Raw genomic sequence first — 57,671 nt, 5'->3', positions numbered from 1 at the left:
CCAAAGCTTTACTGCTGTATGCCATTCGTAATGACGATGGCTTTGACATGTACATTGAAGAAATGAGTGACGCGATTTATCAAGGTAGTGCCAATGATGGTACTTTAGTGATTCATCAAGCCATTGAGAACTTAGTCCATCGCCACCCAGAACATTACCACTGGACCTATAAACGCTTCAAAGCCAATTCGAAACTTAGGCCATTGTATAATCTGCCATTTAATGAGGCAGTGCTGCGTTTAGAGCAGTTACGTTTGGAACAACAGAATCATCCGATTGCAACCACGGTCGAGTCTGACGCTGTGTCGTCAACTCAATAAGTCCTGTAGACCTCGCAGTAAAACGTATACTACCGTGCCCTGCTGTAGTCAAAAGTGGAATATTGAGTGCTTTCAAGCGTGCTTGCGTTATTCTACTCGGATGCCCATAACGATTATGAAAACCTGCTGAAGCAACCGCCAGTTTTGGTTGATAATACTTTAAAAATGCATAAGCTGAACTATGACGACTACCGTGATGCCCCAAGATCAGGACATCAACTTTTAAGTCAGGATAATCCTGCAATAATTGAAACTCGGTTTGCCAGCCAGCATCGCCCATAATCAAAAAATTCTGATAAGGCTGTACATTTTTCACCTGTATATAAACTACACAAGATAGCTCATTTTGCTGATACGGTACTTGTGCCAATTGACTGGCTTTTGGTGATAAAATTTTGATCTCAACGTGTTCAGACCAATGCCAAATCTGCCCTTGTTTACAATAATCAAAACGAGACTTGCTAGCTACATCCAATTGCTGATTGGAATAGACTTGATTGATCGACAACTCATTTTTTAATGTGGTATAGCTTCCACTATGATCTTGATCCAAATGCGTAAGTATCAATGGATCTAATTCACTCACACCTTGTTTCGATAGAAATGGCTGAATCACCTGCTTAGCAATACTAAACTTCGTTTCATCATAGGAGCCTCCGACGTCAATCATGGCATGCTGTTGATCATCCTGCATATACACCGCCTGCCCCTGACCGACATCAAGTACAATTAATTCAAAAGGATGCTGCTTTGCACTCAGCCCAAGTAGCGGAAAAACACTCAATACTACCCATGTTTTGGGTAAAGTCGACTTGGGCATAAAAATAATGCTGAGTACCACAATGAGCAAAATTATCTGCCAAACGTTAAGTGCAACCGACAACAATTTGATCGGAAGCATGGCATCTAACAAGTGGAGTATGCTCAATAAAAATAGCAATACCCAATCTGCCAACTGAAACAAAAGACTACTCAGCGGTTCAAAAACATAAAAGGTAAAAGCAGCCAAAACATCCAATGGCACAACCACTAAGCCAATCAAAGGAATGGCCACAAGGTTACTGATAGGACTAATCCAAGAGACTTGTTTAAAGAAAATGATAACCAAAGGCAAAAGTGCGACAAAGATTTTCCACTGCGACTCTATCAACAGTTTGAGCGCGAATATAAGTTGCTGTTGCCACGTTTGGGAGCGACTCAAATCAAACCGAAGGGTGGTTTGATAAATGCGTAAAAGTACAAAACATGCCCCATAGGACAGCCAAAAAGCAGCTGATAGAATCGAAAAAGGATCAAACAATAAAAGAAGTGATGCACTCAATAAGAGCAACGTCAAAGCTGAAATTTTCTGCCTAAGCCAAACCAACGCTGTTAAACAGAAACAACTGAGTAAAGTCCGCATTGCAGGAATCTCAAAACCAACAAAGGCACAATACAGCAACACACAGAGGAAAAATGGCAATAGCAATAAATATGGACGTGGTACTATAAGAAAAATACGTGAGTAAAATCGGTTGACTCCTTTTTGTAAGAGCCAGCAAAACATCACAGCAAAGATGAGTACATGCGGTCCTGAAATTGCCAACAAATGACTAATACCAAAACGTTGAAAGAATATTGTTGTTTCTTTATCTAAGAAACTTTCATCCCCTGTCAGGAGCGCTAAAATTAAGCCCTTATAACTTAAGGGCTGTATATAAATAAAGTTGCGTATCTTTAAACGCTGTCGCTCTATACCTAACTGGAGTTGCTTGAAGATAGTTTGCTGCTTTCTTAAATGACTGGCATAGCCTAACCCGTAAATTTCTGCCTCAGATAAGGGTTGTATTTGCTTGAGCTTGAAACCAGACATAAGATTACGTTGCAGATACCACTGCTCAAGATCGAATACACCTTGCACTGCATAACTATGTGCAGGACGTATTTCCCCAGTCAGTCGGTAGTATTTCCCAAGTTCCAACACCGCTTGCTGATCCGATATCCTTTTTTGAAAACTTAACCACTGCACCGGTTGCTCGTGTCGGTTCAAGACCTGTATTTCTTGCTGAATGGTCTCACTACCCAGTTGGTTAATCTTTGCAATATAAACAATGACTTTAGTATCTTCCACTCTGGTTTCTTTATAGGCTAGACGTTGCTGCAAAGCCGATTGCGCATAATGATATCCTGCAGTTAAAAACAACATGAAATAAATTAATCCGCATATAAACTGTAAAATAAGCGCGGGTTTATGCTTAAAAAGAAAAAACTGTAAAGGTAAAAGTCCGATGACCAAAATCAATGCTGGGTAAAAAAGATGATTTAGGATGGGGACGCTCTGCCCCATTAATGCAATTCCTAAAATCCAAGCAACAGCATATAAAAGCTTCATTTTTTATTCAGTTATTGTTTTTATTGGCGCCATAATAAAGCCCACCGAAGTGGGCTTCAATAGATAGTGGCTTTATCTCATATTTTTGTCGGCACTCAGCCTAATCATTGACCCAAAGACCATCTTGCATATGCAAAATAGAATCAGCCGACTGAGCCAGTTGCTCATCATGCGTCACGATCAACATCGCCATATTGAATTCCTGACGTAAATCCATCAGCAACTCAAAAATTTTACTTGCTGTTTTCCGATCTAAATTACCTGTCGGTTCATCTGCCATCATCAAGGCAGGCTTAGCCACCAATGCTCGCGCCAAAGCAACGCGTTGACGTTCCCCACCTGAAAGCTCACCTGGTTTATGGGTTAAACGATGCGTCAATCCTACACGTTCAAGCAAGTATTCAGCCTGTTTTTGCACATCTTTAAAGTTGGTGCCTTGGCGTAACATCAGCGGCATGGCCACATTTTCTAAAGCCGTAAACTCAGGCAACAGATGATGGAACTGGTAAACAAAACCTAAGTGTTGATTACGTAAATAGCCACGCTCAGCTTCATTCAAACTGTCAAAACGACTACCCTGTAAAAAAACCTGTCCAGAGCTCGGACGGTCTAAACCGCCCAATACATGTAACAACGTACTTTTACCCGAACCACTCGACCCCACAATTGAGACAAATTCGCCTGCTTTGACTTGTAGAGAGAGACCTTTAATCACTTCAACGGTCGACTTACCATCGGTAAAGTGCTTTTCAATATTTTGTGCTTCTAAAACAATTTTACTCATAGCGTAATGCCTCCGCAGGTTGGATTTTTGCAGCACGCATTGCAGGATAAATTGTTGCAAGGAAACTTAAAATTAAAGACAGGGACACAATGGTTAATACATCTTGCCATCTTAAATACGAAGGTAAGTAATTAATAAAATAAGCATCAAATAAATGAAGTCCCATTACATTGTTTAGCCAACCCACCAAGCTACTAATACTTGAAGCGAAAACAATACCGAGAATCGCACCAGATACTGTACCAATCACACCAATAATCGTACCCTGAACCATAAAAATACGAGTAATAGTTGCTGGAGAAGCCCCAAGAGTTCGTAATATAGCAATATCCGATTTTTTATCGGTGACAACCATCACCAAGGACGACACAATATTAAATGCAGCCACCAAGACAATCAGGAACAGTAATAAGCTCACCATCGCTTTTTCCATTTGGATCGCACTAAATAAGTTGCCGTGAGTATAGGTCCAATTTGAGGCATAAAAACCGCTTGGCAGATCCATGACAATTTCATCTGCCACTTTCGGAGCAACAAAAATATCATCTAGTTTCAAGCGAATACCTTGTGCACCGTCAGGTAAGCGCAGCAAAGTTGATGCATCATTAAGAGCAATGTAGCCCATCATCGAATCAACCTCAGCACCAATGCTGAAAATCCCCACAATTTTGAAACGCTTAAAACGTGGTACGACACCCGCTGGTGATGGTGTTGCCTCAGGTAAAACCAAAGTCACACTGTCATTTAAACCTAAACCTAAGGCATCGGTCATTTGTTTGCCTAAAACAATACCAAACTCACCTTTTTTGAGCTTATCAATACCCCCTTCAACCATGTGATCTTGGATAATCGAAACCTTTTTTTCATACTCAGGTTCAATTCCCGTGACCATGATTCCAGCCACTTGGCCTTGTGCAGTCAGCATCCCCTGCAATTGAGTAAAAGGTGCCACACCCGTGACATGCTCTTTTGTTTCAATTTTTTTTGCAAGTTCGGGCCAATTTGTTAAAATTTGTGTTGAAGAAACAGTGGCTTGAGGTATCATTCCAAGTACACGAGTTTTCAATTCTCGGTCAAAACCATTCATTACAGATAACACTGTAATGAGTACTGCCACACCCAGTGTCAGACCGATCATCGAAACCAGTGCAATAAAAGAAATAAAGTGGTTGCTACGCCGTGCGCGAGTATATCTCAACCCTATATACAGCGAGATTGGTTTAAACATACCATCTAGTCCGAGGTCATAATTATGGAAAGTTTACAGCATCAAAACGTTCAAACTGAACGTCGTGTGATGTCTCGAATCGACGCGGCCTTGAGAATTAACTATCAGATTATTTCTGATGATGTTGCCCTTAATGACCCTTACGATCCTAATTTTGTTTTGCCACGCTATTTTCTACTACTCGCAGAATTAGATCAATTTGATCATGCCCTAAACTACGAATTAGAACAATTATCTGAAAAAGATCAACAAATTGCTCGAATATTATCCCTATTTAATCAAAAATTAAACCTGATCACGGGATCTTTGTACGACACGATTGTACAAACCATGTTACCTACACCTGAGCATGTCAACTTTTCAGAAAGTGGTTTAAGCTTTTACAGTGACAAGCAAATTCAAGATGGTACCTATATACATCTGACTTTGAGCCATCCCGAAAACTTCTTCCATATTGCAGCCATTGCGCAAGTGGTATATAGCAACGCAGAAGAAAATGATAAGTATCGCACGGGTGCATACTTTATTACCTTGCACCCGCAAGATCGTTCGAAACTCGCAGACTGTATTTCATTAAGCTTAGAAGATCATTAAAAAGCCAAAAACTCGGACTAGTTTGGACTTTTTAATTTTTGGGCAAGTTTGCGACTTGCCTGAAGATCTTTATAAAAATAGACAAATAAGCCAGATAGCAATACCGCTGCGCCCAAGAGGACTAACATCGACAGTTTTTCGTGGTTGAGTACTGCACCAATAAATAAAGCAATCATCGGCGTCATGACTGTTGTCAATGACAACGTTGTCGGCTGAATTTTTTGTACCAAATTAAAATAACAGAACATTGCAATCAATGACGCCATAATGACGGTATAAAGTAGTGCCAAACAAGTTTTCAAATCGGGCATTTGCTGCGGTGCATACTGCCAAATAAATGGCACGATACATATTGCTGCTACGGTTGAAACCAAGATTGACCCCGTTGCTTGTGCAACAGGTTCGATATTTGCATTGACTTTTTTCACCCAGAAAATAGAGGCTGCATAAGAAAATACACTGAGTAGCATCAGCCCAATCCCAAAGGGATGCACATGCTGTGTATTTCCAGCAAGACAAATAATGGCCAATCCCACCAATGCAATACACATCCCGAGCCACTGCATTGCGCTCAAATAGGTCTTAAAGTAAAAACGTCCGATCAGCCCTGCCATAATGGGTGCTAAGCCAAACATTAAGGCAATCATGCCTGAACTAATATAATTGGTTGCGACATAGGTAAAAAACTGCGAGCCGATCAAGCTAAAAGAACCAGCTAAATAACTATGCCACGCATCTTTGTTGGTCGGGAACTGACGCTTTAGAACCAATAACAAACAAATCGCCAAAGGTAGTGCAATAAAAAATCGCAATACCAACGCCCACAGCATATGTAAATCGGTCACACTCCACACAATCGCTAAAGGCGTTGTAGACCAAATAAAAACCAGTAATCCATAGGTTGCCATCAAATTGGCTTTAGAAGACATAATCGGCTCGATGCTAGATAGCTGTTTTACGTTTTTGCTTTTGGATGGTTTGATCTAAAGAACTGGAGAACTCTCGTTTATCTCGTTCGGAAATGGGGGGAGGACCACCTGTTTGAACACCTGCCCCACGTAAGGTATCCATAAAGTCCCGTAAATGCAGTCGCGCTTTGACATTTGCAGTGGTGTAAATTTCACCACGAGGATGAATCGCAACCCCTCCTTTTTCAATCACTTGTGCGGCAAGCGGAATATCCTGAGTAATCACAATATCGTTGGCTTGCATGCGATCAACAATTTCTTGATCAGCCGCATCTGCCCCGCTCATCACCTGAATCGAATTAATACGGATGGATGGCGTAATCCCAACATTTTGGTTTGCCACGAAAGTGACTTCAAGCTGATAACGATCTGAAGCACGTAAAATCACTTCACGTAAGATTTTAGGTAATGCATCAGCATCCACCCACAGTTTAAATGGCAACACTTTGCATCCACGAACAAAAGAAACTGTCTTAGTCTAACAAACTCAGTGCGTTAGATTAATAGATAAAACCGCTCAAAATGACAGTGTTAACCATCGCCAAATACTTTTAAAGTATAATTCATCATGACTGTGGCAGGATTTAAAAGCCAAATTCAAGCCATATCTATGTGCTTTTTCATGATTCTTCAGTAAAAATATAATAAAGGACTTGAAATATAGAAATAACCCTCGATTTAATAGGGATATATCACCTCATTCAATCGTGCATATGAACAATCAAAATAGTCCAGAAATAATCACCATTGATGACCAAAACTTTGGTAGCCACGTCGAACATTGGAATTTACTCACAGATCACCCTGCACAAGATGTACCCAAATGGTTAGGTTTAGCTTTAAATGCGCCGATTATGCCAATGGGGTTGTGCCAAACTGAACAGGATATGGATGCAAACTGTTGGTTAATCCAAGGACCAAGTCAAGCTGTTGTTCAGCTTACACAAGTGATTGCAGTTGAAAATAATAAGCCTACAGCAGTAAAAACTGCATTCCCAAGTTTCAATAGCCCCTACAAAGTTCCTGTTGTGGTTGAACGTATCATCCGCTGTCAATCAAACACGCAAGCTGTTCTACGCCTAAATTTAGGTAATAACAGCATTGTATATGCTTACGATAGTCTGTATAGCGTGAATCATGGCCAATACCAAAAAGACCAAACCTATGTTGCACAACTCAATGCATGGGCATATGAGCTAGAGGCTGTTGCAGAACATGAACAACTTGTCGTTGATGATCCCGCATCCATTAAACACCATCGCGCACTAAACGATATTTTAGCAGCAAACAATGGTATTGCCCCTGCCAACCTCCAAGAGCAAATTGACGCATGGGAACCAAAGTCAGATGACGATAAAGAACCTGTGACTGTAGATTTTTCAAAGATGGTTGCCTATTTATATGGTGAAAAGATTGGTCAGGAAGATGAAGCATGGTTTCAAGGCAATATTGTGGGTAAAACTAGCATGCAATTTATGGAGCAAGACTACACGTTGCTTGACGTTGCCTTAATTCATGAAGAAGACCAAGCTGCAACCTTGATCCGTATTGCCACTAAAAACCCAACTTATGCACAGTTCAATATTGGGCAATACATCCGTGGTAACATTTGGATTCAAGCCAATATTTATTCATCAAATCAATAATTTAAACAAAAATCCAACTCAGATTGCAAAGCAATTTGCATCAACTGAGTTGGATTTTTTTATTTTTATAGCTCACTTTTATTTTAATTTAAATTCATTTGTATAAAACTTATCCACATTTTATATTAATTCCATCTATTTTAAATTCATTTTAAAACCCATTTATCCACAGTTTTAAATTCATTATTTTTATTTAATTTATATATTCAAAACTTATGAGTTCTATGACTTTCATATAGTTAGCTCTTGCCAGAAGCAGACTTTGATATAATTTTTAGATAAAACTAAAAAAATTAATAATGATGTATAATCGGCTTTGATTATTTTTATTTAGTACTTTATTTAATCATTTTTTTATGTTAAAAATATAAACATGCAATAGGATTTAAACGATAATTAAATCGGAATAAAACTTCCATGAAAATTATGCAAGAAGAAAATATACAGCATGTTGAACATCAATTAGAAAAGCGCTATCAGCTTGATGCTTATTCGTGCATGTTCTTTGTGTTAGGCATGATGATTTCTGCCTACTTCTTACATCAATTCATTTTGTAATTGATGTGACCTTCGCAGCCCCATTCAAAGAAGCCAACGATTGTTGGTTTTTTTACGTCTAAAATAGCCAAAACAAAGTCATCTAAACTTTTTTTCTTCTACCGCGCTTAGCTGTGTGGTCTTTTATGCGCTTTATATAATATTGTTCAGTAAATATTTGCCCAAAATACTCAACAGGCTGTTCACTCATATAAACAAAACCATATTGCTCATACAATTTTTTTGCAGCCTGATATGGTTGCTCAAGCCACGTTTCCACCGCCTGAAAGTCATGTAACTCACAAAATTGCATTGCATGTGACATAAGCCGTTGACCTATGCCCTGTCCGCGCCAAATATCATCCACCATCAACCACCGAAGTTGAGCATTGGCATTGCCTAAGTTTTCTGCATCAATCGCAACACAGCCCACAATACGATTTTGATGTAAAGCAAACCAAATTTCATTACGCGCCTGATCTAAGCGGCCAATAAAATCAGCTAACTCGCGTGCAAACTGAATTTCAATCACATCATGTGATGTGCTATTCATTCGATAAAACTGGCGCAACATATCAATCAGCCGGGCAACACAGCCTGTTTGATAGCCAGAGACAATTTGAATATTGGTAGTATGTATTCCAGTTGCTGAGATGCGAAAGTTTTTCAGTGTTTCAAGATACAGGGCTAAACCCTGCAAAATCAGTTGCTGTCCATGTTCATCTAAATTTTGTAATGCCGCACTGATCTGACTTTGATCAGCTCTATGAATATGGTGAACTGTACTGAGCCCCTGCTCAGTTAAGCAAACTAACTTGACACGTCCATCTTCGCTACTACTGAATTCCTCAATTTCACCCGTTTGTTTTAACTTGGCTAACATTCGGCTCACACTTGATTTGTCCAAACCCAAGTGTTCCACCAAAGAAACTGCACTCAGTTGCCCTTGTTGCTCTAAACAAAGTAAACATTGCACTGACGATGATGACAATACTTGATCTAAACCATTCTGTAGACGACCATACTCACGAACCAATTGCTGAGTAGACTGACGAATGTGATCAATTGGACTAATCGGCGTTCGACTCATAACGTTAGCCAACTTTAGTGTACATATCCAGCATATTTACATACTCATAAAAACTAAACAATAGATAACAAAATATTTTAGATATAAAAAAACCTGCGAGCCTAAACTCGCAGGTTTTTGAAAAATATTATAAAAATTAGAACAAGCGATTCATACCGTTTAAAGTTGCAACCCGGTAAGCTTCCGCCATAGTTGGATAGTTGAATGTGGTTTCCACAAAATATTTGATGGTATTATTTGGACTATTCATCACAGCTTGACCAATGTGAATAATTTCCGAAGCGTTGTTACCGAAGCAATGTACACCCAGCACTTCCAAAGTTTCTCGGTGGAACAGAATTTTCAATTCACCCACCGTGTCACCCGTAATTTGTGCACGTGCCAAGTGACGGAATGAAGCCTGACCCACTTCATACGGAATTTTTTCTTCAGTTAACTCTTGTTCAGTTTTACCAATCGAAGAAATTTCTGGAATGGTATAAATCCCTGTCGGAATATCAACAACAGGTTCAACGCCTTCCTCACCGCTCATATTTGCACCCGCACAACGACCTTGGTCGTATGCAGCAGAAGCCAGTGAAGGCCAGCCAATCACATCACCTGCAGCATAAATATTTTCTACTTCGGTTTGGTACTGATCATTCACCGTAATCTGACCACGACTGTTTGGTGTAATGCCAACATTTTCCAAACCTAAGCCATCCGTATTTCCAGAGCGGCCGTTACACCATAAAATGGCATCGGCTTTAATTTTCTTACCGCTTTGCAAATGCAGTACCACGTGATCATCATAGGTTTCAAGATGATCAATCTGCTCATTATGGCGAATCAAAACACCTTGTTGGCGTAAGTGATAAGATAACGCATCTGAAATTTCATCATCAAGATAACTCAGCAGTTTGTGCTGTGTGTTTATCAAGTCAACTTTGTGATCTAGCCCAATAAAAATAGACGCGTATTCACAACCAATGACACCTGCACCATAAATAATGATTTTTTGGATGGAATAATCAAGATCTAAAATTTTGTCTGAATCGAATACACGCGGATGGTTAAAATCAAGCGCCGCAGGACGATATGGACGACTACCCGTTGCAATTACGATTTGTTTACATAGGATCGTTTCTTTAATGCCTTCAGGGCTAAACACTAAAACTGTATTTTGGTCTTGGACATAGGCGCGACCATGGAAAATATCAATTTTGTTACGGTCATAAAAACGTGAATGCGTATCTACTTGTTGTTGAATCACTTTATGTGCATTTTGAAGCACTTGCTTCATGGTAAACTGACGCCAGTCGCCCATTTTTTTAAACATTGGATCACGACGATAGCGAATAATGCTCGATACCGTTTGACGTAAAGCCTTACTTGGAATGGTCCCCACGTGGGTACAGTTACCACCGAGCTGCTCACGTACATCCACAATCGCAACACGCTTTCCAGATTTGGCAAGTTTCATTGCCGCGCCTTCACCCGCAGGGCCTGAACCTAGAACGACCGCATCGTACTTAACGAAAGTTCCACCAACGACCTCTTTTTTACGTGGCATTCAACGCTCCTTCTTCAAAAAACTTATTACTTATCTTGGGCATATTATGACGTAATTGCAGGCAATTTGCTGTATTTAGCTTACATATATTAAGTGATAACCACATTTAGTAAATGAATAGTATTTCTGCCCTATCAATTCGCATTTCCGCTATACTAAGAACTGCTATTTTTAGCATCTCCCCCGTCAAAAACAGTGGAATAGTTGAATATGTCTGAAAACCGTAAACCTGAGCAGGGTATCAAACTTCGTGGCGCAGAAAAGGTCGCGCGTATACCTGTAAAAGTTATTCCTACGGTTGAAACGCCACGCAAGCCGGATTGGATTCGCGTTAAAATGGCAGCACCCGAAGAAGTGCAACGCATTAAATCAACCCTACGTGAACAAAAACTACATACCGTTTGTGAAGAAGCAGCATGTCCAAACCTACCTGAATGTTTTGGTGGGGGTACTGCAACCTTTATGATTATGGGTGACATTTGTACACGTCGTTGTCCTTTCTGCGACGTGGCACATGGTCGTCCTAACGCACTTGACGCAGACGAACCACGTCACATGGCTGAAACGATTTCAAACTTAGGTCTAAAATATGCCGTGATCACTTCTGTAGACCGTGATGACTTACTTGACGGTGGTGCACAACACTTTGTTGATTGTATTAAAGAAGCACGTGCATTAAGCCCGAATACTTTACTTGAGATTTTAGTCCCTGACTTCCGTGGTCGTATGGACATTGCGCTTCGCATTATGACCGAGTGTCCACCTGATGTTTTCAACCACAACATTGAAACGGTGCCACGTTTATACAAAGCAATGCGTCCAGGTTCAGACTACCAACACTCTTTAAATCTGTTGAAAATGTTTAAAGAATACTGCCCTGACGTTCCAACCAAATGTGGTTTGATGGTCGGTATTGGTGAAACTGAAGAAGAAGTCATTTCACTTTTAGATGACTTGCATGCACACGGCGTTGACTATGTAACGATTGGTCAGTATTTACAGCCTTCAAAAGAGCATGCGCCGATTGACCGCTTTGTTACACCAGAAGAATTTGAACGTTACACTGCACATGGTCAAAAGCTAGGCTTTAGAAATATTTGGGCAGCACCAATGGTTCGCTCAAGTTACTTCGCTGACCGTCAATACTATGGCGAACCTGTACCAGCAGTACGTCGCAAAGTAGACCCTGCGAAAAAGATTGCCGTTCAAACGATTGAAGCTTAATTTCCTGTGGTGTTAAACAGTTAAATGCAAAAATTAAAAGCCCTCATATGAGGGCTTTTTTTATTACAGACTTCGTTCTTTATATTTTTCAATTACGTATTCATACATTTCTAACACAGTCATTGCTCAAAAAACACCCTAAGCTAATTCAAAGTCTAAAATAATTGTATTACTACACATCAGATCAAATTCATTTTATTACACCTTTTTAGTCTACGTTTTGCCCTATTTTCCGCGAAATTTTATAAAACGTATGACTCACCTCACGGTGTAAACAACGGGAGGTTTCAATGGTTTTCATTTTCGCCATTCTGCTTTTAATCTGTACCCTCTGGGCTGTTTTTTATTTTGAAGTCAGTCGCCTTATTGGTGCTGCAATGGTTATTTTTGCATCCCTCTTCACTGCTATTTTTATTAATCCGTGGTCACTACTTCTAGGTCTACCCTTAATTATTCTCAGCCTGATTGTGGTTATTGATCCATTACGCAAGTCCTTAATCACGCAACCTGCCTATAAAGCTTTAGCCAAAGCCATGCCGAGTATGAGCAGTACCGAACGCGAAGCATTGGATGCAGGCACCAGTTGGTGGGAAAAAGAATTATTTATGGGTGCGCCTGACTGGAAAAAATTTGATGGTTATGTCTACCCAACTTTGTCTGCTGAGGAGCAATCCTTCTTAGATCATGAAGTTGAACACCTTTGCGGTTTACTCAATGAATGGGAAATTCATCACCACTTAAAAGATCTTCCTGTTGAAGCATGGCAATACATCAAAGAACAAGGCTTTTTGGGTTTAATTATTCCCAAAGAATACGGTGGTCGTGCGTTTAGCTCCTTTGCCCAAAGTCGCATCATGAGCAAAATTTCTTCACGCTCACTGACCACTGCCGTCAGTTGTATGGTGCCCAACTCTCTAGGTCCAGGTGAATTGCTTTTACATTATGGAACTGAGGAACAAAAACAACGCTATCTACCGGGACTCGCCAAAGGTGAAGAAATCCCCTGCTTTGGTTTAACCAGTCCCGAGGCTGGTTCAGACGCAGGTGCAATACCTGATACAGGCGTGGTCTGTTATGGCATGTTTGAAGGCCGAGAAATACTCGGTTTACGTATGAACTTTTCAAAACGCTGGATTACTCTGGCACCTATTGCAACTGTGATTGGTCTCGCTTTTAAACTTTATGACCCTGATGGACTCTTAGGCGATGCAAGCAAAACTGAATACGGTATCACCTGCGCCTTATTACCTGCCAGCCATGCAGGTGTCCAAGTCGGTGCACGCCATAATCCTGGTTCCCCTTTTATGAATGGAACGGTCGATGGACAAGATGTTTTTATCCCACTCGATTGGATTATTGGTGGGGTAGAAAATGCAGGTAAAGGTTGGCGCATGCTGATGGAGTGCTTAGCCGTAGGTCGCGGTATTTCCCTACCTGCGCTCTCCACTGCTTCTGCTGAAATGGCCTATTTAAGCATCGGTGCTTTTGCCAAAGTCCGCCAACAGTTTAAAATTTCTGTGGGACATTTTGAAGGTGTGCAAGAAGCCACCAGTGATATTGCCAGCGGTGCGTATATGTTAGAAGCTTTTCGCTATATGGTGACCTGTGGTTTAAATGAAGGTGGAAAACCTGCTGTAATGACAGCTATGGCCAAATACTATGCCACTGAAACCATGCGTAAAATTGTCAATCACGGCATGGATGTCGTTGGTGGACGGGCTGTGCAAATGGGGCCACGCAATTTTTTAGCACTGAATTATCAAGCCATCCCCATTTCGATTACTGTTGAAGGGGCCAATATTTTAAGCCGTTCTTTAATGATCTTTGGTCAAGGTTCTATGCGCTGTCATCCTTATTTATATGAAGAGCTGCAACTCCTTCAAGCAGAAGATACAAAAACCGCTTTAGCGCCTTTCGACACGCTACTTTTTAAACATTTGGCTTATACCTTTAACCGAACAGCACGTTCATTCAGTTATGGCATGTTCGGTGGTCCTTCAGATGCTTCCGCACAGACAGATGATTTCTCACGTCCTTTTTACAAAACCATTAACCGTTTCAGTGCCAACTTCGCTTTAACCGCAGACCTTTGTTTAGGCTTACTTGCAGGTGATATTAAGCGCAAAGAAATGCTTTCAGGGCGTTTAGCCGACATTCATGCTTATTTATTTATCGCGACTGCTATTTTGAAGTTTTATGAAAAAGGACAACGTAGTGAGGTGGAACAACAACATGCTCAACTAGCTTTAGAAAAAGCATTCGTGCAAATTCAGGATGCATTTGATGGGCTACTTGCAAACTTTCCTATACGAGCCGCAGCTCGCATAGTCAAATTCATCTGTTTCCCTTTTGGTCGTGTTGCCCAACAACCAAGTGACCAGCTAAAAACGCAATTAGGACTTGCTATCATGGAAAATAACCCGTTCCGTGAACAACTGAAGCAGCATGTTTTTTACAATACCAATCCCGATGATGTCTTTGGGCGTATGGAAAATGCGTTCCAAGCAGCACTAAAGATTGATCCGCTGTGGACGAAGTTTAAAAAAGCGGAGTCCAAAGGACAATTTGAAGGCTTAGATTTTGAATCACATATTCAACATGCGCTTGAAACAGGATTCATCAGCTCTGAGGAAGCGGATCAGTTGCTTCATTACAACACTCAACGCTTCGATAGTATGCTCACCGATATTTTCGACCATAAACTTGAACAAACACTCTCTTTAAATAACCCCTACCACACCAAAATTTCAGATATTAGACTCTAATCGTCTTATTGGTTTTATGGAATTGCTAAAAAATAAAAGTTCGTTTACGGGCTTTTATTTTATCCACACAATATAAACCATGACATCGAAGCAAAGTTTTAAATCCAATAGACGTTTAAACGGTAATAGAACTCTTCCACTTCCAAACGGACTTGATATCCCAATTGGGTGAGTTCTGCTGAAAAACGGCGAATATCCTGTAAAGGTAAATGTTTTGGCAGCACTGTAAATACCGCAGTATTTCCCTGTTTGGCACTTTCTTCAATCAATGAGGCCAAACGTAATTTGTAGATCTCAATATCTAAATACGCTTGGTTAGACATAATTTTTGCTTGTTCAGCATTAATAAAAGCAGCCATTCCTTTCCTCAAATTACATCATTGTATAGGCAATGAAAATAACGCAGAAACAAATACTCAATCAGATGATTTAGTAACGCCATGTAGCCTTTTCGGCTAAAAAAAATCTTCAAAATTTAATAAATTTAATATTCTTCTACCGTTGCTTTAAATCTTACTCATTTAGAGGCTCACCAAACATTACAGAAAAAATAAATAAAATTACCATCTATTTAATTTAAATAATAATTGTTATCATTTGCAACACTATTTACTAAAGCACCAACTGTCTTCCATGAATAGCACCACTCAAATTGATGCCTTGGTTCATTCGGAAAAAGTTCGTCCGAAACCAACCAAAAAGAAAAAAGTCGATACCCCCGTTAGCTACCGCCTTATGGTGTTGTACCGATTTGCTCTTGCCTTACTTGGAGGCTATCTCCTTGCAGCACTTTCTGCATTAGCCATTGCTAAAATCTTTATAGCCAATCCTGTGAATGCGGCTATGAGCGCTACACTCATTGCATTTTGTCTTAACTGTGCTGCCTTTATTTGGGTCTTTATGGTTCAAAAAACCTTAAAAGCAACGCTCGGTATTGCTGTGACATGTATTGCACTGTATGCCCTACTCAAATTTTTAGGATAGTTTTTCAATGCGTGTTGATCAAAAAGCGGAAGGACCGCGCCAATCCATGTCATGGTTGCATACATGGGCCAGTCTCATTTTAGGGTGGCTGCTGTATGCAATTTTTGTGACTGGAACACTCAGTTTTTTCCAAAATGAAATTTCTACTTGGATGAAACCCGAAACCCATCAATCTATCCCTGCGCAGTCTCAAGTGCAACAAATGCAGGTCGCGCTCAACTATTTACAAAAAAACCACCCTGATGCAGGCAGTTGGAACATTCAACTACCCAACTCACGGCAAACTACGACTGAAGTAACTATTCGTGCCGTTGGCGAAGACCCGAAAGCACGTCGTGGTGGGACACGGATCACCTTAGACAGTGCAACTGGTGAAGTGATTGAACCACGGGATACGCGTGGTGGTGGGTTCCTGTACCGTTTCCATTTTGAATTGTACGGTTTACCGCGTCTGTGGACGCGTTGGTTGGTCGGGATTGCCACCATGTTCATGTTGGTCGCAATTGTTAGCGGTATCATCACCCATAAAAAAATCTTTAAAGACTTCTTTACCTTTCGTTCAGGCAAAGGTCAGCGTTCATGGCTTGATGCACACAACGCAACCGCTGTTTTTGCATTGCCTTTTCACTTAATGATTACTTTTAGTGGCTTACTACTGCTCATGTTTATGTTCATGCCTTGGGGAATTAACCAAGCGTATGAAAATAGACAACAGTTCTTACGTGACCAACAGGCCAGCATGATTGAACAGCCCCAAAAGGCCGAAGATCAGCAGCGCGAAGGTCGAGGTCAACGCGAAGGCGAAAGAGCGGATCGTGGAGAGCGCGGACAGCAACGTGGTGAACATGCTCAAGGTCGTGGTGGGGAACGTCCACAACCCGAACTCCGCCCTGCGCCACTGACGGACCTAGCGCCAATTATGATGATGGTACAACAACAGTGGAAAGACAATCCAATTGCTTCGATTAACATTATTTCACCCAATACAGACCAAGCCAAAATTGAGTTCCGTGCCTTGCGTGCTGAAAGTGTCGCCCATCGCAATGTCTATGCAACACTCAACTACAATGGGGTCACGGGTCAAGATGAAACGGATAAAAATATACGGATAAAAAACCCATCTATTCCAAGTGGTATCTATAACGTGGTCACCGTCTTACACGAAGCTCGCGGCGTCGACTTAGCTCTTCGTTGGTTGCTATTCTGTTCGGGCATTTTAGGCACGCTCATGGTCGCTACAGGTCTGATTCTTTGGTGTGTAAAACGTGCACCCCAACAGCAGAAACAAGGCTATAAATCGTTTGGTTTCCGACTGGTTGAAGTCCTAAATATTGCAGCAATTATTGGTTTGCCTTTGGCCTGCGCGGCATATTTTTATGCCAACCGTTTCATTCCAGCAGATGTAGAAATGCGCCTAAACTGGGAAATTCGTAGCTTCTTTACAGTATGGTTACTCACGCTGATTTATGCCATTTTCCGTACCCACCGCCAAGCATGGTTAGACTTACTTTTATTGGCAACATTCGCTTTCGCCTTGCTGCCAGTGATCAACTTGATGACAGGCGGTCAAGCTTTGTGGAACAGCATTCCGCAAGGCCAATGGATGATTGCATCGGTTGATTTAGCCATGTGGGTAATGGCAGTGATCTTCTATTTCGCTTATGACAAAGTTAAAAAGCATCAAGGTTTGCCGAATAAAAAAGTGAAAGCACCTGTTCAGGAGGCCAAAGCATGATTTGGTTTCTAATGATTTGGGCTTTAGCAACCTTAGGTTTTTTTGCTCTTGCCAGCAGTATGTCTAAGCATCAAAAGCAAATTTTTAGCAAAGAACTGACACTTCAGCAAACCCGCTTAGCAACCACTGTGGGTTGGTTACTCCTCATTGTTTCTTTGTTCATTTGCTTAACGCAAGGACATTGGAGCACTGAAATCAGTTATTGGGTTGGCGTGATTAGCTTCGCGGCACTGTTTGTTGGACTTTGCTTGAGTTATTTTGAGCAAAAAATTAAGAATATTGCTGTTTCAGTTTTACTCTTATTTATATTCAGCCTAACTTTGCACCTGATCTAAGCCTAAAAGCCAATCTTCGGATTGGCTTTTTCACTTGAAAGCATTAGGCTATCCACAGTTTAAATCTTTGGTTATTTGTATGCCTAAACCTCCTAAAATTCCTGCTGAATTAGTCAACCTTGCAACAACGGGCAATAGTGACGCTCAATTTGAACTTGCTGAACTGTATATGCAAAGTGAAAATGAAGATGACATTACGCTTGCAGAAGAATGGGCGCTCAAAGCAGCAGCATTAGGTCATGTAGAAGCCATGTATTGGCTCGGTGAAGGTTATGCTTTTTATGCCAAAGAACTTCGTGAAGAAGATCCAAGCGAAGCAGAAACCTACTTTGGACATGCACATCACTGGTTAAAACAAGCTGCTGAACTGAAACACCCTACTGCAATATTAGAGTTGGCTGGTTTTTACCGTCGGGGCGATGTGGTTGAAAAAGATGTCACTAAGTCAATTGAACTGGTACAACAAGCAGCGGAACTGGGTGAGGCTCAAGCCATGCGTGATTTGGCTTTCATTTATGAAAATGCACTAGGTGTTGATGCAGACGAGGAAAAAGCCAAATACTGGCACGACAAGGCGGATGCCGCAGAGCAAGAATAAAAGCAAAAGCCCATCCTTTGATGGGCTTTTTACTACTTAAAACTTACGCACAAAAATAATATCTAAATCCTGCTTAGGCACAAAATTCTTTTCTGTCATTTGAAATTGTGTCGAACTGATCTTTTTCACCTGACCATCCCAACAAAATGAAACCAACTCATTGGGATCACGCTCAATCGTCAGTTTAAAATTTTGAATCGGTTTCGCCCAATTTGCGCCCGTTTTCAAGATATAACCCAACGCCTGATAAGGTGCATATTGTGATTTGGCTTTTTTCAAACCCGCTTTGAAGCTTTGATCCATACAATAAGTCTTTTCATCCTCTTCAGGATATAAAGAGACCGAACCACCGACCAATGGCGCATATTCATGCTGAATACGGGTCATGCTGTTCGCTTTAAAATTTTGTTTCCAACTATAAATAACCTGAGACTGCCAGCGAATGAGATCTTCATCTTGAATTTTTAGTAGTTTTTGCACTCTTGGATTTTTACAAGTTTGAATTTTTTGCTGAATAGAAGTACTTATATCGGCATTTTCACCTTTCCACGGCTGTATCAGCTCTTGCTGCGTGAGACTACAAGCCATAAGCTCATTCGTTACATCGGCTTGAAAGTCTCCATCATGAACATATTCTTGTTCATTACTCGGTAAAAAAGCCCGTACATGCACCTGAGGCTGAATACGCTGACCATTAACTTGAATTTTAAAACTATCAATTAAACCTGTGGCATCAGCATAATCATAGTCCATGTAATTTTGAACTTTCGGTAAGGGAAATAAAATAGTCTCGTTTACCAAATGCTTACTTAAATTTTTAAACTCATAATCGACAGTGATTCGCTTTTTACTGATAAATAAGTTTTCACTATACATTTGAATATCTTTATTTTTCAGATATTGCACACCGCCTGTTGCAACAAAACCCGTACTGTCATTCGCACTCACGTGCATAGACATAAATACGAATAACCCTATTATTTTTTTCATTTTAATCTTCTTTTTTAAGGTTTAATGTTCTGCATGAGTCTCAAAGTTTGCATTCTCGATCATGATCACCTGACGACAAATGCCTTCGGCTTTTCGTTGTTGTTCAAATACAGATGCTGGCATCGCCTCAAAACTGTCAAAGAAACAGATTTCTTGTTCATCTATAGAATAAACCAGTGAATGGTTTCCGACGCCTTCTAAAGTATCGTAATACACAATAATAAAGTTATTCTGTTCAAACGCCTGCTGAATGTGTTGATAATTGATTGCAGGCGAAATAGGTAACTTTAACTGTTCAGCTTCGGCATAACTCAGTTTTTCTTGTTCTTGAAGATCAGGGTCTTCATCGGTATAGAAATGCACATTGAAACCAAACTTTTTTAAGCCTACAGCCAAGCCTATCGTTGTGGTGCCAAACGTTGCATCATAAGCACAGACATCAATCAATTGTTCAATCTCTGCATCTATACCTAAATGTTGTAGCATCATCCATACTGCATAGATACCGCCATTGGCTTCAAGGTTCATTAAGGATTCAGGGATATTCACGGCCATAACACAATTCAAAAAAGAGATTATGTTGATAATAAACAAAATGACATGAACTCGAAATTAAATAATTACATCAAACCATCGAAACCGTATAAATTTCAGATATATTAACTGTAAATAATCAAATTTCAGAAAATTAGAAATGGCATATCAAGCTACAATTTTAAATGTAATGATCGCATCCCCAAGTGATGTATTAGAAGAAAGACAACTAGTACGTGATGCAATTTATGAGTGGAATGCGATTCACTCAAAACAATTTGGTGTAATGCTAAATCCTGTTGGCTGGGAAACACATATTGCACCTGAAATGAGTGGTAGACCGCAAGAAATTATCAATAAACGAATTTTAGAAGATTCAGATATTTTATTGGGAATATTTTGGACTCGCTTAGGCACTGAAACTGGCGAATATGTGAGTGGTACTGTCGAAGAAATTTCAAGACATATCGCATCTCAGAAACTAACCTCCATTTATATTTGTGACAGACCAATACCACCAAGTAAAATTACTGATCAATATCAAAAACTACAAGTACAAATTCGGGAATGGATGCTGAATGGTGTATTAGAATTTTATAATGATCTACTAACTTTTAAACAAAAAATTAAAGATCATATAACACTACAATTACAAAATAACGAATATATTCATAATCTTTTAGATAACTCAACATTTGAAAGCGAAGTACCACCCCCAAATAATCGTTCCATTGAACCTAGTGATGAAATGGTTCAACTCATAATAAGTGCTGGAGAAACAGAAAGTGAAATTCAATTTATTTCGGGTATTGATTGCACAAATTTATACGCGGGCGATTTAAAATTGAATTTGGATACACCTAGAAAAATTGCTACATGGAAAAGCACTCTACGTGAACTTGTAACATTGGGACTCATTCAAGATGAATATGATGGAAAACTCTTTAACCTTACCAAACAAGGTTGGAAGGCATTTGATCAATTAAAAGAACAAATAGGCAAAAGCCAATAATATTATCTTTTAAAACTTGGAACACTTTTAGAATCCAAGTACAATACTTCGCTAGTCGAGGGATGCTGCGACTTTTTCACAGGTACATAAATGTGAAATCGCTAGGCTCGACGATCCGGTTCAAATCCTTTTTGAATCAACAACGGCATCCGCGAACTGAATGATCAATTTTTTATATTAGGAGATCGTGATGAACGCGGTTACTGCTTCATTTACAGATTACAAAGTTGCTGATATTTCACTTGCTGACTACGGCCGTAAAGAAATCAAACTTGCTGAAGCAGAAATGCCAGCACTTATGGGTCTACGTAAGCGTTATGCTGCTGCAAAACCACTTGCTGGCGCAAAAATCCTTGGTTGTATCCACATGACCATTCAAACTGCGGTTCTTATTGAAACCCTAGTTGAATTAGGTGCAGAAGTTCGTTGGACATCTTGTAACATCTTCTCTACTCAAGACCATGCTGCTGCGGCAATTGCGGCTTCTGGTGTCCCAGTATTTGCTTGGAAAGGCGAAACTGAAGAAGAATATGTATGGTGTTTAGAACAACAAATCAATGTGAATGGTACGCCTTGGGATGCCAACATGATTTTGGATGATGGCGGTGACTTAACTGCGCTTGTTCATGAAAAATACCCAAATGTATTGGCTAAAATTCACGGTATTACTGAAGAAACCACCACAGGTGTTCAACGTCTACTTGAAATGTGGAAAGACGGTTCTCTTAAAGTTCCTGCGATCAACGTCAACGATTCAGTAACGAAATCTAAAAACGACAACAAATACGGTTGCCGCCACTCACTAAACGATGCGATCAAACGTGGTACAGATATGCTTTTATCTGGCCGTCGTGCACTTGTCATCGGTTACGGTGACGTAGGTAAAGGTTCTGCTCAATCTCTTCGTCAAGAAGGCATGATTGTACGTGTAACTGAAGTTGATCCAATCTGTGCAATGCAAGCATGCATGGATGGCTTTGAGGTTGTTGCTCCGTACAAAAACGGCGTTCAAACTGGTAAAAAAGAAGACATCAACCTTGATCTTCTTCAAAATACTGACTTGATCGTAACGACAACGGGTAACTACCACGTATGTGATGCTGCAATGTTAGATACATTAAAAGCAGGCGCAGTGGTGTGTAACATCGGTCACTTTGACACTGAAATCGACACCAACTACTTACGTGGTTACAAGTGGGTTGAAGTGAAGCCACAAGTACACCAAGTGTATCGTTCTGAAAATGACAGCGACTACTTAATCCTACTTTCTGAAGGTCGTCTTGTGAACTTGGGTAATGCAACAGGTCACCCATCACGTGTTATGGATGGTTCTTTTGCCAACCAAGTCTTAGGTCAAATGCACTTATTCGCGGAAAAATTTGCGGATCTTGCAGAAGATCAAAAACAAGCAGCAATCCGTGTAGAACTCCTTCCTAAGAAATTAGATGAAGAAGTTGCTGCGGCAATGGTTGCAGGTTTTGGCGGTGTGTTAACAACTTTGACTCAAGTACAAGCAGATTACTTAGGTGTTCAAGTTGAAGGCCCATTCAAATCAGACGCTTATAAATACTAAGTTTTATATTTCCCCTCATCCTAGCCTTCTCCCAATGAGAGAAGGGACTTTTCATTATTAATTCAATTTATAGTGAAAGTCCCCTTCTCCTGTAAAGCGAGTTTTAAGCACTGCTTTAAAGCTACGCGCAAGAGTGGGCTAGGAAGAGGTCTAAATAAAAAGCATTTATAAAAAGGATTTGAACATGTCGAAACACATTCCTATTTCTTTTGAGTTTTTCCCGACCAAAACGGATGCGGGCGCAGAGAAGCTCAAAGTCGTACATCAAGAACTACAACTCTTAAATCCAGAGTTTTTCTCAATTACTTATGGTGCAGGCGGTTCAACCCGTGAACGTACCTTAGCAGCGATTGCAGAATTTAATGGTAAAGGCACACCTGTTGCCCCTCACCTGTCTTGTATTGGTGATGACAAAGCACGTATTGCTGAGTTACTCGACATCTACAAAGACCAAGGCATTGACCGTATTGTGGCGCTACGTGGTGACTTACCTTCTGGACAAGTCGGCTTAGGTGAATTGCCTTATGCAACCGATTTGGTAGGTTTTATCCGTGAGCATTCAGGTGATCATTTCAAAATTGAGGTCGCTGCGTATCCTGAAATGCACCCTCAAGCAGATAGCTTTGACCAAGACATTCAACGCTTTTGCGACAAAGCCAATGCTGGTGCGAATGCCGCACTGACTCAGTTCTTCTTTAATCCAGATGCCTACTTCTACTTTGTAGATCGCATTCAAAAAGAAGGCGTGAATATTCCTGTAGCACCAGGCATTATGCCAATTATCAATGCCAGCAACTTAATTCGCTTTGCAGATGGTACAGGCGCTGAGATTCCACGTTGGATTCGCAAGCAACTGGCAACCTATGGTGACGATACCGCAAGCATTAAAGCATTTGGTCACGAAGTGGTTGTAAAACTGTGTGAACGCTTAATTGCAGGTGGTGCACCAAGTTTGCATTTCTACACCATGAACACCACTGATCCTACCCGTCAACTTGTACTAGACCTCGGTTTAGCATAAGGATTTAAACCAGATTCACCCTATTTGAGAGTAAAACCGAATGCCTCGTTTTTTTATGGAAGCAGAACTCAATGTTGATCACACTGTCGAACTGACTGAAACGGTGTTTCATCATTGGGTCAAAGTTTTACGCGCTCAAGTCGGTGAAACGGCTACCTTGTTTAATGGACAAGGTGGCGAGTATGAAGTGACCTTAAGTGACGTTGCCAAAAAGTCAGCCTCAGTTCAGGTCACTGCTTTCAACCCAACCAATCGCACACCTGCGTTCAAAACTTTACTCGGTCAAGTCATGAGTAAAGGTGACCGTATGGACTATGTCATTCAAAAAGCGGTTGAATTGGGCGTTTCGGAGATTCAACTCTTAACATCTGAACGTTGCGAAATGCGTTTGAAATATGATCGTGACCAAAAGAAGATTGATCATTGGCAAGGTATTGCCATAGCGGCTTGTGAACAATGTGGCATGAACCTTGTTCCCACTATTCATGCTCCGGTCGGCTTAGAAAAATGGCTCGCGACAGAGTTACCAACAACTCGACTTGTGCTTGCACCAAACAAAGAAGAACTCGACGTTTTGGCAGAAGCGACCCCGAACATTGCGTTACTGATTGGCCCTGAAGGTGGTTTAAGTGAGGCTGAAATTACGACAGCCAATGACCACGGATTTATAAACTGGTGTATAGGCGAACGGGTGTTACGTACAGAGACTGCGCCAGTTGTCGCTTTAGCGATTCTAAATTACAAATTTAGTGATTTAAATCACATAAACGGTTGAGTCATCCTTTAGTTCTGTTAATATATTGCTTATTATGTACAACAATATTACCCTTGACTTATATCAAAACATAACTTGAGTTTATTTTTGTACTGTGTTTTTTTAACTTGAAAAACTCACAACTGAACATTTTTAGGTCATAAAAAAAATAAGGTTTCGCGATTCATGCCAGATATTTCTACAGAAAATCTTGATCGGCACTTGCAGACTGCGCAGATATCGCACTCCATTAGCCATATTCGTTTTCTTATTAGTAGCTTACTGATTCTTAATTTTTATATTTTCTGTACATATCACTATAATTTTTCTCAAGATTCTTTTTATTTTAACCTTTGGTTTTTCATTTCTGAGTTTATTTTGAGTATTTTATGGGTGATTAGCACAGTCTATTTCAAGCCAAGTAACTATTCAACTCATCCTGCACATCGTTGGATTCAAGGTGTTTGCTTAACCGTCGGCTGTCTAGTTGCGACTGGTGTTGTATGTATTTATTATTATCTACCCCAACAATCAGGTGATTTTAGTTTTGTTGACGCATTGGTTTTATCTGCACTTTTGGTCATTGTTACACAAACAGTCTGCCTAACCTATTTAACCCAGCGAATTAATTATTTCTGTCTAGTCTTTATTCCATCAATTACGCCCTATATCTTCTCTCAATTCATTTACTTTGATAACAATCACAATATTTTTCACCTTACCGTCAATTTTATTTTGATTGTGATATTACTCTGTGCCAATGCAACAAATCGTATCAATCAGCATTCCTCGCGCCTCTCTATTAAAAACCGCGAACTGAAAAAAGAAGCTGAAATGCAAGTGGCATGGACCGATGATCTTTGTAAACAATTACAAACTGAAGTGAATAAATCCAAGGAAATAGAGCAACAACTGCAACTGAATAATCAGTTACTGGAACAAAAAGTACGTGAGCGTACTTTTGACATCAACGAAATCAATAAAGATTTAAAAAACAAACAAGAAAACCTTTCTCTTGCACATAAAATTGCAGGTATTCGCCCTTGGGATTGGAATATTAAAGATCGTTTGATTTCACTAACCAATCACAAACAAGAAAAAGTCGTTAAAAACTCCACAGAACATCAAAACCAACTACAGTTTTTGATTCATCCAGATGACATTACATTATTTAAGTCGTCTATGAAAAGTCATTTACGGGGTCATTCAGATCGCTATGAAGCCACTTACCGTGTGCAACATAACAATGGGAAATGGTATTGGGTACATGACACTGGTCGTGTTATTTCCCGAGATCCTATGACACAAAAGCCTTTACAAATGGTGGGTATTCGACGTGATATTCAACATGAAAAAAGTAATCAGGAACGTTTACGACTCGCAGCAAGCGTACTTGAACAAGCAGAACAAGGTATTTTCATTCTTGATGAAGACCTGCGTTATATCGACGTAAACCCATTCTTTGAGCGTCTCACTGGGTTTAATGCTACACACATAAATGGTAAACATCTATTTGATATTGTGGCCAACTATAAGTCGCATCAACGCACCACTCACAACCAAATCATTGCTCAGCTTTTGAAAAAAGGTGAATACGATGGTGAACTAGACGAAAAGTTTCTTTCAGGCAAAGAACTGTGTATTTGGATGCATCTGAATGCCATCACTGATGATCAAGATCGTGTGACCCATTATATTGGGATTGTGTCTGATTTAACTGAGCGTAAACTGCAAGAGCAACGCCTTTCTTACCTAGAAAACTACGACACATTAACGGACTTACCTAACCGTTTTTATTATAACTATCAACTGCATCAGTATCTCGTCTCTCAAAAAGACAGTATTAAACAACTGGCAATTATTCGTCTCAATATTGACCGTTTCCGACCATTGAATGAGTTTTTAAGCAACAATGGTGGAGATGAATTACTCCGTCAAGTTGCACAACGCCTTCGTTTAACCAATGCAGAAGCTCTAGTTGTTGCTCACTTAAACGGCGATGATTTTGCTATTGTCTATGAAATTTCACATATTCGGCCATCTATTCAACAGCATATTGAGCGAATTCATAAAGCGTTTAGCTTACCTTTTGACATCTTTGGTCAAGAACATATCATTACGCTTTCAATGGGAATTTCTCAATACCCTGAACACGGTCGCCAACTTGACTACTTAAATAACTGTGCAGAACAAGCATTGACCGAGGCAAAACGCCTTGGTGGCAATACAACCAAGTTTTATACTTTGAGTAATACAGTTGCTTTAGAAGAAGGGATTTATTTAGAACGTGATTTAAGGCTGGCAATACAAAACAATGAGTTGGTAGTCTATTATCAACCAAAAATCAATTTTCACGATCAAAAAATTTATGGTTTTGAAGCGCTAGTACGTTGGAATCATCCATCCAAAGGTATAGTTCCCCCTGGACTGTTCATTCCTATGGCGGAAAAAACCAGTCTGATTTCGGATATTGGGCGCATTGTCATCCTACAAACCGCAAAACAGATTCAAGAATGGAATAAACTTGGTTTCGAGGACATTTGTGTCTCTGTCAATGTGGTTGCACAACAGTTACAACGTGGTCAACTCCTCAAAGATTTGGATGAAGCGCTTCACCTTTATGGAATCAAAGGCAGTAGCCTAGAGTTAGAAATAACCGAGTCCACCTTAGTAGAAAACTCTGTTGAAGTTAAAAATTTACTTGAGACCATCAAATCACGTGGCATCCACATTTCTTTGGATGATTTCGGTACTGGCTATTCATCCCTGTCCTATCTGACCGACTTCCCAATCGACACTTTAAAAATTGATCGCACATTTATTTCAAAAATTGGTCACAGCAAACAAGAAGCGATTGTCAGTGCCATGATTGCAATGGGTAAAGCCATGGGCATGACTGTCGTCGCTGAAGGTATCGAAACTGAGCAGCAACTAAACTACTTACAAAACCTTGAATGCGATATCGCTCAAGGTTACTTATTTTCCAAACCACTTGCCCAGCGTGACGCAACTCAGTATCTCAAAGATAACCTCGAACTGCCCGCTTATACATACTTAATATAAATCAGGTGGTTTTAGCTCTAAGTTTGACTTAAAAAGCATCAGCTATCACTGGGATATGCCAGCAACTAATGGTATATTCGGTCTTGTCTACTAAAAAACCACCAGCTCCGCTGGCTAACCCACGCTACAAAGAGATTCAGATGGACGATCAATCATTAAAACAGCAAGCTTTGTATTATCACGAATTTCCAACTCCAGGGAAAATCAGCGTTACACCAAGCAAGCAGCTGGTCAACCAACGTGACTTAGCTTTAGCTTATTCACCAGGTGTTGCTGCACCATGTTTAGAGATTGAACGCGACCCGTCTACTGCTGCGCTTTACACAGCGCGTGGTAACTTAGTTGCTGTGGTCAGTAACGGTACAGCCGTACTTGGCCTAGGCAACATTGGTCCTTTAGCGTCTAAACCTGTTATGGAAGGTAAAGGCGTACTGTTTAAGAAATTTGCTGGTGTTGACGTTTTTGACATCGAAATTGCAGAAAATGATCCTGACAAAATCGTGGACATTGTTGCTGCATTAGAACCGACTTTTGGCGGTATTAACCTTGAAGATATCAAGGCGCCAGAGTGTTTCTATATCGAGCAAAAACTACGTGAACGCATGAACATTCCTGTGTTCCACGACGACCAACATGGTACTTCTATTATTGTTGGTTCTGCTTTGCTGAACGCTTTACAGTTAAATGGCAAAAAAATTGAGGAAATCAAGATCGTTGCTTCAGGCGCAGGCGCTGCTGCATTGTCTTGTTTAGATCTTCTTTGTGCAATTGGTGCGAAGAAAGAAAATATTATTGTAGCTGACTCTCGCGGTCTGCTTACCACTAAGCGTGAAGGCTTAGACGAGTCTAAAAAGCGTTATGTACAAGACATCGACGGCACTCAACTGGCTGACGTGATTGCAGACGCAGACATGTTCCTTGGGTTATCTGCTGCAGGTATCTTAACCAAAGAAATGGTTAAGCTCATGGCAAAAGATCCAATTATCTTTGCACTTGCAAACCCAGATCCAGAAATTCTACCTGAACATGCTCACGAAGTTCGTGATGATGTCATCATGGCAACAGGTCGTTCAGACTATCCAAACCAAGTAAATAACGCACTTTGCTTCCCTTACATTTTCCGTGGTGCCCTTGATGTAGGTGCAACGACGATTAATGAAGAGATGAAAATCGCGTGTGTATATGCGATTGCGCGTATGGCACACATTGAAGCAGATGCGGCATCTTATGGTGAAAAATCAGCATCATTTGGTCGTGACTACCTTATTCCACGTCCACTCGATCAACGTCTGATTTTGGAAATTGCGCCAGCTGTTGCACAAGCAGCAATGGACTCTGGTGTAGCTGATCGCCCAATTCAAGACTTCTCTGCTTACCGTCAACGTCTGTCTGAGTTTGTTTACAACTCTGCGTTCATGATGAAGCCTATTTTTGCTCAGGCAAAATCTGACCCAAAACGTATTGCTTATGCAGAAGGTGAAGACCTACGTGTACTTCGTGCAGTACAAATTGCGGTTGATGAAGATCTTGCAAAACCAATTTTAGTCGGTCGTACGGCAGTTATTGAAGCGAACATCAAAAAGTTAGGCTTACGTCTTGAACATGGTGTGAACATCACGATTGTGGATCAAGAAAAAAATCCTGACTACGAACTGTTTGCAGACGACTACTACACACTCATGCAGCGTAAAGGTGTAACACCTGAATATGCGCAACGTGAAGCACGTCGTCGTTCAACCTTGATCGCGTCGATGTTGGTGAAACATGGTAAAGCAGACGGTATGTTATGTGGTACATATTCAAGCTACGACATTCACTTAGATTTCGTTAAAAACATCATTGGTAAAAAAGAAGGTCACAACTCTTTCTTTACGCTGAATGCTTTAATGCTTGAAGATCGCAACCTGTTCATTGCTGACACTTACATCAATCGTAATCCAACGGCTGAACAGCTGGCTGAAATGACTATTTTAGCTGCTGAAGAAGTGCGCCGTTTTGGCATGACACCACGTGTTGCACTACTTTCTCACTCAAGCTTCGGTTCAGATCAAACTGATGCAAGCGCACAAAAAATGCGTAAAGTGTTTGAGATTTTAACGCAAATTGCGCCAGAACTTGAAGTTGAAGGTGAAATGCATGCAGACGCAGCATTGGATGAAAACATCCGTAGCTTTGCATACTCAAACTCACGCTTCAAAGGTTCTGCGAACCTACTGATCATGCCGAACTTGGATGCAGCCAACATTTCATTTAACCTGTTAAAAGCAACTTCAGGCAATAATGTTACTATTGGTCCTATCCTATTAGGTGCAGCTAAGCCAGTTCATATTTTGACGCCGACAGCAACAACACGTCGTTTGGTCAACATGACAGCGCTGACTGTAGCCGAAGTTCAAGAAGCTGAGAAAAACGCTATCTAATCACTTGTTGAGATAGTCTCGTCTTGTGACTTGAGAAAACCTCTATTCTGTAGCATGATGGCTACAAGAATAGAGGTTTTTTCATGCAAGTTTATTTAGTAGGCGGTGCGGTCCGAGATCAGCTTCTGGGTCATCCCTATCACGAAAAAGATTATGTAGTTGTCGGTGCAACGCCTGAACAACTGCTTGCCCAAGGTTTCCAACCTGTAGGTAAAGATTTTCCTGTTTTTTTACATCCTGAAACCAAAGATGAATATGCGCTTGCCCGTACTGAACGTAAGTCAGGACAGGGATATCATGGCTTTGAGTTTTATACCGATAGTTCCGTCACCCTAGAACAAGATTTAATTCGACGCGACCTTACCATTAATGCCATCGCTATGGATGATGACGGCACACTATATGACCCCTATGGTGGTCAGCGAGACCTAGAACGACGTGTTTTACGGCATGTTTCCGATGCTTTTGTAGAAGACCCGCTGCGCGTCCTACGTATTGCTCGATTTGCAGCACGTTATAAAACCCTAGGATTTACAGTGGCAGAGGAAACGTTGGCACTGATGCAACAACTCGCAAACTCGGGCGAACTTGAGACGCTGACACCTGAACGCGTTTGGAAAGAAACCTCCCGCGCCCTAATGGAAGATCATGCCGATGAATACTTTGAAGTGCTACGTCGCTGTGGTGCTTTAAAAGTACTTTTTCCAGAAATTGAGGCACTTTACGGTATTCCGCAGCGCCCTGAATATCACCCTGAAATTGACTGTGGTATTCATACCATGATGTCATTACAACAGGCGTGCCGCGCCAACTATGCACTAGATGTTCGTTTTGCTGTTCTCGTACATGACTTAGGTAAAGCCTTAACACCTGTGGATGAATTACCACGTCATATCATGCATGAAGAACGTGGGGTTAAACCTGTGACTGAAGTGTGCGAGCGTCTAAAAGTCCCAACACAGATGAAACAACTTGCAATTACGGTCTGCAAAGAACATTTAAAATGTCATCAAGCCCTCACCTTAAAACCAGGGACTTTATGGCGCTTACTGCAACGCTTAGATGTATTGCGTCGTCCTGAACGGGTTGAAGCCTTTGTGCAGGCCTGTGAATGCGACTCACGTGGTCGTTTAGGACTTGAAGATCGTGAATACCCGCAGTCTCAATATGTTTTAAAAGCGATGGAGGTTGTGCGAAATATTAAAGCTCAAGATCTGCCTGCAGATATCCAAGGCCCTGATATTGGTGAAATGCTGATTGAACGTCGCATACATGCCATTGGCGTGCTGAAAGCTCAATACAGTTGAATCTTCATAAACAAAAAAATAAAGCGCCCTATTTGGCGCTTTATTTTCATTTCACTTAAGAAATGGATGCGGGAAAAGTAATTACTTTTTCTAACCGCATCTGTTCAGTTGCAACCATTAACAAACGATCTACACCTAAAGCAATACCTGCACATGCGGTCATTTGAGGCAAAGCAGCCAATAAAAATTCATCAATCGGCATCACATGTAAACCTAACTTTTCCCGTTCTGCGTTATCAGCTGCAAAGCGTGAACGTAACACGTCAGCATCAATCAACTCATCATAAGCATTGGCGAGCTCTAAACCCTCGATGTACAACTCAAAACGTGCTGCAACTAACTCACCGTCTTCATCTGTTTTGGTTTTGGCAAGTGAAGCAAGTTCTGGCGGAAAGTCAGTTAAAAATACTGGGGTATCAAAACCTAAGCTTGGCTCTACAAAATGCGAAAAGAGTAAATCAATATAACCCAATCGGTCATCACCCAAGTCCAAATTTAAACCCACGCGATTGCAGCATTCTTTTAGCTCTTTCAAACTAGCTAGCAGTGGGTTCAAATCCAAACGATCCATAAATGCATGTTTATAGCTTAAAATGGTTGGACGAACTTCACCAAAACGCTGCTTTAATGTGACATTCAATAAATCGGTCACTTCAAACATCAAATCCTTCAAACTAAAATTCGGTCTGTACCATTCCAACATGGTAAATTCACTATTGTGTTTTCGTCCATGTTCATCATCACGGAAGACCTTACAGACTTGATAAATCGGCCCACTGCCACTGGCGAGTAAGCGCTTCATCGCAAACTCAGGGGAGGTTTGTAAATAATGCGTTTGCTGCGAGCCCTGTACATGTCGCTGCGCTTGAATGGAAGCCAAATGTACATCCGTCACACCAGCCTGAGATAAAATCGGTGTTTCAACTTCAAGTACTTCTCGTTCAGCAAAAAACTGACGAATTTGGCTGTACATTTGTGCGCGAGCACGCATGGCTTTTAAATCACAGGTTGGCTGATAGTGGATCACGTCCTGACTCATGCCTTTGGCCCCCCATGTGCAGCCCATTCACGGCGTAATGGATAAGTCTTTCTTAAATGGTCAAAGGCTTTCTGGTCAATCATTCCCTCTTTTAAACAAGCACGTAAAGCGTGGTCATCTCGTAAAATTGGATAGATTTCATTTAAATGCTGTTGAAGTGTAGATTTCAAATCTTGCCTTTCAAAATACTGAGCACACACAGGCAACTGCGACTCGAAACTTTTATGTGCTTCAAACTGAAAGGTTTTACAAAAGGCGTCATAGATCATTTGTGTACCACGCGCTTTACCTTCTAAGCTATAACCTGCAATGTGTGGCGTCACTAGACTCACAGCGTTCAATACTTGTTCAGAAATCACAGGCTCATGCTCAAAGACATCTAATACCACTTTACGCTGTGTTTTTTCGATGTCTGCCAATAAGGCTTGCTCTTCAACAACAGATCCACGCGAAGAGTTGATTAGGATCGCCGTAGGCTTCATTACAGCTAAAGCATCCGTATTAATTAAATGATGTGTCGGGTGCTGCCCTGCTTTCGTGAGTGGAACATGCAATGAAATGGCATCGGCAGTGTTTAATAGCGTATTTAAATCGACCTGCTGAATCACATCTTGCTGTACTAAAGGATCATAGCCGATCACATTCCAACCCAATAGTTTGGCCATATAGGCTAAGCGAGAACCGACATTTCCTAGGCCAATAATCCCCAAAGTAAAACGTTCATTAGCATCTATAAAAGCTGGGTTCAAATGCAGTAAAGCGGTAATCACATATTCAGCCACCGCCTGTGCATTACAGCCCGCAGCATTTGCCCAGTGGATATTCTGTTTTTCAAGGGCTTCAATATCTAAATGGTCTGTGCCAATCGTTGCACTACCGACATATTCAAGCGCTGTATTATCAATTAAAGCTGGATTAACTTGTGTCACAGAGCGAACCAATAATGCCTTCGCTTCTACAACATCGGCATGGGTCAAAGTACGCCCTGCTTTCTGTTCGACTTCACCAAATTCAGCAAAAAAATAATCGGTAAATGCGAGATTTTCATCTGCCACGATTTTCATAATCTATTCCAACGCTTTGTTAGCGCTATGATACCCCTTGAGTGAGTACAACACTATGTTGCCTTATCATTCATTAAGTTAAAAACCTAAATATTCCACACTTATTTTTAAAAAATAAAAGACATAATAGTTTTATGGAATTGCCTTTTTCATTTATTCTCTATTAGAATAAGTGAAATAACTATTCAGCATGAATGATTAAAAAATTCACTCAGTATATTGAACGATAAAGTGCCATGCTGCATAAGCCTATGCATTGCATCTTTAAGTATTGATTGAGAATAAACGATTAAGATAAAAACAATATTTAACTAAAAACGATAAGGGGACTTAAACGCCATGCAGCGAATTCCAACTCTAAATGAATCCCCACCACTTAAAACGGCCCAACTGATGGGAAAAGTTTACCGATATCATGTCATGATCAAACCTTCGGGTGCGCAGTGTAATTTAGACTGTAGTTATTGCTTCTATTTACATAAGCAAGACATGCTACATCAACCTAAAACACCCCGCATGACAGAGTCTCTTCTTGAACTGCACATTAAACAATACATCGAGTCTCAAACCGCAGATGAAGTTGTGTTTAGTTGGCAAGGGGGCGAGCCTACTCTTATGGGTTTGGAATTTTTTGAACGAGTGGTTGAGCTACAACGAAAATATCAAAAAGCCAATCAACGTATCGAAAATGACTTACAGACCAATGGCACTTTACTCGATGAAGACTGGTGTGCATTTCTCAAACGGAATAATTTTTTAGTCGGTTTATCCATTGATGGCCCTGCCGAGTTTCATGATAAACATCGTTATAACAAAGGTGGAAAGCCGACCCATAGCAAAGTCATGCAGGCAGTGAAACTTCTGCATCTCTACCAAATCCCTTTCAATGCACTTTGTGTCGTCAACCGTGATAATGCAAAGCGTCCAATCGACGTATATCGTTTTCTCCGCGATCAAGTCCAACCTCGTATGATCCAGTTTATACCTGGGATGGAAAGTGCACAGTTTCAGCAAACAGCCCCAGGTTATTGGAATCCAGATGACTTACCCACTTTAGGCAGTTCTGCAACACAACCTGGGACAGCCGATTCCGTCGTTACAGACTGGTCTATTGCAGCCGATGATTGGGGTTACTTTCTTTCTCGGGTATGGGGAGAATGGTTACAAAAAGACTTTGGTAAGGTCTTTGTCGATCAATTTGAAAATATCGTTTCGATGATGTTTGGCTATGGTGCTCAAAAATGTGTATCAGGACAAATTTGTGGTAAAGCGCTAGCTATAGAACATAATGGTGACTTATTTTCCTGCGACCACTTTGTCTATCCTGAATATAAACTGGGAAATATTCAGGACTTTCATCAAGGTGATCTGGTCTTTTCTGAAAAGCAAAAACAGTTTTCTTTTTCAAAGTACAAATCCCTGCCTAAATATTGTACAAAATGTCCATATTTGCAGTATTGTTGGGGTGACTGCCCCAAAGATCGTTTTTTGAAAACACCTGATGGTGAAGCAGGCTTACATTACCTCTGCTCAGGTCTAAAAAAATTTTTTCACACCGCAACTTCATCTAAGCATGATATTGCGAAACGCTTGCAATCACATTAAAAAAAATCCTTTTAACATAACTATAAATTTTTATTTTTAGAACAACCGTAAAAACATCGCTAAGTTCGTTAAGGCGGACTAAGTGAAAAAAATCTCTATTGCTTCATAACAATCCTAACAAGGAGAAATAACATGCGGAAGAGTTTAATTGCACGCTCTGTTGCCTTAATTGGTGGAGCGTTGTTGTCTGCAACCACATTTGCAAAGCAACCTAATATTTTAGTCATTTGGGGCGACGATGTTGGGATGTGGAATTTAAGCACCTACCACCGTGGCATGATGGGCGGTACCACGCCTAATATTGATCGTATTGCCAAAGAAGGCATGACCTTCATGGATCATTATGCACAGGCATCCTCTACAGCTGGTCGGGCTGCTTTCATTACAGGGCAATACCCAATGCGTACAGGTTTGAGTACGGTCGGACTTCCAGGAGCAGTACAGGGACTAAAATCTAAAGATCCAACCATTGCCGAAATGCTGAAAGCCAAAGGTTATGTCACAGGACAATTTGGTAAAAATCACTTGGGTGATCGAGATGAACACTTACCCACTGTACATGGTTTCGATGAATTTTATGGAATTCTCTATCACCTAAATGCGGGTGAGTATGGTGAGCAACAAGACTATCCGAAAGATGAAGCAACACAACAAAAATTAGGCTTAAAAATGCGTGGTGTGATCCACTCTAAAGCTTTGGGTAATGGTAAACAACAAATTGAAGATTTAGGTCCATTTGGTATAGAACGCCAACGTAATCTTGATGAGGAAGTCTTGGTACAATCTAAGCGTTTTATCTCAGATGCAGTTAAACAAGATAAGCCGTTTTTTGTCTGGCACAACATGACACGAACACACTATAAAACCCACTTAAATAAGAAATATGATGGTAAAACAGGTTATGGTGTCTATGCCGATGGTGTTGCTGAAATGGATGATGGTGTCGGTGAACTTTTAAAGCTTCTTGATGACTTAAAAGTAAGCGGAGATACCATTGTGATGTTCTCAACCGATAATGGCGCAGCATCAAATTCGTGGCCAGATGGTGGTAACCAACCATTCCATGGTGAAAAAGGTGTAGGAGGATGGGAAGGTGGCTTCCGTGTTCCTTTAGTCGTCAAATGGCCTGGTCACATTCCTGCCAATGTATCAACTGGCGAATTTATGACCATGGAAGACTGGATGCCAACACTAATGTCTTGGGTGGGTGATAAGACGCTGAAAGAGGATTTATTAAAAGGTAAGCGTATTGGTGGGAAAAATTATAAAGTTCATTTAGATGGTTATGATCAAAGTGATCTTTTATTAAACCAAGGCAAAACTAAACGTAAAGATTTCTATTACTTTACGGAAACTACTTTCCATGGCATGCGTTATGGAGATTGGAAATTACTATTCACCAAACAAGATGGTTGGTTCCGCTCTACCCAAGAAGCAATGACCAGTCCATATATCATTAACCTGAAAATGGATCCATTTGAACGCTTCACCGAGGCGCGTGGTTATGATGAATGGGCTGAAAACAGAAGCTGGATTTTAGGTCCAGCTGGAGAGCAGATTGGAGAGTTTGTGAAAACATTTAAAGACTTCCCACCAAGTCAAAAGAGTATGTCTGTCCAAGTCGACCAAGTTGCAAGTATGATTGAAAATCAGCCTGCTGGACGTTAATTCAACTTAAGGTAAGCTAAAGAGAAAACCTCTACTATACTTTGTTCCAAGGAACAGAAAATCTGTAGAGGTTTTCTCTTTAAACAACTAACGACTTACTATTACACTATCAATTTATTTAGCAGAATAAGACAGCTTCATGCCTACGATATAACCTGTATTGTCTTTAAAATCACCCACTATACGACGGTCAGATGTTTCACCTTTGGTATCACCAAACCACATATAACGACCACCGACACTAAATGCGAGTTTTTCATTAAAGTTATATTTTGCTGCCAAACCCGCGCCCCAATATCCATCCACAGGCCCTAAAGTCGGAGCTGGATCACCTGCGCCTGAATCCCATAAACCAGAAACCGCAATGGCAAGCTTCGGAGCCAAACGTTTCCCCAGCCCAATTTCAACTGCTGTTTGATCGTCAGAATAATCCACTAAAGGTAAACCTTTGCCCAAAGCAGCCACGGTCGATGCTTTTAAAATAGGTGGATAATAGGCAAAGTTACTCCACGGCACATAGCGTACTTTTGCAAACACAGCAGTGGTCATATTCAATCCTGCTTGCATGTTTAAATTGACAGACTCAGGGGTAGTAATACTGCCTTGATTATAATGTGAATAATCCATACCCAATTTATCAGCCAATGGCACATCTTCCTGAATTGTTGTCTTATGCTCAATTTCAGAACGATAAGTAAGTGAGGCTAAAATGCCCTTTTCAGGCTTGGCATAACTGAAACCAGCCACCCAACCGACAGCCATATCATCAAAGCTGTTGTTATAACCACTATTGGCAGCATAGGTTAAACCACGTAAATGTACATTAGCTTCAATCTCTTGCAGTGCAGGTCCAGCATAAATCATGACATTTTTATTCAGGTTATAGCCCAATAATGCAGTGATATTTTTCGATTGCACATCGACACGGGTTTTAGCATCTGTTGCTGGGCGGTCTGTTGCAATGAAGTTATTTGTCCCATCAAACTTCACTTTCGCGCCGAATGGTTCGTCATAAATGACCGCTAAACGTAAACTCGGGGTTAAATCTGTCTTTACTGCATAATTCAGAGATTGATAATCTTCCGCCATGTCAGAAAGAGAATGCCCACTTGAATCGTCACCTGTCACATCAGGTGAAATATGGGTGTAGCCTACTTCTGCATAAGTTCCCTGTTCAAAAAGCGCATCAATTTGTTGTGGGGAACGCTCTAAACCTGCGGTATAGGCTTGACTTGCCAATACAGACAATATTGCAGTTATGAGATACTTTTGATTCGATTTCATGTCTAATCCTTTAGTGAAAATTTAAGCCAGTGACTACGTTTCATTCCGCTGAAAAGCAGTCACTGTGAGTGATTGCATCGCTTTTTGTTCTAGTGAATAGAATCTTTGCTCAAACTGAATTAAGGCACACCCAAACCAATGTCTTTGGCTGGATATTTCTGAAAGGTGCTCATGTGATAACGCACCAGATTCAGGGCACGTGGATAACCCCATTCAAACCCATGATGGCTTGGAATTTGCTCTTTGGGATCAAGGTATAAGTTGTATGCCCACGGTGCTGGGTTGGCGACTGACAACAAAGTACTATCAATATTTTTACGTGGCGAAGTAGTATCCATCACTTTGAAATGCACTTTAAACTCATTCCAACGCAGTGATGTGAACTGATTGCCTGAATAGAAGTATGAAGTTTCACGGTTTGACTCACCGTCATCAGCCAGCAGGAAACTGGTTTGGTCGATACCATCAAAGTAACGATCTTTCGGGATTTGATTTATTTGCCCACCTAGTGCAACGGATGTGTTAAATAAGTCAAGAATGTCAAAAAAACCGTCGCTAACACGTCCCTCTTTGATCATGCCTGACCAGTACGCAATACCCGGTACACGAATTCCCCCTTCCCATGTGGTGCCTTTCCCCCCTTTCCATGGATGAAACCCAGAATCTGGCCAAACATCTTCATTGGCTCCGTTGTCTGAGGTAAAGAACACGACTGTGTTTTCAAGCTGACCTGTATCTTTCAGCGTCTTCATAAGACGACCAACGATATCATCGACCTCAATCACCCCATCCTTATAGGGATATTTTGCAGGGCTCTTGCCTGCATAACCTGGAGCGGGATAATTATCATTATGTAATCGTGAAAATGAATGTATCAGATAAAACGGCTCATTCTTTTTACCTGCACGACGGATAAAACTGTCGGAGTAATCTGCAAATTTTTGATCCATTTTGCTGATGTCATCAATGGTTTTAATCGACTGCTCAACCTTTAGCGCCCCGCCTTTGACGCCACTGGTAATTTCAGGAGGCTGAATCGTGCGCATTGCTTCTAAACGCTCAGGGTCGTGGATTAAATTTGGATATAAACGTTCATCGGTCATCTCGGTTAAGTTCGATACCACTTGCAAGAAACCGAAGTATTCGTCATAACCATTTTGCTGTGGGTAAGCTCCATCAATTTCACCCAAATGCCATTTTCCCACCATGCCCGTGCGGTAGCCCGCTTTGTCGAGAAGACCTGCTGCAGTAACTTCACCCTCCCACGGATTTGCTTTGAGTTTTTCACCTGTCAAAATAGGACGGACCAACCCTGTACGTATTGGCAGACGGCCTGTCATCATCGCTGCACGAGATGGTGTACTCAGCGGTTGTGCATAGAATGAGGTAAAACGCAAACCCCCATGTGCCAATTTATCAATATTTGGTGTCGGTGCACCCACCGTTTCACCCCCACCATTCGCACCGATATCCCCCCACCCCATATCATCAACAATGAAAATCAAAATATTAGGAGTACGCCCTGTTTTTTGTTTATATGCCTCAATTTTTTTCTGGGCTACCACGCTCTGCGCAGGATGAATAATCGCAGGTTCCATATGCTCAGAACTGACTACTGCTTTCAAAAAAGGATCGTTCGCAATCGTCTTCCCTTTTTGATACGTTTTCGCAGATGCAGCATGTGCTGTTGTTATTGCTACCGACAATAAGCTAGCGCCGATAGATAAACACAGCTTAGACTTCATGATACGCATGGTATCCTCCTTGACCGTTTTTAAGATAAAAGTATCCCTTCCGACTTTTGCCAGAACTTATTTCTTAGAAATTTAATCTGTATAAAATTTATTAAAATTCAATTATTTATTTATGTTTAGTTTTAAATTCTATATAAATAAATGTTGCAGTCTATGTATCAAAACCTGCATAGCTAAAAATTATTTTTACAGTAAATAATGTGCTAAAGACCACTCACTAAAAATAGGGCATAGCAATAAAAAAGGGGGGCAATCTTGGTAACTTTAAGTCGTGGTGAAGCCAAAATTTCGTCTAGTGTTATACAAACAAGTTGATTAACCATCTTGGTTCTAATCCTTTAAAGAAAATATGTTTGCGATTTTCGAAGTTATTGAGTTCTACACATTCGATTTCACATCGTTATTTTTAATCATCTCAATATTTTAAAGGAATCCACATTCCTCCATGACCATGGCTTTCTTTAAAATATGGCTTATGACTTCTACTCAGTCCTTGAGTAATAAATCTGCTTGAAAAGATTAACAGTCTTGAAATGAAGAACAACCATGCGAAAGAATGGTTATAGAATGGTTTGATAGAAAAATCATCCCATAGAAGAATTTTGGGCACGGCTAAAGTGAATCACAGCGCCCATATCATAATGTGGTGCGTATTTACTGCTTATATTTCTAACATATCAAAGTCAGCTTTAGCCCCCCCATAGTCAGGACAAGTCCAGTTTTCAGGCACATCCTGCCACGCTCTAGCTGCTACAATACCTTCTTGTGGCCAACCTGATTGTTCATCATAGATAAACCACAAACCAAACATTGGTAACGTTTCATCCTACATTCTCTTGAGTCCTAACTTGCTCTGATGTAATGGATGATTTAGACAGTAAAGTGGTAAATTTTTGATGAATTCTTTTTTGGCTTTTGGATCAATATTTATTTTGCTTAAGATCCTTGCATAGTGTTCAACTACCCGCTGATCCATCAGTTTAAACCACCACTTCGAAATCAACGCAGGTAAAATCATGGTGCCATAACCTGCGGGAAGCTGAGGTACATCTTCATAATTTCTCAGCGTTTGAAAACTACGTGCTGGATAAACATAATGATCTGAATGGCGTTGTGATATAAAAATAGGCGGGCGACTAAATTATTATCGTTCCAACTATCCTCAAGTTGAGTGCGCATATATGCTTCAGCAGCCAATTTTTGAGAACATTTAAGGCTGAGTTTGCTACACACCATAACGCTATAGTGCCCATCGTCAGCTCCAAACAAACAGCGCTAAGTGAACTATCCGTTCATATCTAAAATACAATGAAAAAACCAAACATTTTAAAAACATCAAATACAGTACTGATTAAGATTTTTTAGTTAAATATTCAAATCAGTTCTTGATAAAACTGTATAATAAATCAGATCTTAAAGTTATTTTTGGGGCAAGGATGCGCGAGACAGATCACGAAATTATTCAACTCTTTAAACAACATGTTTTCCCTCTGTCTACGAAGCTGGCTGAAATGTTAAATGAACATTTCTCACATCAGACTGAACGTCGAGGTTGCGGTTATACACAAGCCACACGTGTTTTAGCTGAATACATCAACAGCCCACGCTTAAGCCAAGACTTCATCGACTTAAAATTGTTCGATCAATATGATACCAAAGCGTTGAAGGCACTACTTGAACAGTCTCAATATCTGATTTCAGACTGGCATAACTTAGACCTCAATGAAAATTTACAACAACATTTGGCTGGCCCAAATTCCACATTTCTTTCAGCACAAATACATGACCATTTTGAAAGACAGAAAAATTTAAGACACATTGCAGCACAAGCTCAATTAGAAGAAAGTCAGATTTTATGCCAACTGATTGCAGATATTATTTTACCTCAAACCTCAACTAACACAGGTTTAGTCGAATTAAAGACTCGAACAGAAAAGCCCAAAGTCGGCTCATGCCCAATGGCTGAAAACTTCTTCCTTAAAATTGCCCATGGACGAGTACTAAGACAAGGTGAAATCAATATCTTTGTAGATGAGGAACAGCAACCCCTCTTACTAGAAAAACTGAACATGGGAGATGATCACTCTTGTATTAGTCTCAAACCTATACTAATGAATGGTGTTTGTTTGCCAGCAGGCTCATTATTTTCGGTCGATTATGATCGAGATGCCATTCAAAACAAAACTCAAAATCAACAGTTTAAAGGCTATGTTATCCCCTACACAGAAGTAAGTGGGTTTTGGTTCTTAAGACTCACGACTTTGGCAGTGTCTCCTGAAAATCGGTCAAGAGCCTTTACAACCCACTATCAACAGCAAATTGACAATGGTTTATATAGTCCTGGAACCACGCGATTACAACAACTGCTTGATGTCGCCACTGCGCAAGTGAAGAACTAAACTATGTTAAACGTCTGCTACTCACCTCAATACTACGCTCGCACTCATACCAATAGTATGGAAAAATTGACGGCGGTGGCGGAAACACTAAATGATTTGGGCATAGTGCAATTTCATACACCGAAGAAAATTTCTACAGACATACTAAAGCAACTCCATGACCCTAAGTATGTAGAAGCCTTTGACACAGGACTGCCTGAAAAGTTAGCAACACTACAAGGGTTTAAACCTTGGAATCATCAACTCCGTGATGCAGTTTATCACATCAATGCAGGTCAAATTCTGGCTGCAGAGTTGGCTTGGGAACACCAAATCTCAGCCAATATTGCTCAAGGATTTCATCATGCCGTTTATGAGTTTGGGGGCTCTTTTTGTAGCTTTAATGGACTGGCTTTAGTGGCTCAACAATTCCCAGATAAACGTATCTTTGTGATTGATTGTGATCAACATGGAGGCAATGGAACAGCAGAATTTACTCGTCGCTTGAGCAATCTTTTTAATTATAGTATCTATGGTTTGGCTTTTGGCTGCCCAACTTATGAACGAGCTGAAACCTATCATATTCATAAAACCAATGGAAATTTTAGTCAGTATATCCTTGCGATTCATCAAGCTTTTAGCCTCGCTTTGGAGTGGAAAGCTGATTTGATTGTTTTTCAGGCAGGCATGGACTGCCATCAAAATGACCCTTGCGGTTCTTCATGGTTTAGTACGGAACTTATTCAAAAACGAGATGAAATCGTATTTCGTTTAGCCCAAAAGCACCAATTTCCACTAATGTTTGTTTTAGCTGGCGGTTATCAAAGCCTACCTGAACTGGTCAAACTGCATGTCAGTACCTTTCAAACAGCCTACAAAACCTACTATGCCAAGTAGGGATAGCAGTATTTAGTACACTCACCAGTGCCAACCTATAACGCATAAAAAATGCCAGCATATCGAAATATACTAGCATGGCTAATTACTCTATAAAATCAAGAAAAATCAAGTGATTTTTCAAAACCTTTTAACTCATAACGAGCCATTGCCAAGTTTGATTTAGAACGATCTAAAACTAAATATAAGAACAACGCTTCATTCGTATCCAAAGGACGAATCAAGTGATACTGCTTACCTAAAGTAATTAAAATATCTTCAATGTTGTCATTTAATTGTAAAGCCTTCGCAACTTTACGCTTAGAACGAATAACCTCAGTATTACCTGCTGCTGCTAATTCTAAGTCTACCCCACCGCCTTGAGTCGCAAGTGCTAGACCACTCTCACTATCAACAAGTGCAGCAGCAACAAAACCATCAAGACCCGTTAACGCATCTAAACTAATACGCGCCATATTATTTTACCTCTAGTTATAGGGTTACCCCGGAAAAAATCAAAGACCAAGTTTTCTACGTAACTTTCCAATAAAGCCACGTAGTTTATTCATTTGACCAGTTTCTACTTGTTTTGTATCTATATGATACTTCACTTCATTTTGATCAATAAAACGACCTAATTGCAGTAAAACAGCACATGCTACAAAATTCAATACTTTTTCATTACTTAAATTCAGAGCCTGTTTTACATCTGCAATATGAGCACCCTGTGAAAAACAGGCAGCTATTTTTAAAAAGTCACGGCGTTGCAAATCTTTTTCAAGCTGTGGCCAAATATCAAGCTTAAAATTCTGATTAAGATCTACCTTCGGTAAATCCATTGATGGCGAGGAATTTACAACCTTCCATAACCACACTCTTAAGTCATAGACTTCTTTGTCTTTTATCGTATCTTGTACAATTTGTGCCGTTGCATAGGTTTGATTCAATGTTTCATTAAATTGAATCGTTTTATTCGGATTGACCCAAACACGCTCTGTACGCGTATCTACCAATGCAAGAAAACCTTGTGCATCAAATAACTGAATATACCCATTGCGTGGAATAAAGATTTCATTAAATACTTGTTCCGTCGTCATTTCAGGGTTTAAAACCGTCAGTGGTGTCAGCTGCGTATGTGTCATTTCCATGGATGGTATTTCAAATGACATCAACTCTGACTGTGGAATGACTTTTTTGAATAACCAATCACGTAAATATTCGGCATTAGGCAGAGGATAAAATAACTGATCCCCTACAATTCGTCCTGCATTCTCTACCTTTTTAACCAAACGTAGATAAGCAACACTCTGAAGAGATAAAAGTTTTTGAATGCCAGGTGCGTTAAAAAAGGCATCATTAACGAGTAACAAATCAATTTCTTGTTCAGCAAGATTTACCCAATTCACATTCATATTTTTAGGTAAAGAAAGCAATATCTGTGTTTTGATTTGATCTAATGAATTCAAACTTAAACCAAATATCGCAATATTTAATACATTTTTCATTCATGAACCCACTAAAAAATCATCTATCGAGATCATGACTGCACGCCATTTCACTCTAAACAAAAAAAAGTTCAACCGCATCCATTTTATGAGGCAACGCTCAATTGTTGGCTTGCCAATTTTTCACTTAATTCTTTGTAGTAATACAACATTTGTCCAATCAAAATATCTGTGCTAGTTACAGCAACCATCACCATTGGATATTTCGAGTGATTAACTGCCGTTAAAAATACTTTTCCATTTTCAGCATCAAGCGTAATTGTCTGACAACCCACAAGTTGGATTTCTGAAATAAAAGCAGAAACCATCGCCAAAATAGAGCTACTAACTGCTGCTATTTTTCCTTTATTTTCTATATTTTTCTTCGAAGCTAAGCAAAGTTCAAAGCCATCCGATGAACATAGCATGACAAAATCAATACCAGCAACAGTATTTAAAAAATGCTGTAATTCTGAATTTGCGTATTCAATCAACTCTTTCGGAATTTCACGAGGATTATTCATTTTTAGCTACCTATTAAATGACTGGCTCTGCTTGTAATTCTAGTGTTGCAATTAACGTTTCTATCATCAGCAAGACATCATCTTTTTTACGTGCATCTACCGCAAATAGTGGAAATTGTTTTTGATGTATTTGCATCCAATCACGGTAAATTTTCAGCTTATGCTCATGCTCTTCATCTAAATGAGTAATTCCCACCACAATATTTGAGCCATAATCTGCAAAAGCATTTAAATAAAATTCAAGATCTTTCAAACGGTCAGTTTGACTATGATCAATTAATACCACGGTCCCTATTGCCCCTTTACAAACAATGGACCACATGAAGTCAAAACGATCTTGACCAGGTGTCCCGTACAAACCAATTTTTGTACCGTCATCTAGACTAATTTCCCCATAATCAATGCCGACAGTCGTCAAAAATTTATGGTGTGCTTCTGTATCGGTATTGACAGCTTCGGTTGTTACTACAGAAATATCAGATAATGCTTGGATAGCAGCAGATTTTCCTGCCCCCATTGTCCCTCCAAAAACAATTTTATATTGCTGTAATATCATTCAGAAGTCCCAAATAGCGAAAAAGTGTGTACTGGTTCACATTATATTTTATTTGATTGACAAAAAACATCATTTTATAAACCATTTAGTAAAACTTAATTACATATTTCCCTACTTTTTGTATACCTTTTAATCTTATTTAGATGTATTTCTATATATTAAATAATGCTAAGTATATGTATTTTATATATAATCAATTTTATAAATAAGAATCATAATCAATTAGTATTAGATTGGCATTTTTTATCATGCAAAAATCAATCTTTTTATTAGATAAATAAATATAGGTTAAACTTTTTTTCCAATCAATAAAAAAATACTTTTCACGTAAATATCAATTCTTAAATACCCTCCTCTTTGCAAAATCATCGCTATCTGGAACAAATCTAATCTATAAAAGATGCAAATTCAGCGCGATGTAAACGGTTATTTACAAAATCATTTAAGTGAATTTAGCTTTTTATTAAGCTGAACTGATTACTAAAATAAAAATAGAATGACTATCAAACCCTAGTAAAATTAGAAGAGTAAAAATATTTTATAGTGGCTTACTTATTTTTTATTTGCTGAAAGCACAAACCACTAAATCCTGATAGCGACAGACCATCAAGGTACATTTCAACATTAATGGTAATCTGCTTTAATTACTGCATGATTTTTCTGATCAAAAATCCTTCAACAACCTGAAAGATTTTTATCCCCTTAAGATCAACCTAAATTTTCACACTTACCTGCCGTTGCTGTGGTGAAGATGGCAATAAATTTTCGAACATTTGCATCAATTCAAAATTTTCTGTTTGCCATTTCGGTTGCTTATCTTTATCAATCAGCAAGGCACGGACACCTTCAATCATGTCCCCTTGCTCAAACCAGATATCTTGTAAATCACGCTCTAACTGCATACATTGCTCTAAAGATAATCCACGACCTACATATTGAAGTTTTAAGCTGATTTGCTTGGCCAACAAAGAACGTTGTTGTAAATTGGCTAGGATTTTTTCAGCCCAATCCATATAGTCACTGTCTAATGTATTGGCTAAGCTGTCTTCAATATCCTGCAAATCTGCATGTGAAAAATGATGCCGAATCGCATCTTCATAATGTTTTAGTTCGCTAGGTGCAGGTTCTTTTAAATAACGCGCAATGGTCTGCTCAATCGACTGTTGGGTTAATTGCGTAGCATGCGCCAATTCTGTTTGTAGCTGTGCTAAGTGGTCACTCGGCACCAGATAATCAATTAAGTCTAAATGTAAGGCATCGCTACTACTGATCTGTTCACCCGTCACCGCCATATACACGCCCACATCGTCTAAACGAGACAGGAAATGGGTTGCGCCCACATCGGGGAAAAAGCCGATCGCGGTTTCTGGCATGGCAAAACGAGATTTCTCACTACTAACAATAATCTGGCAAGCTTGTGCCAAACCAAAACCACCGCCCAAAACATAGCCATCTAAAAACACCAGCACAGGTTTCGCATATTGGCGTAGGCTCTTCAGCATGTGATATTCATCTGCAAAATAGCGTTGATAGTTGGCAGTTCCATTTTGATAACTGTCATACAGGAAGCGAATATCACCACCTGCACAAAAGGCTTTCGGGCTATTGGAATTGATCAAGACAGCTTGAACTTGATCATCCTCTCGCCATTGTTCTAGCTGCTGGCTAATGCCATGAATCATGTTTAAGGACAGTGCATTCAGATGACTCGCTCGATCTAGCGTAATCACGCCTAAATGCCCTTGCATGCTAATCTGTAAATTATTTTCCATGCGAAGACTCCTTTTATTGATTTTTAAATTGTGCTGGACGCTTTTCCACAAAGGCTTTCATGCCTTCTTTTTGATCAGACGTTGCAAAAATGGAATGGAAAGTACGACGTTCAAAGCGTAATCCCTCACTCAAACTCACTTCAAAGGCGCGATTAATACTTTCTTTAATCATCATGGTTGCAGTCAGGGATCGCTGTGCAATTTTTTCCGCAGCCTCTAGGGTATAGGCCAATAATTCATCTTTCGGTAGCACACGCGCCACTAAACCACTTTGTTCTGCCTCAATCGCACCCATTTGCCGTGCGGTTAAACACATTTCCATGGCTTTGGCTTTACCCAATGCCACCGTTAAACGCTGCGTTCCACCAATGCCAGGAATCACCCCAAGAGTTACTTCAGGCAAACCAAATTTGGCATTCTCCGCACAATAGATAAAATCGCACATCAAGGCCAACTCACAGCCACCACATGAAATTTAAAAACGTAATTTTTTGAGTCCCTCTGCTGAATTATGAGTTCACCAACATTTGCTCTTTGCATCAATCTTCGTAATAAATTTTTTTTCACGTTTGGTAGGCTCTTCCGTAAATTCAGAGTTGTATTTATTACGCCAATCGTAGTCAAAAAATTTCTCTATATCCGGATAAATCAAAATAAACGCTGGACGCACCCCATCAAACTCACAAAAGCTATATGTATATGCTTGCATCACACAGTTTAATAACTTTTTTACACTCTCCTTACTTTGAGGATCTTTAATCTCAATACCTATAGCGTCTACATCAAATCCCATCGATTTTGCTTTTTCATTTGGGCGGAGTAGCAAATCCAATCTTAAAGGAGAGTCATCAATAACCTATCTCCCTGCAACTTCTTCTTGAATATAGAAGAGATCACCTAACATCTCAATTAATTTTTCTTTGGCTAAATTTTCTCTATCTTGAGACATATTTAAATCATGTTTCCTATAACTGATTACTAAATCAAAAGCCGATAGTCATACGACATAGGGCTAAAGTTATTAAAATAAACTCCTATTCTAGCAATGTCATTTGCCGATTCCAAAGTAACAGGTAATCTAGAATAATAATCAAAAGTATTCCAATTCATTTTAGATAAACCTAAAATTTCATTCGCTAACTGGCTAATATCTGATTGCCCAACATAACGTTTAATAACTAATGGAACTGGGATTCTTCTTTTTCCTTGGAAATACTTAAAACTTGGATTTTGAGCACTTGGCGTAGCTCCATGCACCCATAATAATGCTGTATTAGAACTTTGGACAATTACCGTGCCTCTAGCAATAGGGAAACCATCTATTTCTAGTTTATTATTAACCAATTTAGATGACAAATATCGAAAAGAATCCTCAAAGTTAATTTCGATCAATTCTATATCTTCCACGCCTTCTAATCCTTGTATAAACCCACGCTGTTCTTCTGCTGTGAATGCTGTCCTCTTATGTATCACAACACGTCGTGGTAATTGCATTTTTGCATCAAAAAACATTTGTCTAATTTTCTCACCTGTTCTCCTTGCATCTTCTTCAGACATATAAGGATTATGATGGTGAATTATAGGGTTCTCTATCCGACCAAGTTGAAATTGCATGCCTTCCCCCCTAGCACTATAAATATGACTACAACCTAGAACAATCCTTTTAGAGTTTTCAGGATACGTGTTCCTATTGATACTGTAGCCTATCCCCACAAAAGCTGTCTGATTATCTATAGATTCCAATCGCCAAGGTGTCCGCATAGCTTTGACATAAAATGCTAATGATAACCACCACTTCACTCTACAACTTTGGGAACTATTAACCGTTTTCTCTCTTACAAATTGGGTACTTATTCCCTGCTGAGCGGCATATGCTTTAATATAATCATGTAAATCAAAGTATTCATGTTCTGATTTTATTGAAGTTAATAATTCCCATCTTTTAGGAATATAAATAATTACAACTGTACCCGTACGCAATTCTAATTTTTTCAAAGCATCGAGCTCATAACAAATTCTATTTGCTAAACTTTTTGCATTATCAATAGCTTTTTGTGCTGAAAGAGCTTCATCTACAAATCGCCATGTATTTTCACCTATTTTAGGAAAGGTTATCGGTACGCCAAATGCATTTGTAAATCCATGAAATGGATGTAAATAATCTTGTTCTGATTTTTCTGGTAATGACTTTTCATGAATTCCCCGTAAAAGATTATTTACAATCCCTGCATCCTGACGTGTACTTATTACATTGATACAAATTTCAGGGCATAAACCAGAACTGGTATTTTTATAATCCCAAGGGCGATTTTCAACTAATCCTTTTAAAGGGTTAATATGAGATATTTCATTAGATATAGAATTTGAACCAAAAATTAATTTTGCATCCTGAATGATCAAGCCTTTTTGAGTTGCATGCTTATTGAAATCAGTAGGAAGCTTTCGTGTAGCATAATTAACTAAACCAGCATAAAGTGGCTTTTTACCTAAATTAAATATACCGCCACCACTGACTATAAGGTCTTTTTTTGTAATGATATCTGCCCACTTTTCTAATATCTGACTATATTCTTTATTATGTTGATAACCGAATTTTTTATTCTTTATAGTTTTTACAACATCATGATCAGGCAAAGATTCATCTAAATTTAATACAAGCAAATCAGGTTTAAATGTTAAATAAATATCATCTTTAATAAAATTTAAATTTAGAATCAAAGCATCTATTATCTTATATTTTTTCCCATTGTGAAATTCGATAGAACTTACATCTGGATTCCATATCCGTTTATTTTGATCTGAACTGAACTCTAAATTTTTGACAATACTTTGGATTAACCCACGTCTAATGAGAGACTGAATCCTTGTATCGTTCAATACATCAGTTTTTGAAAAATTTACTACCGTTGGCGTACTTAGATAGAACTCTCCTAAATATTTCCTGAGTTTATCAACATCCGCGAAAGCTATGATTTCCTTTCCTATTTTTGAAAGTACTACTTCTTTAAAGTCCACTTTACTATTAAGCCAATCAATATAATTTAAGCTCCCTTCAGGATATTTCAATGTAACTTTAAGAAACTGGCTAGGAAGTTTAACAAAAGGGTAAGCATTACTTTTAATAAGTGAAGAAATATCATTTTCTGGAGCTGTAAATTTAGCTGGCTTCTTAGCAATACAAGGAATTTCCTGTAGCATTGACAATGCTTTACTCAACATGTTGTCATTCAATAATTTTCTAGAAATTTGCTCTACGGTGTCATCAAATCCCTCTGTTGAGACATAAAAAGCATCCCTATTGTTTTTTCTTGCTAGTTCCAATAGCTCCATCACTGGCTGGCTTATTGTTTCACCATACCCACACCAAAATAATCTTGATTTAACCGTTTTAGAAAAAATATTTTCTAAAACTGTCATTAAAGATTTATCTCGACCGCTATAACCAATAACTACAAGATCATAGTCCTGTAACTCATGTTCAATATTATTTTTTAAATTTTCTTCCTGATGTCTTAATTGTTCATCTGTATTTTTAAGCTCATCGTAACGATAATCTCCATGCAATGAAACTACCCTTATCTCGCCCTCACTATGTTGTCTGGTAATACGTTGGGTATTATCCAGCCCAATTTCAATACATACAACATCATTCGAATGACAAGCCCGAGCAACCAAACCATCAAAGTTTGTAGTCCACACAGTTTTTATTATTTTTGCTTGAGCAAGCAGTGGTAATAATTTATACCCGATATGCGGCTTAGCCATCTCAACATATTGCTGAAAGAAACTTCTTCTATCCTGTTCTGTGATATAGCATTCTTTTGCATAAAAAGAGTATTCTTCTGGACTATTCAAAATGGGATATTCTCCTCTTTGATCCAACCATTTTTGAATTCGATCTTTTGTACCTTGTAGAGATAACTCTCCAACTGTTTCCCTTAGAAGTGGATTTTTAGTTATAAATATTTCACGCTTCCACTCCCAGATACAACGCTCTGCGGATGGCATACCAGAAGATATTGAGGCTCCAGCACCTAATAATAAGCAAATCGGCCTTTTTTTATTAATATCTATAGATCGTATAAAGGCGTCAATCGCAATTTTATATGGTGTCATCCTTTTAATTGTCCTTATGATTATTCTTTTCTAGCCTTAGATTATTAAATAATCTCTTATTATTCAAGTTATAAAATCTGATTCTATATTCTTAAATTCAGTTCTATCCAAAAAATCAAATTGAATAATATAATTCTCAGACGAATAGGCTATATGGACCCTAAACAAAATAGAGGGATTACTACATATGGTTTTCGCTCTACTTTCCGCGATTGGTCAACTGACAAAATAAATTACTCTCGCGAATTCTGCGAACATGTCCTTACACATAAACTGCCTGATGAAGTTGAAGCAGCTTATTTACGTGGAGTTTAACTTGAAAATAGAAAAGGATTGATGACTGATTGGAATCTGTTTTTTTGTAAATTACGATTAGTTTTTTTTGAAAATTCACACAATAAAAATATCCATTCAACTACAACTCACCCCTGTATATTTACAGGATATTATATTCGTGTATATTAATGATATATCTAATAATTGCCAAAAAGTCCGTACTAAAATAACGCATAAGTATGTACACTTTGGATCGGAGCATGTAGGCTAAAATTTACAAGAATAATCAACCAAAATATTAGGATAGAGAAATCATGGATACCGTAGTGGAACATTCTGAAAATACCACGGTAGGGGATCAAATCAAAATCGTATATGACCTGGAAAAGTATATATTTGAAAAAATCTATTCTACTCCACCCTTCAGTTTCAACGAGTCTATCAGGATGGCCGTTGATTTCGAAATGCTTAAAACAATAATATATGCATTACACGATGAAGGGCTATTTAAAGAATCGAATGAAGATCGAATAAAAAGATTATGTAAGGATCCTGTGCAAGTACCTATTCCTTGTAAAAAAGGTGACAATAAAGTTGAAAAACTGGACTTTGAATATTTCCCTAAACATTATCATGAAATCATTTCAGACATAAAAAGCTATCGATCCGCCATCGAAACTAAAAATTATACGCAAGCAAAAATTATATATAAGAGCTTACTCCAGCAATACTCAAAACATCGTGATTGTTACGTAGTCGAATTATTACCTGAAAGCCTTCAAAACACGATCGATAAAATTCAACTCAGCTATCTTTCACAAGAACCTGATGAAATCAAAGAAAAAGCTTATATCGACTTTGTTAAAGAATTTATCAAGAAATACGAATATGATCATGTGTCACTTTGGAATGCGTTAAAGTTTTCAAGACAGGATCAGAATACGCTCAAGGAATTGTCTTTTCTTTCATTTCGATTCATTGGTCCATTAAAAAATAAGTTTGCTATACGCCAACACAATTCGAAGATCCAGTCCCTGAAACCCAAAAAAAATATACTGTTCGAACAACTTATGGAGTATCTGGACAAAAAAGCGACAGCATATGTACGTGAGATTTTAATGCAAACGTATGATCACAAAGAAAAAATATATATAAAACAACAAGAAAATATTGACAAACTTTTACGGACTAACTTTAAAAAATATCAGACAAAGATATTAAACAGAAAACAACAGGCTAAAATTATTGCTAAGATTAAAACTAAATTTACACCTCAAATAATAGAAATATTAGAAGACAAACAGGAGAAAAAACAGCAACAGCTTGATTTTAAAGTGCAACTGCAAGAGCACATTGTGCGAAATCTGACAAATTCGTCAACAGGAACTATAAGCAGTGAGCCTGTTTATGACCCGTACTTATTTACTCCTACTGCATCTATCCATGGCACAAATACTCTAACTGAACTAAAAACAAAAGCCACCCGAAATAAATCTGCTAAAAAGCAAAAAAGTTTTCAGAATCAGGAGCATCCAACTACTCAGCTTAAAAGAAATTTTATTGGTGATACTAAAAGGATGCTAAAAAAGAATCATGAAATCTATCAGTCTTTGAAAAACCTTCTAAATGATTAAGTTCATCATTTCACACTGAGAAATATATTGGCTCCACGCACTTCCTGCATCAAGTGTATTTTCATTCAAGTACCGTCTATTCGTTGGTTCAACACCTTCCCGATTGAACCAACGCTATAGAAGGAAATCTAAATGTCTACTATCCAAAACACAGTACAAATGCTGCGTCTACATGAGCTGATTAAACTGATCGGTTTATCTCGGTCATCCATTTATGACCGGCTAAACCGACGGTCTAAACGCTACGATCCTAATTTTCCCCGCCCGTTGAAGCTTAACAATGCATCACGGTGGTTACTCTCTGAAGTTGAAGCGTGGATTGAAAGTAAAATTTCAACACGCAATCAAGGGAATGCTGAGAGCTAACGCTGTACTTGTAAATTCAAAACATAATGCAGCTGTGCAATGCATTCTGAAATTATAAGTATGGCTAGGCTATCATTTTAATTTTCAATGAATTACGGTCTTATATATTTACTATTACTCTATATCTATAAATCAAAGAATATTCTATCTATTTATAGATGATCAGTAGTTTTAAAGTATTCAGCTACATCAATGTTCATGTTACCCGACAAGTTATTGATGTATTGGCAATACTGGTGAAGTAAATACGATCATAGTTTATTCTAAATTAGCTGAACCAACCTTACATCCCATCATGGATACTGCGCTAAACAGTATCCATTGGATGCCTATACCCAGAATACTGATCACAGTTGCGCTTTTAACTTTAAATCGAGTTTAATTTATATGCGCATTATAAATGTAAATGCTGGTCGACATATGGGAACACATGACCAATGGCTCCAGCAATTTGAAACCGAACTGCAAATTACTCCAGTCAACGATGGTTATAAAACAACCCTTTTAGTAAATTCACAGGATAACATCCTAGCTCCTGCTATAGGGAGAGCTAAACTGGTCAAACAGTTCAAAAAACGCAACTTCCCTGAAGTCACAACTGAAACGAAAATACTATCGAATGGTCGCTATGGCTTTGCCGTCAAACACCCTGCTCAAATGAGTAATTTACCTTCTGATATTGCAGAACTTATAAATTATTCTACGCTTTCAGACATTATAAAGGGTCTTGATATTCAAGCATTTGATTATGCACTAAGCCAGATGTCAGAGGATGAATTAGATCTTCTACGTAATGGCACACCTCTATCTTCCAGTCTAAAGGAGAATTTGCTCCCGTACATTAATGCAATAAATAAGTTTATTGGATTAATTCGTGCCTTTTTTCGTCGCCCGAACATCAGACGCAAAGTTTACGATGAGCGGAAGAATCTGAAAAAAAATAAGTCTCGAATGATCGAAATGTTCAACTCTTTAATTGAACGGTATTCGCGTGTAGTCGTTGTTCGACTTGATTTATATCTCAAGCATAAACCTGAAACATTACTGCAAACCTGTTTCAAAGCTGAAGATTGTTTATCTAAAAATGATTTTGATGCATTTAAAAAGTGTGTTGAACAACTACTAGAAAACAAGCGGCATAATCCTGTGTTGAAACAAGCCATCGGTTATATTTTTCGTTTTGAATATACCCCAAGAAGTGGATTCCACTTGCATACATTCTGGTTTTTCAATGGGAATAAAAATCAGGAAGACATCAGCTTGGCACAAGGTATTGAAAAGCTTTGGAAAAAAGTGACCAATGATCAAGGTTATGCCTACATCTGTAATATGCGGAAGCATACTTATGAAAACTGTTTTTTAGGCACGATTGAATACAACCAATCGCAGAAAAGAAAGTGGCTTGAAGATGGCTTTGATTATCTCTGTAAAACCAGCCAGTTATTCATTTTCAGCAACATGAAAAATGGACGACGTTTCCAGATTAGTCAACCTTTAAAACCACAGACTCGTGGTCGTCCGAGAAAAAACCACCTAGAACTCAATGCCTTTGCGGGAGATGAAGCATGATTAGATTACAGCCTGACGAATCCTATGCATCTCTACTCAGTACTCACCATATCACTCAAGCGTATATCCAGCCTTTTATTGGCTATATACCCAATAATCGCCCTCCTGTTGGCTTGGATGATTATCTGAAGTTGTATTCTATGATTACTGAAAATAAGACTTTTAAGATTATCTCTAAACAACCAACTTACGACTATCTGGTGCCTCATGTTTATCTAACGCCCAAGGGGGTTAATTTACTCAAGATTATTCAGGATATTCCGATTAATCCTTTTCTGACTGGTAAATTTTCAGATGTGATCATCAGACCTGAGATAAAGCTGATGGTTGATTTGCTGTATAAGCACAGGCTCATTGACTTTCCACTTGGATTGTATCAACAGTTTGAAGCAGTTGTTGATGGGTTCTGTCAGGATCTAAAAGTGAGATCTAAAACACGAGATTTTATGAGCTTGAAAAATCACTGGGATTCTTCATTTGGCAACTCTAGAAAGGCTTATAATCGTTTTGAAGAAGCTGTCTTATGTAACAATCCAATGTTTCAGGTTCATTCATTGCTTGTTTCTGCTGAGTTTATGAATGTTGATGATTTTTCAATGGATCAGAAAACATTTAGTCCTGTGACTGTTGAGGATATGCTGCGTGCCACGTCAGGTAAAATTATCGAAGCAGTCTGGGCTAACAATGCTGAGAATCACACTCTAGGTATTTTGTCGAAACAGGAAACGACTATTCGAGGTTTTAAGAGTATTCGGCTCATATTTTTTGTAGCACGCGAAGATACCGACTTTACCCCTTTTGCTGAATCTCAGCTCTATACAGATGTTGAACCTTTTGTATTCCGAGAAGGTAAAACCAGTGTTGTGTGGAGTGATATTGCTTGCATGAACTCAGGGATAGAACCTTTAGTTTATGGTATAGAATCCAATTTTTACGATACAAGTCAGAACTACATTGGTATGCGTCTTACCACTTTAAAATACAGTTTGATTGGTCCGGAATATTGGGTTCGGTTCAAGTACACCAACACAACGTTTAAAGTCGAAAAAAGTTCATATTAATCAATTATTTTATGATTAATAACATTCGTGTAACCCTGAAAGTTTCGGCTTTCGGGGTTTTAAGTTATGCGTAATTTCACCTGTATTGTGTTGAAGTTATTCGACTTCACTTAAACATTCTAACTATTTTAAGGTCTGTTGACATTTACTATGCAAAAAATAGCGAGAAAGCGATATTTAATCGCCAAACCAAATCTACTTCTCACTATGCCTCGTACAATGCTGACTGATCAACACTGGTTGAATCGTACCGAGATTGTAGGAGGCCATTTTTCTTGAGCAAATAAGTCTATGACAAAATCAAAATATCCCCTAGAAATCAAAGAACGAGCAGTTCATTTACTTCTCGAATCTGAAAAAAATTATTCATCAACTTAGGCAGTAATCACAGCGATTGCTCCTAAATTCGGCTGTACACCCGAAACACTTCGTCGTTGGCATCAGAAGTACCTCGATCAACAGAATCCTGTCAAAGTACAGCGAAGCCATACCGATGCTACTTTTTGACGTAACTCAATACGAAGAATTTCTGTTTGAGCGTTAGCTGAAACCATATTCTCAGCGCCTTCAATCTGAGCGCTATTGATCCTTAGAGTAGGTGCATATTGCTCAGCAAGCTTCAACGCTGTATCCAAAGTCAATGGCTAGGATAAGCATGACCATAACTCAAGATAAAAATAGATTGTCGTAATTGAGCATCCATCCCATTTTAGGGACAGCTTTTCTTTATTAAAGTTCATATTTTTAGCTCTAAAATAATGTACACTCGTACGTGCAGAACATCCATAGAAAATTCAATGAATGATGATTAGTCATCAAATTAATTAGAGCGTGGAGGTTTCCATAAATTGGAAGGATCAAATGAGGTGAAATTTTGATTTAATGGAGAAAAAGTAGACTGTTCCGCAGGGGAAGAAACCATAGATTGCAAAACACCTAGCACTATAGATATATATGCAATTTTAGAAAATGACATAATACAATCTTGCTTAGACATACATGATGAATCATGTATTTGCTTCTTAATCTGTACATCAGCTTTCATACAATCTATGTGCATAGTACTTGCTTTTTCATGATCTTTAGAATTCATCATTTGCATGGATTGCATATTGAGATGACATTAAATATGGACTATGTACAGATGCAGTGGCGGCTGTCGATCCTACGATGAGGATTGCAAATGATAAAAACAGCGAAAGGCATGTTTTTAACCAGCGCATAAAATCATGACCAAAAT

Annotated in this window: 46 protein-coding genes and 6 pseudogenes (1 of these 52 running past the window's edge); 27 read left to right on the top strand and 25 right to left on the bottom strand. The window is 39.2% G+C overall.

The window, feature by feature from the left end; all coding sequences use genetic code 11:
* Positions 1-320, top strand: partial view of a lysophospholipid acyltransferase family protein gene (locus DPG01_RS06660; RefSeq protein WP_110974567.1) — the end only. Its footprint begins 670 nt before the window's first position; only the last 320 of its 990 coding nucleotides appear in the window; its start codon lies off the left edge, out of view; it ends in the stop codon at positions 318-320.
* Here DPG01_RS06660 and DPG01_RS06655 read toward each other — a convergent pair.
* The 3 genes from DPG01_RS06655 to DPG01_RS06645 form a co-directional block, all read right to left on the bottom strand.
* The gene (locus DPG01_RS06655; protein WP_110974566.1) at positions 220-2,691 is read right to left on the bottom strand and encodes a DNA internalization-related competence protein ComEC/Rec2; all 2,472 of its coding nucleotides are present in this window, start codon (positions 2,689-2,691) and stop codon (positions 220-222) included. The two genes, DPG01_RS06660 and DPG01_RS06655, sit on opposite strands and share 101 nt — an antisense overlap.
* Positions 2,692-2,791: 100 nt before the next feature.
* Positions 2,792-3,475 (bottom strand): lipoprotein-releasing ABC transporter ATP-binding protein LolD, encoded by a 684-nt coding sequence (lolD, locus tag DPG01_RS06650; RefSeq protein ID WP_004693913.1) that lies wholly within the window; start codon positions 3,473-3,475, stop codon positions 2,792-2,794.
* Positions 3,468-4,703, bottom strand: a complete 1,236-nt coding sequence (locus DPG01_RS06645) for a lipoprotein-releasing ABC transporter permease subunit (RefSeq protein ID WP_086208304.1) — start codon at positions 4,701-4,703, stop codon at positions 3,468-3,470. The genes lolD and DPG01_RS06645 overlap by 8 nt, the downstream gene beginning before the upstream one ends.
* 24 nt (positions 4,704-4,727) lie before the next feature.
* Between DPG01_RS06645 and DPG01_RS06640 the strand changes: the two genes are divergently transcribed.
* The gene (locus DPG01_RS06640; protein ID WP_110974565.1) at positions 4,728-5,297 is read left to right on the top strand and encodes a PilZ domain-containing protein; all 570 of its coding nucleotides are present in this window, start codon (positions 4,728-4,730) and stop codon (positions 5,295-5,297) included.
* Between the two features lie 17 nt (positions 5,298-5,314).
* Here the strand turns inward: DPG01_RS06640 and DPG01_RS06635 are convergent, their stop codons facing one another.
* Complete coding sequence (locus DPG01_RS06635; protein WP_110974564.1) at positions 5,315-6,226, bottom strand: DMT family transporter; 912 nt, start codon at positions 6,224-6,226, stop codon at positions 5,315-5,317.
* Positions 6,227-6,239: 13 nt separating this feature from the next.
* Positions 6,240-6,710 (bottom strand): YaiI/YqxD family protein, encoded by a 471-nt coding sequence (locus DPG01_RS06630; protein ID WP_086208307.1) that lies wholly within the window; start codon positions 6,708-6,710, stop codon positions 6,240-6,242.
* A 268-nt stretch (positions 6,711-6,978) separates the two neighbouring features.
* Here DPG01_RS06630 and DPG01_RS06625 point away from each other — a divergent pair, with 268 nt between their 5' ends.
* Both DPG01_RS06625 and DPG01_RS18770 read left to right on the top strand, forming a co-directional pair.
* Positions 6,979-7,911, top strand: coding sequence for a hypothetical protein (locus tag DPG01_RS06625; RefSeq protein ID WP_110974563.1), 933 nt, complete (start codon positions 6,979-6,981; stop codon positions 7,909-7,911).
* 417 nt (positions 7,912-8,328) lie between these two features.
* Complete coding sequence (locus tag DPG01_RS18770) at positions 8,329-8,469, top strand: hypothetical protein (protein WP_004693924.1); 141 nt, start codon at positions 8,329-8,331, stop codon at positions 8,467-8,469.
* A gap of 82 nt (positions 8,470-8,551) precedes the next feature.
* Here the strand turns inward: DPG01_RS18770 and DPG01_RS06620 are convergent, their stop codons facing one another.
* Both DPG01_RS06620 and sthA read right to left on the bottom strand, forming a co-directional pair.
* Positions 8,552-9,538, bottom strand: coding sequence for a bifunctional helix-turn-helix transcriptional regulator/GNAT family N-acetyltransferase (locus tag DPG01_RS06620; RefSeq protein WP_110974562.1), 987 nt, complete (start codon positions 9,536-9,538; stop codon positions 8,552-8,554).
* A 136-nt stretch (positions 9,539-9,674) separates the two neighbouring features.
* Positions 9,675-11,090, bottom strand: coding sequence for a Si-specific NAD(P)(+) transhydrogenase (gene sthA, locus DPG01_RS06615; protein WP_086208310.1), 1,416 nt, complete (start codon positions 11,088-11,090; stop codon positions 9,675-9,677).
* Positions 11,091-11,300: 210 nt separating this feature from the next.
* Here sthA and lipA point away from each other — a divergent pair, with 210 nt between their 5' ends.
* Together lipA and DPG01_RS06605 are read left to right on the top strand one after the other, a co-directional pair.
* Complete coding sequence (gene lipA / locus DPG01_RS06610; RefSeq protein ID WP_086208311.1) at positions 11,301-12,314, top strand: lipoyl synthase; 1,014 nt, start codon at positions 11,301-11,303, stop codon at positions 12,312-12,314.
* A gap of 290 nt (positions 12,315-12,604) precedes the next feature.
* Positions 12,605-15,079 carry an acyl-CoA dehydrogenase gene (locus DPG01_RS06605; protein ID WP_110974561.1) on the top strand — a complete coding sequence of 825 codons (2,475 nt, stop codon included), beginning with the start codon at positions 12,605-12,607 and terminating at the stop codon, positions 15,077-15,079.
* Between the two features lie 98 nt (positions 15,080-15,177).
* Here the strand turns inward: DPG01_RS06605 and DPG01_RS06600 are convergent, their stop codons facing one another.
* A complete protein-coding gene (locus DPG01_RS06600) occupies positions 15,178-15,438 on the bottom strand; it encodes a hypothetical protein (protein WP_110974560.1) in 261 nt (86 codons plus the stop codon).
* A 274-nt stretch (positions 15,439-15,712) separates the two neighbouring features.
* On the opposite strand from DPG01_RS06600, the gene DPG01_RS06595 reads away from it, so the two are divergent.
* The 4 genes from DPG01_RS06595 to DPG01_RS06580 all read left to right on the top strand — a co-directional run bounded on the left by DPG01_RS06595 (position 15,713) and on the right by DPG01_RS06580 (position 18,731).
* The gene (locus tag DPG01_RS06595) at positions 15,713-16,063 is read left to right on the top strand and encodes a hypothetical protein (protein ID WP_110974559.1); all 351 of its coding nucleotides are present in this window, start codon (positions 15,713-15,715) and stop codon (positions 16,061-16,063) included.
* 7 nt (positions 16,064-16,070) lie between these two features.
* On the top strand, positions 16,071-17,798 hold the full coding sequence (locus DPG01_RS06590; RefSeq protein ID WP_110974558.1) for a PepSY-associated TM helix domain-containing protein: 1,728 nt from the start codon (positions 16,071-16,073) through the stop codon (positions 17,796-17,798).
* A complete protein-coding gene (locus DPG01_RS06585) occupies positions 17,795-18,133 on the top strand; it encodes a DUF3325 domain-containing protein (RefSeq protein ID WP_110974557.1) in 339 nt (112 codons plus the stop codon). The genes DPG01_RS06590 and DPG01_RS06585 overlap by 4 nt, the downstream gene beginning before the upstream one ends.
* Positions 18,134-18,212: 79 nt before the next feature.
* Positions 18,213-18,731, top strand: coding sequence for a tetratricopeptide repeat protein (locus DPG01_RS06580; protein WP_171327368.1), 519 nt, complete (start codon positions 18,213-18,215; stop codon positions 18,729-18,731).
* Between the two features lie 36 nt (positions 18,732-18,767).
* On the opposite strand, the gene DPG01_RS06575 is transcribed toward DPG01_RS06580, so the two are convergent.
* On the bottom strand, positions 18,768-19,721 hold the full coding sequence (locus tag DPG01_RS06575; RefSeq protein WP_110974555.1) for a DUF4424 family protein: 954 nt from the start codon (positions 19,719-19,721) through the stop codon (positions 18,768-18,770).
* A 21-nt stretch (positions 19,722-19,742) separates the two neighbouring features.
* Positions 19,743-20,276 (bottom strand): peptidase C39, encoded by a 534-nt coding sequence (locus DPG01_RS06570; RefSeq protein WP_110974554.1) that lies wholly within the window; start codon positions 20,274-20,276, stop codon positions 19,743-19,745.
* A gap of 139 nt (positions 20,277-20,415) precedes the next feature.
* On the opposite strand from DPG01_RS06570, the gene DPG01_RS06565 reads away from it, so the two are divergent.
* From DPG01_RS06565 to DPG01_RS06535, 7 genes are all read left to right on the top strand, one after another.
* A complete protein-coding gene (locus DPG01_RS06565) occupies positions 20,416-21,267 on the top strand; it encodes a DUF4062 domain-containing protein (protein WP_228156971.1) in 852 nt (283 codons plus the stop codon).
* A gap of 190 nt (positions 21,268-21,457) precedes the next feature.
* Positions 21,458-22,840, top strand: coding sequence for an adenosylhomocysteinase (gene ahcY, locus DPG01_RS06560; RefSeq protein WP_110974553.1), 1,383 nt, complete (start codon positions 21,458-21,460; stop codon positions 22,838-22,840).
* 184 nt (positions 22,841-23,024) lie between these two features.
* The gene (gene metF, locus DPG01_RS06555) at positions 23,025-23,861 is read left to right on the top strand and encodes a methylenetetrahydrofolate reductase [NAD(P)H] (protein WP_110974552.1); all 837 of its coding nucleotides are present in this window, start codon (positions 23,025-23,027) and stop codon (positions 23,859-23,861) included.
* A gap of 40 nt (positions 23,862-23,901) precedes the next feature.
* Positions 23,902-24,636, top strand: a complete 735-nt coding sequence (locus tag DPG01_RS06550; RefSeq protein ID WP_110974551.1) for a 16S rRNA (uracil(1498)-N(3))-methyltransferase — start codon at positions 23,902-23,904, stop codon at positions 24,634-24,636.
* Positions 24,637-24,801: 165 nt separating this feature from the next.
* Positions 24,802-27,678 carry an EAL domain-containing protein gene (locus DPG01_RS06545; protein ID WP_110974550.1) on the top strand — a complete coding sequence of 959 codons (2,877 nt, stop codon included), beginning with the start codon at positions 24,802-24,804 and terminating at the stop codon, positions 27,676-27,678.
* Between the two features lie 140 nt (positions 27,679-27,818).
* Entirely contained in the window at positions 27,819-30,098 is a 2,280-nt protein-coding gene (locus DPG01_RS06540) for an NADP-dependent malic enzyme (RefSeq protein ID WP_086208872.1), read from the top strand.
* An 83-nt stretch (positions 30,099-30,181) separates the two neighbouring features.
* Positions 30,182-31,405, top strand: a complete 1,224-nt coding sequence (locus tag DPG01_RS06535) for a multifunctional CCA addition/repair protein (RefSeq protein ID WP_110974549.1) — start codon at positions 30,182-30,184, stop codon at positions 31,403-31,405.
* Positions 31,406-31,460: 55 nt separating this feature from the next.
* Here the strand turns inward: DPG01_RS06535 and epmA are convergent, their stop codons facing one another.
* Positions 31,461-32,444 (bottom strand): EF-P lysine aminoacylase EpmA, encoded by a 984-nt coding sequence (gene epmA, locus DPG01_RS06530; RefSeq protein ID WP_110974548.1) that lies wholly within the window; start codon positions 32,442-32,444, stop codon positions 31,461-31,463.
* Positions 32,441-33,508, bottom strand: a complete 1,068-nt coding sequence (locus DPG01_RS06525) for a 4-phosphoerythronate dehydrogenase (RefSeq protein ID WP_110974547.1) — start codon at positions 33,506-33,508, stop codon at positions 32,441-32,443. Before DPG01_RS06525 ends, epmA begins: the two co-directional genes overlap by 4 nt.
* A gap of 339 nt (positions 33,509-33,847) precedes the next feature.
* On the opposite strand from DPG01_RS06525, the gene DPG01_RS06520 reads away from it, so the two are divergent.
* Together DPG01_RS06520 and DPG01_RS06515 are read left to right on the top strand one after the other, a co-directional pair.
* Positions 33,848-35,113, top strand: coding sequence for an anaerobic sulfatase maturase (locus DPG01_RS06520; RefSeq protein ID WP_110974546.1), 1,266 nt, complete (start codon positions 33,848-33,850; stop codon positions 35,111-35,113).
* 132 nt (positions 35,114-35,245) lie between these two features.
* Positions 35,246-36,781 (top strand): arylsulfatase, encoded by a 1,536-nt coding sequence (locus DPG01_RS06515; RefSeq protein ID WP_110974545.1) that lies wholly within the window; start codon positions 35,246-35,248, stop codon positions 36,779-36,781.
* Between the two features lie 114 nt (positions 36,782-36,895).
* Here DPG01_RS06515 and DPG01_RS06510 read toward each other — a convergent pair whose 3' ends face one another.
* The 3 genes and pseudogenes from DPG01_RS06510 to DPG01_RS06500 form a co-directional block, all read right to left on the bottom strand.
* On the bottom strand, positions 36,896-38,065 hold the full coding sequence (locus tag DPG01_RS06510; RefSeq protein ID WP_110974544.1) for an OmpP1/FadL family transporter: 1,170 nt from the start codon (positions 38,063-38,065) through the stop codon (positions 36,896-36,898).
* Positions 38,066-38,184: 119 nt separating this feature from the next.
* Complete coding sequence (locus tag DPG01_RS06505; RefSeq protein ID WP_213065994.1) at positions 38,185-39,819, bottom strand: arylsulfatase; 1,635 nt, start codon at positions 39,817-39,819, stop codon at positions 38,185-38,187.
* Positions 39,820-40,480: 661 nt separating this feature from the next.
* Positions 40,481-40,644, bottom strand: a pseudogene (locus tag DPG01_RS06500) (rubredoxin).
* A gap of 611 nt (positions 40,645-41,255) precedes the next feature.
* Here DPG01_RS06500 and DPG01_RS06490 point away from each other — a divergent pair.
* Both DPG01_RS06490 and DPG01_RS06485 read left to right on the top strand, forming a co-directional pair.
* Complete coding sequence (locus tag DPG01_RS06490) at positions 41,256-42,218, top strand: hypothetical protein (protein ID WP_110974543.1); 963 nt, start codon at positions 41,256-41,258, stop codon at positions 42,216-42,218.
* Positions 42,219-42,221: 3 nt separating this feature from the next.
* Positions 42,222-43,094 carry a histone deacetylase gene (locus DPG01_RS06485; protein ID WP_110974542.1) on the top strand — a complete coding sequence of 291 codons (873 nt, stop codon included), beginning with the start codon at positions 42,222-42,224 and terminating at the stop codon, positions 43,092-43,094.
* A 98-nt stretch (positions 43,095-43,192) separates the two neighbouring features.
* On the opposite strand, the gene DPG01_RS06480 is transcribed toward DPG01_RS06485, so the two are convergent.
* The 8 genes and pseudogenes from DPG01_RS06480 to DPG01_RS06445 all read right to left on the bottom strand — a co-directional run bounded on the left by DPG01_RS06480 (position 43,193) and on the right by DPG01_RS06445 (position 51,525).
* Positions 43,193-43,549: a hypothetical protein gene (locus DPG01_RS06480; protein WP_086208333.1), complete on the bottom strand. Its 357-nt coding sequence runs from the start codon at positions 43,547-43,549 to the stop codon at positions 43,193-43,195.
* A 39-nt stretch (positions 43,550-43,588) separates the two neighbouring features.
* On the bottom strand, positions 43,589-44,578 hold the full coding sequence (locus tag DPG01_RS06475; protein WP_110974541.1) for a hypothetical protein: 990 nt from the start codon (positions 44,576-44,578) through the stop codon (positions 43,589-43,591).
* 86 nt (positions 44,579-44,664) lie between these two features.
* Positions 44,665-45,081: a roadblock/LC7 domain-containing protein gene (locus tag DPG01_RS06470; protein WP_110974540.1), complete on the bottom strand. Its 417-nt coding sequence runs from the start codon at positions 45,079-45,081 to the stop codon at positions 44,665-44,667.
* 13 nt (positions 45,082-45,094) lie between these two features.
* Positions 45,095-45,637 carry a GTP-binding protein gene (locus DPG01_RS06465; protein ID WP_086208336.1) on the bottom strand — a complete coding sequence of 181 codons (543 nt, stop codon included), beginning with the start codon at positions 45,635-45,637 and terminating at the stop codon, positions 45,095-45,097.
* A gap of 713 nt (positions 45,638-46,350) precedes the next feature.
* Complete coding sequence (locus DPG01_RS06460; protein WP_110974539.1) at positions 46,351-47,409, bottom strand: enoyl-CoA hydratase/isomerase family protein; 1,059 nt, start codon at positions 47,407-47,409, stop codon at positions 46,351-46,353.
* Between the two features lie 13 nt (positions 47,410-47,422).
* Positions 47,423-47,875: pseudogene (locus DPG01_RS06455) on the bottom strand (enoyl-CoA hydratase-related protein); the annotation flags it as partial.
* Between the two features lie 51 nt (positions 47,876-47,926).
* Entirely contained in the window at positions 47,927-48,202 is a 276-nt protein-coding gene (locus DPG01_RS18895; RefSeq protein WP_110974538.1) for a hypothetical protein, read from the bottom strand.
* A gap of 185 nt (positions 48,203-48,387) precedes the next feature.
* Entirely contained in the window at positions 48,388-51,525 is a 3,138-nt protein-coding gene (locus DPG01_RS06445) for an SIR2 family protein (RefSeq protein ID WP_110974537.1), read from the bottom strand.
* A 102-nt stretch (positions 51,526-51,627) separates the two neighbouring features.
* Between DPG01_RS06445 and DPG01_RS18890 the strand changes: the two are divergent.
* The 6 genes and pseudogenes from DPG01_RS18890 to DPG01_RS06420 form a co-directional block, all read left to right on the top strand.
* A pseudogene (locus tag DPG01_RS18890) lies at positions 51,628-51,840 on the top strand (hypothetical protein); the annotation flags it as partial.
* Between the two features lie 275 nt (positions 51,841-52,115).
* Positions 52,116-53,435 carry a hypothetical protein gene (locus DPG01_RS06440; RefSeq protein ID WP_110974536.1) on the top strand — a complete coding sequence of 440 codons (1,320 nt, stop codon included), beginning with the start codon at positions 52,116-52,118 and terminating at the stop codon, positions 53,433-53,435.
* 132 nt (positions 53,436-53,567) lie between these two features.
* Positions 53,568-53,801 carry a helix-turn-helix transcriptional regulator gene (locus DPG01_RS06435; protein ID WP_110974535.1) on the top strand — a complete coding sequence of 78 codons (234 nt, stop codon included), beginning with the start codon at positions 53,568-53,570 and terminating at the stop codon, positions 53,799-53,801.
* A 387-nt stretch (positions 53,802-54,188) separates the two neighbouring features.
* Positions 54,189-55,370 (top strand): YagK/YfjJ domain-containing protein, encoded by a 1,182-nt coding sequence (locus DPG01_RS06430; protein ID WP_110974534.1) that lies wholly within the window; start codon positions 54,189-54,191, stop codon positions 55,368-55,370.
* Entirely contained in the window at positions 55,367-56,431 is a 1,065-nt protein-coding gene (locus DPG01_RS06425; protein WP_110974533.1) for a hypothetical protein, read from the top strand. Before DPG01_RS06430 ends, DPG01_RS06425 begins: the two co-directional genes overlap by 4 nt.
* 291 nt (positions 56,432-56,722) lie before the next feature.
* Positions 56,723-56,914 (top strand): annotated as a pseudogene (locus DPG01_RS06420) (IS3 family transposase); the annotation flags it as partial.
* Here DPG01_RS06420 and DPG01_RS18885 read toward each other — a convergent pair.
* Positions 56,911-57,171, bottom strand: a pseudogene (locus DPG01_RS18885) (hypothetical protein); the annotation flags it as partial. The pseudogenes DPG01_RS06420 and DPG01_RS18885 overlap by 4 nt on opposite strands.
* Before the next feature lie 80 nt (positions 57,172-57,251).
* Positions 57,252-57,654, bottom strand: a pseudogene (locus tag DPG01_RS06410) (hypothetical protein).
* Between the last annotated feature and the right edge of the window lie 17 nt (positions 57,655-57,671).

Origin of the sequence: Acinetobacter sp. WCHAc060042, from assembly GCF_003231195.1 — a bacterium.
Lineage (GTDB): Bacteria > Pseudomonadota > Gammaproteobacteria > Pseudomonadales > Moraxellaceae > Acinetobacter.
This window is presented reverse-complemented; position numbering and strand designations above follow the sequence as displayed.

Excerpts from the sequence above, each read along its gene's own strand:
- DPG01_RS06440 (WP_110974536.1), top strand. The coding sequence starts at position 52,116 with ATGGATACCGTAGTGGAACATTCTGAAAATACCACGGTAGGGGATCAA.
- DPG01_RS06565 (WP_228156971.1), top strand. The coding sequence starts at position 20,416 with ATGGCATATCAAGCTACAATTTTAAATGTAATGATCGCATCCCCAAGT.
- DPG01_RS06640 (WP_110974565.1), top strand. The coding sequence starts at position 4,728 with ATGGAAAGTTTACAGCATCAAAACGTTCAAACTGAACGTCGTGTGATG.
- DPG01_RS06575 (WP_110974555.1), bottom strand. The coding sequence starts at position 19,721 with ATGAAAAAAATAATAGGGTTATTCGTATTTATGTCTATGCACGTGAGT.
- DPG01_RS06590 (WP_110974558.1), top strand. The coding sequence starts at position 16,071 with ATGCGTGTTGATCAAAAAGCGGAAGGACCGCGCCAATCCATGTCATGG.
- DPG01_RS18895 (WP_110974538.1), bottom strand. The coding sequence starts at position 48,202 with ATGGGATTTGATGTAGACGCTATAGGTATTGAGATTAAAGATCCTCAA.
- DPG01_RS06625 (WP_110974563.1), top strand. The coding sequence starts at position 6,979 with ATGAACAATCAAAATAGTCCAGAAATAATCACCATTGATGACCAAAAC.
- DPG01_RS06570 (WP_110974554.1), bottom strand. The coding sequence starts at position 20,276 with ATGGCCGTGAATATCCCTGAATCCTTAATGAACCTTGAAGCCAATGGC.
- DPG01_RS06605 (WP_110974561.1), top strand. The coding sequence starts at position 12,605 with ATGGTTTTCATTTTCGCCATTCTGCTTTTAATCTGTACCCTCTGGGCT.
- DPG01_RS06435 (WP_110974535.1), top strand. The coding sequence starts at position 53,568 with ATGTCTACTATCCAAAACACAGTACAAATGCTGCGTCTACATGAGCTG.
- DPG01_RS06595 (WP_110974559.1), top strand. The coding sequence starts at position 15,713 with ATGAATAGCACCACTCAAATTGATGCCTTGGTTCATTCGGAAAAAGTT.
- DPG01_RS06480 (WP_086208333.1), bottom strand. The coding sequence starts at position 43,549 with ATGGCGCGTATTAGTTTAGATGCGTTAACGGGTCTTGATGGTTTTGTT.
- sthA (WP_086208310.1), bottom strand. The coding sequence starts at position 11,090 with ATGCCACGTAAAAAAGAGGTCGTTGGTGGAACTTTCGTTAAGTACGAT.
- DPG01_RS06520 (WP_110974546.1), top strand. The coding sequence starts at position 33,848 with ATGCAGCGAATTCCAACTCTAAATGAATCCCCACCACTTAAAACGGCC.
- DPG01_RS06645 (WP_086208304.1), bottom strand. The coding sequence starts at position 4,703 with ATGTTTAAACCAATCTCGCTGTATATAGGGTTGAGATATACTCGCGCA.
- epmA (WP_110974548.1), bottom strand. The coding sequence starts at position 32,444 with ATGAGTCAGGACGTGATCCACTATCAGCCAACCTGTGATTTAAAAGCC.
- DPG01_RS06470 (WP_110974540.1), bottom strand. The coding sequence starts at position 45,081 with ATGAATAATCCTCGTGAAATTCCGAAAGAGTTGATTGAATACGCAAAT.
- DPG01_RS06505 (WP_213065994.1), bottom strand. The coding sequence starts at position 39,819 with ATGCGTATCATGAAGTCTAAGCTGTGTTTATCTATCGGCGCTAGCTTA.
- lolD (WP_004693913.1), bottom strand. The coding sequence starts at position 3,475 with ATGAGTAAAATTGTTTTAGAAGCACAAAATATTGAAAAGCACTTTACC.
- DPG01_RS18770 (WP_004693924.1), top strand. The coding sequence starts at position 8,329 with ATGAAAATTATGCAAGAAGAAAATATACAGCATGTTGAACATCAATTA.
- DPG01_RS06600 (WP_110974560.1), bottom strand. The coding sequence starts at position 15,438 with ATGGCTGCTTTTATTAATGCTGAACAAGCAAAAATTATGTCTAACCAA.
- DPG01_RS06655 (WP_110974566.1), bottom strand. The coding sequence starts at position 2,691 with ATGAAGCTTTTATATGCTGTTGCTTGGATTTTAGGAATTGCATTAATG.
- DPG01_RS06425 (WP_110974533.1), top strand. The coding sequence starts at position 55,367 with ATGATTAGATTACAGCCTGACGAATCCTATGCATCTCTACTCAGTACT.
- DPG01_RS06545 (WP_110974550.1), top strand. The coding sequence starts at position 24,802 with ATGCCAGATATTTCTACAGAAAATCTTGATCGGCACTTGCAGACTGCG.
- DPG01_RS06475 (WP_110974541.1), bottom strand. The coding sequence starts at position 44,578 with ATGAAAAATGTATTAAATATTGCGATATTTGGTTTAAGTTTGAATTCA.
- DPG01_RS06485 (WP_110974542.1), top strand. The coding sequence starts at position 42,222 with ATGTTAAACGTCTGCTACTCACCTCAATACTACGCTCGCACTCATACC.
- DPG01_RS06465 (WP_086208336.1), bottom strand. The coding sequence starts at position 45,637 with ATGATATTACAGCAATATAAAATTGTTTTTGGAGGGACAATGGGGGCA.
- DPG01_RS06430 (WP_110974534.1), top strand. The coding sequence starts at position 54,189 with ATGCGCATTATAAATGTAAATGCTGGTCGACATATGGGAACACATGAC.
- metF (WP_110974552.1), top strand. The coding sequence starts at position 23,025 with ATGTCGAAACACATTCCTATTTCTTTTGAGTTTTTCCCGACCAAAACG.
- DPG01_RS06445 (WP_110974537.1), bottom strand. The coding sequence starts at position 51,525 with ATGACACCATATAAAATTGCGATTGACGCCTTTATACGATCTATAGAT.
- DPG01_RS06580 (WP_171327368.1), top strand. The coding sequence starts at position 18,213 with ATGCCTAAACCTCCTAAAATTCCTGCTGAATTAGTCAACCTTGCAACA.
- DPG01_RS06635 (WP_110974564.1), bottom strand. The coding sequence starts at position 6,226 with ATGTCTTCTAAAGCCAATTTGATGGCAACCTATGGATTACTGGTTTTT.
- DPG01_RS06515 (WP_110974545.1), top strand. The coding sequence starts at position 35,246 with ATGCGGAAGAGTTTAATTGCACGCTCTGTTGCCTTAATTGGTGGAGCG.
- DPG01_RS06620 (WP_110974562.1), bottom strand. The coding sequence starts at position 9,538 with ATGAGTCGAACGCCGATTAGTCCAATTGATCACATTCGTCAGTCTACT.
- lipA (WP_086208311.1), top strand. The coding sequence starts at position 11,301 with ATGTCTGAAAACCGTAAACCTGAGCAGGGTATCAAACTTCGTGGCGCA.
- DPG01_RS06535 (WP_110974549.1), top strand. The coding sequence starts at position 30,182 with ATGCAAGTTTATTTAGTAGGCGGTGCGGTCCGAGATCAGCTTCTGGGT.
- ahcY (WP_110974553.1), top strand. The coding sequence starts at position 21,458 with ATGAACGCGGTTACTGCTTCATTTACAGATTACAAAGTTGCTGATATT.
- DPG01_RS06460 (WP_110974539.1), bottom strand. The coding sequence starts at position 47,409 with ATGGAAAATAATTTACAGATTAGCATGCAAGGGCATTTAGGCGTGATT.
- DPG01_RS06550 (WP_110974551.1), top strand. The coding sequence starts at position 23,902 with ATGCCTCGTTTTTTTATGGAAGCAGAACTCAATGTTGATCACACTGTC.
- DPG01_RS06585 (WP_110974557.1), top strand. The coding sequence starts at position 17,795 with ATGATTTGGTTTCTAATGATTTGGGCTTTAGCAACCTTAGGTTTTTTT.
- DPG01_RS06540 (WP_086208872.1), top strand. The coding sequence starts at position 27,819 with ATGGACGATCAATCATTAAAACAGCAAGCTTTGTATTATCACGAATTT.
- DPG01_RS06510 (WP_110974544.1), bottom strand. The coding sequence starts at position 38,065 with ATGAAATCGAATCAAAAGTATCTCATAACTGCAATATTGTCTGTATTG.
- DPG01_RS06525 (WP_110974547.1), bottom strand. The coding sequence starts at position 33,508 with ATGAAAATCGTGGCAGATGAAAATCTCGCATTTACCGATTATTTTTTT.
- DPG01_RS06490 (WP_110974543.1), top strand. The coding sequence starts at position 41,256 with ATGCGCGAGACAGATCACGAAATTATTCAACTCTTTAAACAACATGTT.